The organism is Paraburkholderia sp. BR13439, from assembly GCF_040948805.1.
Lineage (GTDB): Bacteria > Pseudomonadota > Gammaproteobacteria > Burkholderiales > Burkholderiaceae > Paraburkholderia > Paraburkholderia youngii.
In genome coordinates this window covers 1-45,924 of record NZ_JBFPKN010000036.1, presented here as the reverse complement: position 1 = coordinate 45,924, position 45,924 = coordinate 1, and the positions used below count along the sequence as shown (strand labels likewise).

Here is a 45,924-nt window from a genome sequence, read left to right as displayed (position 1 = left end):
GGCATGTCGCGATGCGACCAGGCAGGCGCAGACAACTGGACCTAACCGATCGGCTGGACGCGATATTCGATCAGATTGAACGCCTGAAGGCCGGCATCCGCGCCAAGGTTGAACATCCGTTCCGCGTGCTCAAACAGCAGTTTGGCTATACAAAGACCCGGTACCGGGGGTTGATGAAGAACACCGCCCAGATCACGACACTATTTGCTCTGGGCAACCTGTGGATGGCACGCAAGGCTTTGTGGAAGGCTTGAAACGCTCGCAGAATCAGGCCGCGAATCTCGGCAAACAGTGGTCGTCACGCTTCAAAAGCCAGACGACCAACCTGCCAGCAGACTCTCATGGCTGATACGACGCAAGTGGCAAACGGCCAACTCTCTGAAAACGAGTTGTGCAGACCTTCCCTAAGTCGCAGTGCTTCGTCATGAATGAGATGCAGTCCTTCGGGGAATGGAAGAGTTACTCCTCGAACTAAGAGATGGCTTTACCTTCTTCGCCCGGCAGAAGCGACTCCAGATCGATGATGATGGATCTCGACTTGCTGTTCAGTAACCGGACGCTTAAACGCTTCGTGGCGGTTGCGTAAAGATTGATGCTTTCAAGGCAGAATAGAAAAGCCACATGGAGCTCTATCTTCGCTGGTTGCTCAAACATGAGAAAGATCGCAATGAGCAACGACCTATTCGTGCTCCCTTTTACGTCCAAACGCCACCTCACACTAAGGTTGATAAATTGTAATTTTAGGGAAGGTCTGCAAAAGTCCTGGCGTTGACGTCTCGGTGGACTATCCTGGGAGAAGGCAGGTTTAAGGGGTACCTCGATGACACAGCTTGGTCTTGGTCTGGATCTTTCAACGAAACGCACGCGCAAGCGGGAATTTCTCGATGAGATGAGGCGCGTTGTGCCATGGTCGAGGTTGATTGCGTTGATCGAACCGCACTATCCAAGGGGTAAGACTGGAAGGCCGCCGTTTCCTATTGCGACGATGCTGCAGATCCACTTCATGCAGCAGTGGTTTGGTCTGTCAGACCCGGCGATGGAAGAGGCGCTTTATGACGTGCCGCTGTATCGTGAATTTGCTGGGCTGGACGAGGGTATGACGCGTTTGCCGGACGAGAGCACGATTCTCCGGTTCCGTCACCTTCTCGAAACGCACGGCCTGGCTGCGCAGATGCTCACGCTGGTCAATGAGATCCTGAGCGAGAAAGGCTTGATGCTGAAGGTGGGGTCGGCGGTCGACGCTACCTTGATTTCCGCACCCACTTCGACGAAGAACGGCTCTGGTACACGGGCCCCGGAAATGCACCAGACGAAGAAGGGAAATCAATGGTACTTCGGGATGAAAGCGCACGTCGGCGTGGACGCAGAGTCGGGCCTGGTCCACACGGTCATCGGCACAGCCGCCAACGTTCATGACATCAATGCGGCCGAAGCGCTGTTGCACGGCCAGGAAATGGATGTGTCCGCTGACGCCGGATATCAGGGTATCGAAAAGCGCTGCCAGGTAAGCGCGGTTCGCTGGCATGTCGCGATGCGACCAGGCAGGCGCAGACAACTGGACCTAACCGATCGGCTGGACGCGATATTCGATCAGATTGAACGCCTGAAGGCCGGCGTCCGCGCCAAGGTTGAACATCCGTTCCGCGTGCTCAAACAGCAGTTTGGCTATACGAAGACCCGGTACCGGGGGTTGATGAAGAACACCGCCCAGATCACGACACTATTTGCTCTGGGCAACCTGTGGATGGCACGCAAGGCTTTGTGGAACGCTTGAAACGCTCGCAGATTCAGGCCGCGAATCTCGGCAAACAGTGGTCGTCACGCTTCAAAAGCCAGGCGACCAACCTGCCAGCAGACTCTCATGGCTGATACGACGCAAGTGGCAAACGGCCAACTCTCTGAAAACGAGTTGTGCAGACCTTCCTTAGTGCGTTACGTGGGTATTTATCGAAGCAACACTCAAGTGCGACGGTCAGATTTCAAACAATGGTCGCTGCATCTGCCTTGCACATGAACGCTGCACAGTCGCTATTCATCGTCTCTATGAGGCTCCCGGCTATGCCGATATCATCCATCAGAAACTGCTTGTCCGGAAGACGATGTACACGCAGACAATGAGGTTCGGAGGTTCTTCTACTGATCGAAACCGAAGCGTGTCTTTACCGCACATATTTATAGGGACTACGTAAAGTGAGGTAGACACGAGCGGATTCAGCGGCTTCACCGATATTTGGGTTGTTCTTCGAGATGATTTGGTGTTTTTCTGGTTCGTGACCTCGTCAAACCGAGTTCCAGCATGACCTTCCCACTGCGCTCGATCTCTAATGTCGACGTTCTTATACATCGTTTGCGATCTTAGCCGCAGACCAGCGACGTCGATCAAACGGAAACATAAAGTAGTCGCGCACGGTGAGGGGCTCGGGTTGATTGCGAAGGCCCACTTCGGGCCATTCGTCCCGTTTCGGCCAGTATGCCGTGCTGAAGATCGTGTCCCAGATGGTCGTAAAGAACCCATAGTTCCGGTGCCGGTGATGGGGCTGAGTTGAGTGATGAATTCGGTGAAACTGACCGTCTCCGATGATATATCGCAGAGGCCCAAGGTTGATGCGCGTGCTGGAGTGTGAGAGGTGCGCCTGAAAGGTAATGAGTGTCATGGCAGCAGCCGGCACCACGCCAGACTCGAAGTGGATCAGCGCGAGCGGTAATGCTACAAACAAGGCATAGATAACCGGCTCGGAAATGTGATGATTGCAATTCCACGCTGTCAGTTCGCGGATCGAGTGATGTGTAGCGTGCAAGCGCCACAGGAATGGCACGGTGTGCTGTGCTCGGTGCATCCAGTAGTAAAAGAAGTCACCGGCAATTGCGACCAAAACGCCTGAAAGGATGGCGAAAGCCGTCTTGATAACTGCGTTGTCAGAGTGAAACACTGTTGAAAGATTGACCGTCAGGAGCGGCTTGACGCCTAACCATTGCAAGCCCACAGCGTACAAGTGCCAGATTAGCGCGCCGCATCCAATCCGAATCGTCCAGTTCCTTGCGCCGCGAAGGTACGATGCGAAGCTGTATCGATAAGCCGGAAAGAATAGCTCGAGCGCGCTGCACACGGTCGCGAAGATCGAAACCAACTTAAACGAATTCAAAAGAAAGTCGGTCATTTGATTGACATCGAGAACATGCATTGATTTGCTCCGTCGAACAGGCCAAATACGCTGCCCTTTTCTCGGCACGCAAGATATAAACCCTGTGTCGGCTTCGTTAGGCGGTTACAGGGCGAAAGGCTATCTATTGGCAGCACGGTACGATAAATCAGGTCAATCATTCGGGAAGATAGTGCATCTCTATCCGACAACCCAGATAGGTGTCTCTCCCAAGCTAAATTAACCGTGACGACTCGCAGCGTTCGGTTGGTACAGTCTACTCGTTGACAACACGGGCTGGATGGTAAGGATTTTCTGAAAATATTGTCGTCATAGGTGCAATAAGATTCATTCGCGCGATTTTGCCAGCGGCCAACTTGTCACGCCGCGCGTGTGCGAATTTTCGTTCTCGCCGATCTGAGTTATGCAACCGCATCCGTGGCCTGCTGAGCTTTGAAACCATCCCGAGAAAACTTCTTTCGGGAGACAAAACAAATTGAGGAATGGCGATGACTGCGGTCATCCAAGTATTCGAACAGTCCGCCTTCGCGTCCTGATGGGTCCCCTCGGGCGGCGTGAATGTTCGTTCGTCGAGCCGATGAAGAAGCTTTCCGTTGGGCGGGGCATTGACGTTAGGCGAGATTGTCCGGCCAGGAGAGGCGGGTACAGTCCGCTGCTGATAAAGTGCTCAGGCAACAATGAATTGGAAAGCATTCCTCGTAATAGAGGGTGAATGTAGCGTAGGCTCGACCACGAGCGCGGTCGACGGCTGCTGCAGCGAGGGCGGGACTGGAGACCTCATTGCTTGATCGATGCGGTAAGGGGATGGATCATTCAAAGCTCCCGCGAAGGCAACGCGACTAGCGACCTGACGATCAAAAAGCATTCTCAGTCTCCCGATACCTATCGCCGCAAACGGATCAGCAGATCCGCGGCAGTTGCTCGCCCGAAAGCCAGTCGACGATGCGCCGTCCGCCGAATTTCGTTTCGATCTGCACGAAGCTGTGGGCGTCGTCGACCACCTCACCAATGCAAACCGCCGCCGCGCCCAACGGATGTGCGCGCATCGCGGCGAGCAGTTGCGGCGCGTCGGCGCTTGCGCAGATTGCAACTAGCTTGCCTTCGTTGGCGACATAAAGCGGATCGAGGCCGAGCAGCTCACACGCCGCAGCGACTTGCGGCAGCACGGGAATTGCGCGCTCCTGAATGTGCATCCCGACACCCGACTGGCTGGCGATCTCGTTGAGGGTCGTGGCCAGTCCGCCGCGAGTCGGGTCGCGCAGAACGCGCACACCGGGCGCGACGGCAACCATGTCCGCCACGAGCGTGTGTAGTGCGGCGCTGTCCGAGCGGATCTCCGTGTCGAAGCCCAGGCCCTCGCGTTGCGACATGATCGCCACGCCGTGCTCGCCGATAGTGCCCGAGAGCAGCACAACGTCGCCGGGCCGCGCCTGCGCGCCATCAATGTGAATGCCCGAGGGCACGACGCCGATCCCGGTCGTGGTGATGAACACGGCATCGCCCTTGCCGCGCTCGACGACCTTAGTGTCGCCCGTCACGATCGGAGCGCTGCAAGCGCGCGACGCAGCAGCCATTGACTCGACGATGCGGAGCAGATCCGCCATCGGGAGGCCCTCCTCCAGGATGAAGCTCGCGCTGAGATACGAAGGCCGTGCGCCCGCCATCGCGATGTCGTTGACGGTGCCGTGCACGGCGAGGCTGCCGATGTCGCCGCCGGGAAAGAAAAGCGGCGAGACGACGTGCGCGTCGGTGGTCATCACGATGCGCTCGCCGGGCCCGGGCCCGGGCGCGAGATGCGCGAAGGTGGCCTGGTCGTTGCCTTGGCGCAGCCATTCGTTATCGAAGCTCGCGACGAACAGCTCGCGGGTCAATTGTGCCGATGCGCGGCCACCCGCTCCGTGGCCCATGTCGATGCGGCCGTCGCGAAAGTCTAGGGGCCGCACGTAGGCGGGCTTCACCGGGGATGTGTGGACTGGGCTCATGCTTCGACGACTCGAATGTCCTTCGAGCGACCATAGGAATAGTGCGCGGCGCAAGAGCCTTCGCTGGACACCATGCACGAGCCCATGGGATTCTCGGGCGTGCAGACCGTGCCGAACATTGTGCAGTCGCGCGGGTGTTTTAGACCTCGCAGGATCGCCCCGCACTCGCATTTGAGGTGATCGGCGACCGGCCGGTAGACGAGTTCATAGCGGACCTCGGCGTCGTAGCGCGCGTACTTCGGGCGAATGCGCAGCCCGCTCAATGGGACCTCGCCTAGGCCGCGCCACTCGAACGACTCCCGCGTTTCGAACACCTCCTGTATGAGCGCCTGCGCGGCGGCGTTGCCCGCGCGTGTGACAGCGCGCGTGAACTCGTTCTCGACCTCCGCGCGACCATCGTTGACTTGACGCACCAGCATGAGGATCGCCTGCAGCACGTCGAGCGGCTCGAACCCGGCAATCACGACCGGCTTGCGATACCTCTGCGCGAACGCCTCGTAAGACGCCGAGCCGATCACAACACTCACGTGCGCGGGACCGACAAAGCCGTCGAGCAGCACCGGGTTCGCGTCGGCGGACGGCTCGGCGAGCAGATGTGTCATCGCCGCGGGCGTGAGTACATGGCAGCACAGCACGCTAAAGTTCTCCGCGCCGCAGTCTGCGGCTTCACTCACGACGAGCGCGGTAGGCGGCGCAGTGGTCTCGAAGCCGATTGCAAAAAAGACGACCTCGCGTTCCGGATGCTCGCGCGCGATGCGCAGCGCGTCGTGCGGAGAATACACAAGGCGGATGTCCGCCCCGCGCGCCTTGGCCCGCTGGAGCGATAGACCGCACGAGGCAGGCACGCGTATCGTGTCGCCATACGTGCAGAGGATCACGTCGTGTTCGAGCGCGAGGCGAATCGCGAGATCGATGCGCCCGATCGGCAAAACGCAAACTGGGCAGCCGGGACCGTGGATCATCAACACGTTACCGGGTAGAAGATCGGCCACGCCGAAGCGGGAAATGGCGTGCGTGTGACCGCCGCAGAACTCCATGAAGTGATAGCGGCGTTCGGTCAGCGTCTCCGCCTGAATGCGCCCAGCAATGCGCGCGGCGAGTTCGTCGTCGCGGAATTCGTCGACGTACTTCATTGCGCCGTTCCCGACTGGACGATGGGTGCGTCGCCAAGCGACCGAGCGACCTCGCTGAACAGCGCGAGCGTGCGCTCGGCCTCTTCGGGATCGATCATGCCAAGCGCGAAGCCGACATGCACGATCACGAAGTCCCCTAGGCGCACGTCGGGTACGAGCGCGAGTGAGACCGTCTTTCGAACGCCCCCGAGCTCGACGACGCCCGTTTCGGCGTCGGACCGGTCGATGAGCTGTGCCGGCATGGCTAGACACATGGACTGACTCCTCTTGCGGTCGTAGGCATGGACAACATCTGCGGACCATATGCGGCAACCCAAGCCTGGCCAAGCGCTAGCCCGGCGTCGCCGCAGGGCACCGTGTCGGGCATGAGGGTGCGCACGCCGTGCGCGGCGAGCGACTCCCGTATATGCGCAGTGAGCAGCCGGTTAGCAAAGCAGCCGCCGCCAAACAGAACGGCGCGCCCCTCCGCGGCAAGCGCGGCCCATTGGGCGAGCGCCTTGGCTAGCGCAACATGAAAGACGGCCGCGCCGCACGCGGCTTCGCCGGAGTCCGCGAGCATGAGCAACTTGACGAGGAGCGGACGAAGGTCGAGCTCGCCGTTGTCCGCGATGCGCCACAGGCCCGCCACATCGGGGGCCTCGTGCGCGACGAGGTAGCCGCTCGCGAGCCTTTCGAGCGCGATGGCCGCCTCGGATTCGGCGCGCTGGCGCAGGCACACGCCGAGCAGTCCCGCCGCCGCATCGAACCAGCGACCCGCACCGGTGCTAGGCGGGCAATTGAGGCCGCGCGCGAGCATGACGCCGACCGTGCGCGCCGCGGTCGCCCCCACGGCGGCCGAGAGTCGCGGCCCGATTTCGCCGCTGCGCCCGAGCGCGTGCAGGGCGGCGGCGGCCATTCGCCAAGGCTCGCGCGCCGCGACGTCGCCGCCGGGTAGCGCGAGTGGCGTGAGACTGCCGAGGCGCCGCCAGCAGGCGGGCGCCACCTCCAGCAGCTCACCGCCCCATGCGGCGCCGTCCGTGCCGAAGCCCACGCCGTCGAGCGCGAGGCCGATCACGGGCTCGCGCAGCCCATGCTCGGCCGCAACCGCGCCAATATGCGCGTGATGATGCTGGACGCCGACGGTCGGCACGCCAAGCCGCTCACCCAATTCGAGCGCGACGCGCGTGCTGTAGAAGTCGGGATGCAGATCGTGCGCGATCATGCGCACGGGCTGCCCCGCGCGCTCGGCGCTCTCAACAAGCGCCGCCACCGATGTGTCGAGCGCCACACAGTGCTCCGGATCGTCGAGATCGCCGTGTAGCATCGACCAGTGAACGTCGCCGCCGATGCACAGGCACGCAGCGTTCTTCAGCCATGCGCCGGTGGCGAGCACCGTCTGTTCGCCGAGGGTATGGGGTAGGTTCTGCACACGCGCCGTCATGCCTCGCCTCCGGCGCGATGCTTTCGCGCACGCTGCGCCGCAAGGTTGCTCTCCAGCACGCCAATGCGCTCGGCAATCGAGTCGCGCGCACTCGTGATCCAGTCGAGCCACGCATCGAGGCCTTCGCCCGTCGTGGCCGAGAGCCAGATCACTTCGAGGAACGGATTCACGCGGCGCGCATACGCGATGCACTGCTCGACGTCGAACTGTACATAAGGCAGCAAGTCGATCTTGTTGACGATCATGAGGCGCGCGGCGGCGAACATGTCGGGATACTTGAGCGGCTTATCCTCGCCCTCCGTTACCGAGACGATCACGACCTTCGCCTCCTCGCCGAGGTCCCACAGCGCGGGGCAGACGAGATTGCCTACGTTCTCGATGAAGAGCACGCTGCACGGGGCGTCGTGCGTGAGCGGTACGTATTCACGCTCGTGCTTTTGGTCATGGTAAAGGCGATGATCGTGCAACGGAAGCCGTCCGAAGGCCGCGGCGATCATCGCGGCGTCGAGATGGCAGCCCTTTCCCGTGTTCACCTGGATCGCGGGCGCACCGGCCGCGCGGATGCGCTCGGCGTCGTTTGCCGTCTGCTGGTCGCCCTCAATCACACCGATGGGCAAGCTGGGTATGCGCTCGCGCAGCGCGGCGATCGACGCACACAGCAGGGTCGTTTTCCCCGAGCCCGGACTCGACACTAGATTGAGCGCACGCACGCCATGCTGCGCGAAGTGCCGCCGGTTGACGGCGGCATGGCGATTGTTTTCGCCTAGCACGTCGTGCTCGAGCTTGATGGTGCGGCCCTGGTCTAGGCCGGGCACCGTGAGGCCCGCGGGCCCGAGGCCGTAGTGCAGGTCTTTGCCCGCTGGCGTCCGGTGGGAGTGGGAATGAGTGTCGGACTGGCCCTGCGCGTGCGCGCACTCGTGCCCCTGAGCGGTGTTTTGCCGATCGCCTGTGGTGGTGCACCCGCATCCTATGCACATGTTGCTTCTCCTTGCGCTAATCCGATGATTGTCAGGCATCGTCGACGATCAGATCGACGATGCGCAACTCTGTGCCGCCGTTCGGCTGGAGCCAGTAACCGCCGCAGTGCGCGCAGGGGGCGCCCCGCGTGGCCAGCGCCACGGTCGCGTTGCAGTTCATGCACCACGCGCTTCCCGAAGGTTCGTCGATCTCGACGCGTGCGCCGCAAAGGCAGGTGCCGGGCGCGATCGCTTCGAGGGCGAAGCGCAGCGTCTCGACATCGACGCCAGCGAGGCGTCCGACTTCAAGCCTCAGCACCTTCACGCGGACAAAGTTCTCACGCTCGGCTGCCGCTTCGACCAACGCAAGCACGCCGCCGGCCAGACTTACTTCATGCATACCTTGGCTTCCATTCAGCTCAAGTATTCGGGGCCTTGTCTCGATCCTTGTGCTCACGCGCCGTCCGTGTCGACCACATAGGCGACACAGGGATCGAACGCGCCCATCCACGCGCCTACGCGCGCGGCGAACGTTCCATCGCCGCACGCCGGATCCAGTCGCGACAAGGCTTGCGCGAGCGTGCCTTGGCCGTGGAAATTCCACTCAGTCGGCGCGACCACGCGATAGTCCTCGATGCGCGCCGCATCGCCTGGCGCGAGGCGCACCCAATGGAGCAGCACGCCGCGCGACATCTCGCACCAGCCGAGCGCCTCGCCGGGCGCGCACGTTCGCGCGCCAAAGCGAAGCGCACTTGGCCCGTCGTCGCCCGCTGCCAGCCGCGCCACCTCCGCGACGCGCGCGCCAATCCGCAGCCAAGGCGTGTCGTATTCCAACGCGCGCGGATCGTCGCTACGTGTCCACACGCCGGTCTCCGCGGGCAGGCCGCGTTGTACGGGCGCGTGCGCGAACACCGGACTCTCGGCAATCGCCGCGGCCAGTTCGCTTAACCGCGTTTCGTCGATGATGAGCGGCCGCGGCGTAGCGCGCATCGTATCGGCGTGCGCGCGGCAGGCTGCCAGCAACCGGGCCGGGAACGTCGCGGCTCGTGCGCACCACGCCGCTAAGCAGCCACGCGGATCGTCCGTCCAGTGCGCGAGCCACTTTTGCGCAGGCATGCCCAGAACGTGCCGCTCCAGCCAGTCGGAGGAGTCAACCGACTCGACGTCGGGCAGCGTATGCGGCGCGGCGGCGGCCAGCCGCACCGGCCAGTCGGTCCACATGCAGCGAAGATGCACGGCAAGCGTCTCACGCATGAGCATTGCGGCATGAGCGGCGTTGGTCACATCGTCGCGTTTGTGCTCCACTGAAGCGCCCGCTGCGCCGAGGGCAAGTTCTGCGCAGAGCCTATGTGCGAGTCCGCACAACGAGAACAGCGCCGACAGCCGCGCCGCAGCGGTTGCTACCGGTTGCCCGCGCAGCAGCGCGGCGGCCAGTGGTGGGCGCCCGCCCGCAATGCTGTCGTGCCGGCCGGGGCGCACCCGGTACTGTGCGGCCAATGCTGCCAGCATCGCCGCGGTCATGGAGCGCTCGCGAACGCGGCCGGCCGCCGCAGGAGCGCATGACGCGACACGCGCGGGACACCGCCCGATGTGGCGCTCTTCTGTCTGGGGAATTCGAGCATCGGCAAAAAGAGCGAGCAGCACGCATAGGTTCCGACGTCTTGCGCGTGCGCGCCGAGCCATTTGAAATCGACGTCGCCAACGCGCAAGTGCGCTTTACCGGCCGGCCGCGGACATTCCACCGAGTCCCGCACCGCGCCGGGTAACGAGAGGGGCCTCATGGACCATGGCGTGATCGGCATCCCGAACCAACCGCATCGGGCCCCGGTCTCGCCGGGCACCGGGTCAAAGCCGGTCCCCTCGATACGCAAGGCGAGTTTCACGACCGGCATGTCAGGCATCGCACTGGTTGCGGCCGTTTCGAAGTGCGCTACAAGCCTAGCCACCCTTGGATCGCCGTGTATGACCTTTCGCTGGATTGCACGCACGGTCAATCCGCGTCCCACAAGAAAAATGACCTGATCCGGCGCGCGGCCATAAACGCGGCAGCGCCAGTGCGCCTGAAGCGCCGCGAACCTCGCGTGCGGAGGAATCTGCAAGACCGGATCGCCTTGTTCGGGATGGTGGATCCACCAGCAGAACTTGCATTCGAGGCACGTGTGCGTCGCGATTGGGCTGCTGGCGCCGAGATGGCAGCCCTCGAATTGCTTCGTTCGCTCGTCCATCGTCACGCCTCACCCATCCAGTCGATCAACTGGGTCAAGCGCTCGCGCGAATCCGCGAGGTCTTCCGGCGCGGCGCGCACGACCTCTGGCAGATCGGTGATCTCGATCGTGTTCAGGATCAGCATGTCCTGCGAGTTGAAATATGCAACACGCCAGCAGTTCGCGATCGCCGTGCTGCCCACCCGGCAATTTCCGTAGCCGCGCGACAAGATCTGCACCGCGCCTTCGCCCAGCACGGCGTCGATCAGTTGCTGATCCCCCGGCGACAATGGCAGGAGCGTTAGGTTGACGATGTGGGGCGCATGCCCGGCGCGCCAGCGCGCGGCGGAATCGCGTACTTCGCTCAGGATCGACGGCGCGTTCATCACGTCGAGCGGCAGCATGTCCGGCAACGGCATCATCGGCTGCGCCGGGTCCTTGGGCTGGGCAAGCATCGCGGGGGCCGCGCCGATCTCGAGCCGGTCGACCGGGCGCGCGCCATTCCGCTCGACTACGCGCCACAGGCCGGCAAACACAGTCTCCTGGATCAGCCCGCCGCTCCGCTGCGCGCCGTCGACGCGCGCGCTGACCTCGCCCTCGCCCAGCACGTCGTTGAGAACGCGCAGCGTTGCTCGATCGTACGGCGTCAGATCGATGGCTTCGGACGGCGTACCAGGTTTGTATGCCGCCAGTACGCCTAATACGTTGCGAAGCACGCCGCGCGCGCCGTCGAGTGCCCGCGCATCGCAGCGCTCAGGCAGCGTCGGCGCCACATAGATGCGCATGCCTTGCGGCATCGGCAGATAGTCGAGCACCGCATCGCTCTCGGCTTGGTTTCCCGGGCGGAAAGGCGCGACGGGAATGGGAAATGGACTCATGGACACGATCAACGACCCCAAAGATTGATCGACAATTCGTGACAGCCGGGCGAAGCGCCGACGGTGCGGCCGGGAATGCCGACCCATGGCGTCCGCGTAGTCGGCTGCCCGAGCGCATGTGCGAGGTTTGCCACGTAGTCATTCCAGTCCGTCATACTGGAGAGCCTCGTGACATAAGCGCCGGCGTGCAGCCACAGCAACGTGGACCACGGCCACCGCCACACGCGGCGCGCGAGCTCGGGCAGCACCACGGCCACGTCGAGGAAGTCGGGAAAGCGCGTCCCGTCGGCCGTGAGCAACGCTACGCATTCGCCGCCGTCCACAACCCAATCGCCTACCTTTCGTTCGTCCACGGACACGGCGTGTCTGCCATCAGTTAGCCGCTGCACCACGGACGTCGCGTCAAGCGCGGTACCGTTCGTATTTGTCATGGCGATTCCTCGGAGGACCCGTGACGGCCATACGCCGGTTGCGCGCTGGAGGTCAACTGGGTCAAATCGTCCACGCCGAGCGCGGACGGCAATTCAAAATTCGGGCTCGCTCGGGCCATGGCGGCATCTCCCTTCAGCGCCAGTTCCACGAGCGAGAGCGTCGCGTCGATTTCTGCCGCGCGTGTCCCGTCGAGCTTCTCGCGCGCCGTGTCGAGAAAAACCAGCAGCCATTCACCGGCGCTGCATGGACCAACTAGCGAAGTGTCGATCCGGCGGTGGCCGCCGCGTCCGTGGCACAGCGCCCGCAAGCCCTGCACCTCGACCACCCGCATCGGCACGCCTATGCACACGACGGCGGCTCCTTGCGGCGCATACGCAGCAGCACGCGCTCGTCGCCGGTGCGGCACGCATTGGCCTCGCTGGGCCGCTCGCCTTCGTAGCGCGAAAGCGCGAGATGCGGCAGCGTGACCGCATCGTCGGCATGTAACGGGGTGTGACGCGGCGTGGGCTCTCCGCCCCATGCGGCAAGGCGCTCGAGGCCAAGTTCGAGCGCGCGCTCGAGCGATGCTTTAATGGTGGGTCGCAGGCTGCCACCGAAATCGGCCACTTCGTCCGGCTGGCAGCCGATCAGCAGCACGCGGCGTGGATACCGGCCTGTCAGGCGCGCGAGCATTAGTACCTCCTGGAAGCCGGTCTGGTGCAGGCTCATCTTGCGCACGCCGAGGAACGCCGGTACGTCGTCATCCTCAACGATCTTCAGCGTGCCCGGCGCGAGACCGTAATCGACCGCGTCGAAAATGAGCAGACTGTCGGCCGCCTGGACGTACTGGACCAGACACAGCCCTTGCGTGCCGCCGTCTATGAGGCTGACGTGCTGGGCAAACTCGAAGTGCTGCTCAAGCGCCTCGATACAGCGCACGCCAAAACCCTCGTCGGCCCACAGCAAGTTGCCGATGCCGAGTACGACGATGGCAGGCACGCCGGTTTTTGGGCAAGTCAGCATTGCAACCTCACTTCCTGAACGTACGGTAGCCCGATATCATCGTGCCGACCATGTTCTGGCGGGCCATGATGTCTTCGCGGATCGCCATATAGACATGCACGATAACGAACATCATGATCGCCCACATGCCGAGGCGATGCCACGTGTGCACGGTCTGCGACTGGCCGATCAGCGTGGATACCTGGCCAAACGCAATCTGCTGCCAAGAGCCGGCCTGCGCGCCTTCGCCATACAGTTCGAAACCGGTCACGATCATGAAGAGTGAGATCAGCAAGAACACGAAAAACATCGCAAATCGCGATAACGGATTGTGCCCGCTGAACTGGCGCGGCGTGGGCCCGAGGAACGAGTAGTAACGCAGCATGGTGAGCATGTCTATCCAGTACTCGCGCGAGAATACCGGCACCCAGAACATTTCGCGCGCATGGCGATTGCCGACAATCGCCCAATACGCGCGGCCCGCAAGCCCGATTGCGAACAGGTAGGCCGCGGTGAAATGCACAAAGCGGATATAGCCCATCAGAAAATTCGCGCTCGCCTCGCCGGGCTGTGTGAGAAGCGGGGCGCCGATAAGATAGCCGGTCAACGCCAGCACTACGATCGACACTGCGTTTATCCAGTGCCAGACGCGTACCGGCGCTTCGTACACGTAAATTGCCTCGGTGGACGAAACAAAGTCAGCCGCCTTTTCGCATCGAGAATACGATTGCATCGTCATCATCCTTTCCTGCCGCGCGGCGCCGGCGAGCGCAGGCGCTGTGGCGGCCTGGTGGGGTTATCGCACAGTCACGGCGGTCATTTCCGCACCGTCCGCGTTCATCACGTGCGTCGAGCAAGCCATGCAAGGGTCGAACGAGTGCAGCGACCGCAGGATCTCGACGGGCTGCTCGACGTTCGCCACGGGCATGTCCATGAGGCTCGCTTCGAACGCGCCGATCTGCCCTTTCGCGTCGCGCGGGCTGCCGTTCCACGTGCTCGGAACGACGCACTGGTAGTTCTCAATGCGACCGTCCCTGATCCTGATCCAGTGGCCGAGCGCGCCGCGCGGCGCGGCGACCGCGCCCACGCCCTTCGCCTCGGCTGGCCACGTCGAAGGGTGCCACTTGTCCAGGTTCGCGGTCGAGGTATCGCCGTTGCGGATGTTTTGTAAGAGGCTTTGCCAGTCGTCCGCCATCATCTCGGAGCAATACTCCGCTTCAAGCGCGCGGGCGAGCGTGCGGCCGATGGTGGTCGGCAGCAGTTGCTTCACGCCAAGCGAGCTTTCCGGCAAGCCGAGCAGCTTTGGCATGCCCTGGTTCACGGCAAGGAGGGAGGCCTCAATCTGTTCCTTCATACGGCCGCAATGCGGATTGCTCTGCTCCGCGTGTGCGTAGCCGAGGATGTAGCGCGCGAGCGGTCCGACTTCCATCGCGTGCCCCCGCCAGCGCGGCGACTTGATCCACGAGTACTTTGCGCTCTCGTCGATCGACTCGATTGCGGTGCGCGTGCCCTTCGTGTTGGGTCCGAGCTCGTAGTGCGGTTCGGTAATGCCGTCCCAAGGATGCAGCCCGCGGTAGTTGTCAGGGTATTGATACCAGGAGTGGGCGACAAATTCCTGCACTTGCTCGGGGTCGCGCGGATCAACCGGCAGGAGCGTGTTCCAGTCGCCGTTGATGATGGCTCCGCCCGGCATCTGGTTGGTGGATGGGTTGTAGTTGACGAGCGGATACGCGCCGTAGTCCATCACGTTGGTTGCGGCTAGGCCGCCGCCATGCAACCAGCCGCGTGCTTTGTAGATCGTGCCGATTGCAAGCAGATCGGGCACATAGACGTTGCGGCAGAAGGTGATCGCATCGTCGATGAGCGACTTGACGAAGTTTAGGCGCTCGATGTTGATGGGTGCGCCGGCCGCTAGGTCGCTGCCGATATTGATCGCGCAAGGCACGCCCCCTACGAGGTAGTTCGGGTGCGGATTCTTGCCGCCGAAGATCGCGTGGATCTTGACCCACTCCTTTTGCATGTCGAGCGCTTCGAGGTAGTGCGTCACGGCCATCAGATTCGCTTCCGGCGGCAGCGCGTACGCGGAGTTGCCCCAGTAGCCGTTCATGAACGGACCGAGCTCGCCGCTTTCGATGAACTTGCGTAGACGCGTCTGCACATTGCGGAAATAGCCCTGTGATGACATCGGATGCGCGGGCGAGATGCGCTGTTGCAACTCGGACGTTAACTTGGGGTCGGCCTTGAGCGCCGACAACACGTCGATCCAGTCGAGCGCGTGCAGGTGATAGAAGTGCACCACGTGATCGTGCACTTGCAATGTCTTCGACATGATCTCGCGGATCAGGTGCGCGTTGGGCGGAATGCGGATATCGAGCGCGTCCTCGACGGCGCGCACGGAGGCGAGCGCGTGACATCCCGTGCATACGCCGCAGATACGCTCGACGAACGCCCATGCGTCGCGCGGGTCGCGCTCCTTGAGAATGACTTCAAGGCCACGCCACATGGTGCCGCTGGAAACGGCGTTGCGGATCACGTTGTTCGAATCAACATTGACCTCGACGCGCATATGGCCTTCGATGCGTGTGACTGGATCGACGACGATCCGGCGTCCGTTCCTACCGAGCTGAAATCCTGGGTTCGAAATGGCTGTCATGGTTGCTTTTCTTTTGCGGCTTCCTGTGCTTGTCGGCTGCACCCCGACGCGAGGTGTAGCTATTGGCCGTCGCGGTCGTCCATAGAGTCCTGCTTCGACCTGGCGTGCTGAATTGCCGAAGCGGCTGCATGCGCAGCAGTGGCGGCGCCCACCACGACGGCCGCGGTAGCGCCGATCTTGTCGGCGTTCGCTTCGACTCCGAACTGATCGATCCGGGTGAGCCGATCGTAGAAGGAGCCCTTGTCCCAGAATCCTTCCTCAGAGCAGCCGATGCAGCCGTGGCCCGCCTGAATGGGGAAGCTTGTGCCGCCGTTCCAACGCACGGTCGAGCAGGCGTTGTAGGTCGTCGGGCCCTTGCAGCCGACCTTGTAGAGGCAGTAGCCGCGCCGTGCCGCTTCGTCGTCCCACGACTCGACGAACTGGCCCGCGTCAAAATGCGGACGGCGGTAGCACTTGTCGTGAATGCGCTGGCTGTAAAACATTTTCGGACGGCCTTGGCGATCCAACTCCGGTATCCGGTCGAACGTGAGCATGTAGGTGACGACGCCCGTCATCACTTCGGCGATCGGGGGGCAGCCGGGCACCTTAATGATCGCCTTGTCGGTGATCACCTTGTGGATTGGCACCGCCTGCGTCGGGTTCGGCTTTGCCGTCTGCACGCAGCCCCACGATGCACACGACCCCCACGAGATCACAGCCTTCGCGTCCTTCGACACACGGCGCAACTGATCGACGAATGGCTTGCCGCCGATAATGCAGCTCATACCGTCTTGATTCAGCGGCGGATTGCCTTCGACGGCGAGGATGTAGTTGCCACGGTACTTTGTCATCACGTTTTCGAGGATCGCCTCGGCCTGGTGTCCCGCGGCAGCCATCAAGAGGTCGTCGTAGTCGAGCGAGATCATTGAAAGCACGACGTCCTTCGCCAGCGGGTGCGCCGAGCGGATGAACGACTCTGAGCAGCAGGTGCATTCGAGTCCATGTAGCCAGAGCACCGGCGTGCGCAGTTTGGTCTCCATTGCGTGGACAATCTTCGGCATGAACGCAGGCCCGAGGCCGAGCGACGTTGTCGTCAGCGAGCAGAATTTGAGGAAGCTACGGCGCGAGATCCCTTGGCGTCGCATGACTTCATAAAACGTTTCGATCACTTTGTGGTCCCTTGATGGCGTTCGGCCCCGCGAAGCTGGCATACGACCGCGTCTTCGGGCGTCTCACTGTCGGTGAAGCGTTTTGAAAATAACAAGATTCGTGCCGACCTTGCGTCGCGGGTCCTAACGAAAAAAATGTTCCGCGCCGCTTCCCATAATTGAGGCGGAAGCGGGAAGGACTACGTGCTACGCCGACAAAACCTTCTCATAGTGGCGACGGGCCGTTCGTCTGACAGAGGTCAGCCAGTACGGCATCTTCAGAGAACGAAGCAAAATATCTGGGAGGAGGTTCACGAATCAACCTATGCGCCACCTTTTCGCACGGCGTGAAACTGGAAAAATTGCCGAGAAAGCTCGATAAATTCTTCGAGTGCCTGTCTTGTTTGTCCAATTCTCGACGACATATGTCGGCGTTGTCACGTTAAGGCTAGGCTGAAAAAGTCGCCGAATTTGCGACGTCTCGGCATTGTGGAGGTGTTCAGGTCGTGACGCCGACCATACTCCAGATACACCTCGGCTTTTGGGGCGCCTTTCGTCCACTACGGACGCACTTGTGCCATCAATCGCGTGCCCGACAGGTAGAGATTGGCGCGCGCCAAAGCTATGAAGCCAGGTTCGTACTCTGTGCTAACCCTGGTAGGCACCTTCGTGAAACCCCACATCGATTGGCCACTGCGAAGACATGCTCCACGCGTGCGCGGATCCTCGACTTGTGGCAGTTCTCGCCGCGCTGCACCGTATTGACTTCACACGCGCGGTGGGTGTGCTGCTTTGCTGTGGATTAGCCTTCTGGCTGGCGTAAGCGCTGTTAGCGTAGACCTTCCGCTCCTGGCCGTGTAGCAATTGCGGCAGTGGAAGCTTTTCATGCACGTTGGCCGGTACTACGCTGTGCACCAGGCCACTCTCGCTATCCTCGTCGATGTATAGCTTCGCGCCGAAGTAGCATTGCTAGTCTTGCGCGCCTGGTGCATTTGGGGGAGCGCGAATTCTGTTCATTCTTCGTCAAATTTTGGCGCACCGATGATGGTCGCATCCACGACCGTGACGCTCTGGAGTTTCATGCCGCTCGCCACGTGGCCGACTTCGGCAATCAATTTCTCACCCAGCTTGAGGGTTTCAAGAAGACGACGAAATTTCAGCAGTGCGGTGGCAGTCTGGTACTGCCTTCCAATCCAGACTCTCGCAAAGCGACGCAGCCTAGCACTAACGTAAAGAGCGTCGTCACAAGCGAAATCGGCTAGGTTGAAGCAGTGCTGGATAAAATGAAGGCGCAGCATGCGCTTCTGGTCAATAGGCGGGCGGCCATTGCCGCACCTCGGATAATACGGCTCGACCACCGCGCAAAGTTCAGCCCACACGACGAAACTGCATTCATCACGAGAAACTCATCGCGTCGCGTCCGTTTGTGGTGTGTCTCGAAAGCAGCACCTTCAGCGGCCGTCGACAGCGTCGGCGGCTTCATCCTGTTCTGTCCTCCGGATCCACCCCGATCTATAACGCTCGCAGTAGCTCTGCGGCCGACTTGATCAGCGTTGCGTGAAGTATCATTCGTGCGCTGGGAGATGTTGCATGTCCGACAACGTCGGAGATGCAACACTGCGGTTGCCGCGACAACGGAGAATTAAGGCGGCGGTTATGTCGCAACGACCGCTTAACTTCGCCCGACGCTTATCAACTCGATGCTCGTTGTGCGCTTGTGTGCAGAGTGGGGCCGTGCTGGACTAAACGATCAATGGGCCTTTACGGCGGAAGTCACTCATCGTCCTGGACCTCGACAACTGCCGGCTTACCATCTCAATGCAGTGTCGCGGTAGGGCGCTGCGTTGCGGTAAGATTCACCCCCGCATCTTGATAGCGCCGCCACGGTGCCCAAACGCTGTCGTCACCCAGTGGATGCGGCCATGCTGTGCATGCGGTGGTACATGTCCTACTCGCTATACCTCCGCAATTTTGGTTCCCCTTTCGCTCCGCCGCGGCTCTCAGATTTGTCGCCTCGATCGCCAAGAAAGCAACGCCGCGGATTGGCATTGATCTTGCGTTCCCAAGGGGCCCGGTGGAGTGCGCATCGTGCCGGGAAGACGCATCGCCCATTCCAAAAGGAGGCATCACGATGGCGTTACTGGAACGAGCCGCATGGTATGACATTGCACGTGCCACCAACTGGACCCCAAGATATGTGACGGAGTCGGAGCTCTTTCCCGATCTCATGTCTGGGGCGCAAGGCATTCCCATGGCGAGTTGGGAAACCTACGACGAGCCCTACAAGACGTCGTATCCCGAGTATGTGCGCATCCAGCGTGAGAAGGATGCTGGCGCATATTCAGTCAAGGAGGCACTTGAGCGTAGCCGCATGTTCGAGGACGCCGATCCGGGGTGGCTCTCCATTCTGAAGGCGCACTACGGTGCAATTGCGCTCGGCGAATATGCGGCGATGAGCGCCGAGGCCCGAATGGTACGTTTCGGCCGTGCGCCCGGCATGCGCAATATGGCCACCTTCGGCATGCTCGACGAGAATCGTCATGGTCAGTTGCAGCTTTACTTCCCTCACGACTACTGTCCCAAGGATCGCCAGTTCGATTGGGCCCACAAGGCGTATCACACCAACGCGTGGGGTGCGATTGCCGCGCGCAGCGCGTTCGATGACCTGTTCATGTCGCGCAGTGCGATCGAAATCGCAGTCATGCTAACCTTCGCGTTCGAGACGGGTTTTACCAACATGCAGTTTCTCGGCCTCGCGGCCAATGCCGCCGAAGCGGGCGACTTCACTTTTGCAAGCCTGATTTCCAGCATTCAGACAGATGAGTCGCGCCATGCGCAAATCGGGGGTCCCGCGTTGCAGATCCTGATCGCCAACGGCCGTAAAGAGCATGCTCAAAAGCTCGTTGATGTCGCCATCGCGCGCGCGTGGCGTCTGTTCTGCCTGCTCACGGGCTCCTCGATGGATTACGCCACGCCACTCGTGCATCGCAAGCAGTCGTTCAAGGAATTCATGCGGGAATGGATCGTAGGTCAGTTCGAACGCACCCTGATCGACCTCGGACTCGACCTGCCATGGTACTGGGAACAGATCGTTAGCGAGTTCGACTACCAGCACCATGCGTACCAATTGGCTATCTGGTTCTGGCGGCCTACCGTGTGGTGGAATCCTGCTGCCGGCATTACACCTGAGTGCCGAGACTGGCTCGAAGAAAAATATCCCGGCTGGAACGACACGTTCGGCAAAGTGTGGGATGTCATAATCGATAACCTGCTTGCCGGCAAGCCTGAGCTCACCGTTCCCGAGACGCTGCCGATCGTCTGCAACATGAGCCAGTTGCCCATCTGCGCGATCCCTGGCAATGGCTGGAATGTAAAGGACTATTCGCTCGACTACAACGGCCGCACGTATCACTTCAACTCGGAAATTGATCGCTGGGTGTTCCAGCAGGATCCCGTTCGCTACCGCAATCACCTCGCGCTCGTTGATCGCTTACTGGCTGGGCAGATCCAGCCACCCGACCTGAGGGGTGCGTTGAAGTACATGGAACTCGCACCGGGCGAAATTGGCGATGACGCGCACCATTACGCGTGGGTCAAGGCGTACTGCGACAAGCTTTACGAAGAAAAGGCTGCATGAGCGGCGATTCAATGGAGGGCGATATGGCTCTTGTCCCTGTGATTTCCAATTTTCAGTACGACTTCGTATTGCAACTCGTAACCGTGGATACCGACAATTCCATGGACGAGATCGCCGCCGCAGCATCTCAACATTCGGTGGGCCGGCGAGTAGCGCCTCAACCCGACAAGGTGATCCGCGTGCGTCGCCAAGGTAGCAAGCAGTTCTATCCGCGCAACGCGAAACTCGCCGAGACCGACATCAAGCCGATGGAAACGCTGGAATTCATCTTTTGCGATGATTGAGGGCGACATGAAATTTCGGAAAGTTTGCACTCTCGATGACCTGTGGGAAGCGGAGATGACCGAGGTGGAAGTGGATGGCCACGTGATCGTGTTGGTACGTCCCGAAGGCGGCGAGCCGCGCGGCTTTCAGGGCATTTGTCCGCACCGCGACATTCGGCTCGTTGAAGGAAAATTCGATGGCCGCGTGCTGACGTGCCGGGCTCATCAGTGGACCTTCGACGCAAATACGGGCAAAGGAATCAATCCGGGTGACTGTCGTCTCGCCGAATATGCCGTGAAGCTCCAAGGCGACGATCTTCTGATTGCCGTAGAAGGCGTTCATGCGCTCTTTGCCCATTCCTGAGTCCGCAGGGGAACACAGCATGATCGTTGACAAGACCGCTGAAGCTTACCGTAACAACCGCGTGGGTCCCGTGCTTCGCGCGAGCAGCATCACGGCCGGCGTCATCGAAGCCGCGCACGAGGACAACCCCGGCAAGGTGATCCGTGTGGACGACAAGCTCGCATATGTGCGCATCGACGCGGACGGCGAACTGATCCTATGCCGCGCGACGTTGGAGGAAGCGCTGGGTCGGCCGTTCAGGATGTCCGAACTCGAAGTCAATCTCAGCTCGTTCGCGGGCCGCATCGAGACGACCGACGAGTATGTGCGTTTCTACTACGAAAAGACGCTTTAAGGAAGGTCTGCCGAAGTCCTGGCATTGACGCCCGTTCAGCTATCTTGGAAGCATCGCGAATTAATTGGGTAGAAGTGTATTGTCGCAGTTCTCTGGATCTTTCAACCACGTGGAAATCCGAATCTTCTCGAGGCGATGCGGCGTGTTGTGCCTTGGTCGGAGCTGATTTGTGCTGATCGAGCCGCATTTATCCGCCAGGCAAAAACGGACGACCACTTTTCCCGATCGCGACGATGCCGCAAATTCGGTTTATGCAGCACGGGTTCGCTCTGTCGGACCCTGCAATGGAAGAGGCGCTGTATCGCGAGTTCCGGGGTCTCGACGGCGGCATCGTGCACTGGACCAGAGCGATCATCTGGACGCTATACACGATCACATCGACCGGCTCAAGGCAGAGACCCGTGCCAAGGTTAAGCATCCCTTTCCCATCATCAAGCGACAGTTCGGCTATGCGAGGGCCCGATATATGGGTTTGGTGAAAAAATGCTGTCCAGACGACGCGGTCTGCTCTGAGCGATTTATGGATGTTGCGCAGAGCTTTGCGAAACGCTGAAGATCTGGCCGGTGCGGTCATGTGTTTCACCGGCACGGCACCTGATGGGTGACTCTGCTGGGAAATCTCCACACAAGAATGTCGTGGCCGTTCAGACTGCGATGAGTGTGGAGTCACCGCTGCGAAAACGACCTCTGCAGACCTTTTCTTAACTGGAGACAATCATGACGCAACCAGAAGTCCTCAAGCCACTGAAAACATGGAGCCATCTGGCGGCCCGGCGGCGCAAGCCAAGCGAGTACGAGATCGTCACGACCAATCTGCACTACACGACCGACAATCCCGATGCGCCGTTCGAGCTCGATCCGAACTTCGAAATGGCGCAATGGTTCAAGCGAAACCGCAATGCATCCCCGCTGACTCGGCCCGACTGGAATGCGTTCCGCGATCCTGACGAGCTCGTCTACCGCACCTACAACATGCTCCAGGACGGGCAGGAAACGTATGTCTTCGGGCTGCTAGACCAGTTCTCCGCACGCGGTCACGACAGCATGCTCGCACACACTTGGGCGGGTACGCTCGCGCGCCACTACACGCCCGCCCGCTTCCTGTTCCATGCACTGCAAATGGGCTCGGCGTATCTGACCCAGATGGCGCCCGCTTCCACGATCTCAAACTGCGCCGCTTACCAGACAGCGGACACGCTGCGCTGGCTCACTCACACGGCGTATCGCACCAAAGAGCTGTCGCAGACGTTCGGCGACCTCGGCTTCGGCACTGACGAGCGACACTACTGGGAGGACGATCCTGCATGGCAGGGCTGGCGCAATCTCGTCGAGCACGCACTCACAGCATGGGACTGGGCGGAGAGCTTCGCCGCGCTGAACCTCGTCGCGCGCCCGGCGGTGGAAGAAACCGTTTTGCGAAGCCTCGGAGTGGCTGCGCGGCACAACGGCGATACGCTGCTCGGCCTCATCACCGATGCGCAGTTGATCGACGCCCAGCGCCATCGGCGTTGGGCCGCCGAACTCGTTCGCATGGCGCTCGAGGAGCAAAAGAACCGCGCGGTGCTGACGGCTTGGGTGAGCAAGTGGGAGCCACTCGCCGACAAAGCTATCGCGGCGTGGTGCATTGCTCTCCCCGACGCACCGGACGCCAGCGCGCGCGCGAAAGACGCCACGCGCGAGTTCAGGCGCGCCGTCGGTATATGAGTGTCGGCACGAGCCGGCGGAGCATCGAAAGCGACGTGCTTGAGTTGTCCCCATCGACGATTGCTTCGTCGTCTGTACCGACGAATGTGGGCGCCGAGAAGTCTCTACCGCAGATTCAGTCCTTGATGGCGGTCAAGACACATTCAAGCAGATGAAAATCAATCGAGAAGAGCCTGATATTCTGTAGGCAACTGAGCCGATCTCGCCGGAGCAACGGGTTGCCGGACCGGGAGCATTCTGACGCGCACCACATCCGGCGCGCGTTTTTGACCCACTATGCGATCTCTGTCGCAAGATCGTGGAGGCGCCGCCTTCGTGTCCGGATCGCGCACACTGGAGCTTCATCATGCTGAACCGGGAACAGATTGCCGCAATCCAAAACGTAACGCTAGGTTACCTCTTTGATCTCGGCGACAAGACAGTGGAGAGCGTCGGGGAACTGGCTGCATTGAACAATCAATGGACCTGCACGACGCTTGTCGATATGTTCGAACTGGTGCAAAAGTCGCTATCGTCGAAGGCGCACCGGGACTGGCTCGCGCTTCAAGACAACTTCGCTGAGCGGATGACCGAAAGGGTGCTGACGTATAGCCGTCAGGCGGTCGACATCGTGTTGGTAACACAGGCCGAGTTCGCACGAATTGTGCAGGTGCAAGGTAGCGGCTGCCGCCGTCAGGTGCAGACGATGGTGGAGGACGTCGCCAAGAATGTTCCAGTCACGAGCGCTTTGAATTCCGCGATTTCGGCTGCCGATTCTCTATGCGAAAGCCTACGGAGTACTGGTCGGCAAGAAGTTGAAGTCGCAAAAAGTAACCTTGAGGTCGGCGCGGAGGCGTCGAAGAGCACCAAACCTGTAGCTACAAATAAAACTAGCAATTAACGGGATTGCGTCCGCAAGAACGCTCGGTTATATTGACGAGGAGTCGAGATTCGTGCGTAGTACCTTGTCCTCCTTGTCCTAATTCTCGCGTGCCATCTTCGTGTGGATCCAGTGCGGAGTTATGTCGGCGCCATTTGCCAGAACATCTACTGCGTCAAGTTCGGCAAACGCCCGCAACGCGCAATCACTACACACGAGTTTGGACTCTCGGCTGCGCACACGCAACGGAGTGGGCGCCGCGCCTCCTCTTCATGAGCCAACTCGTGGCGACGTGGTCGGTGCGTTTCACATGCGACGCGTCGACGGCTAGTTTGCACCGTAAAGAGGGCGGCTCAAGGGCGAAGACTGAATTGCTGAATGATTGTGAGCACTCCGGATGCGTTATATGCACGGCCACTCGACAGAGCGCCCTGACGTGAATGGTCCGCGCCGACGAGTCAGGTCGTTTTGGTGTCGGGGGCCAGACTCCACAGCCCTTGCTGCCAAAGATCCCTGGTGGTTGCTACATAGTCGCGTGACATGATCAGATATGACGCTGCTAGTTCGGTGCAGTCACGCGCAGCCACAGCAACATCGCAAATGGCTTGCACTGCTGCAATGTCGCGCCTAATACGCTGTAACCCCAGATCGCAATTTCGTTTCAGGGTTTCGTGGTAGCTCGCCTGCATTTGCAGGGCGAGCGTGAGAGTTGCAGCGCACAGATTGAGCGATGTAATGGGTTGTACTGTCATGGCGGATTCTTAGATGTGAAGACGCGGCAGACGCCTATGGGTCCAGGTTGTGTGGAAACACCTAGACGGCGGCAACTTCGACGCAGCGGCGTCACACCGATCGGCGCGGTTTACTGTTTCTGCAATCGATCCGACAGCAACGAATTATTAGAAAGCTCTGATGCTTTGGCCGCGGCCGTTCACACTTTGCTTTACGTTACCGGGTTTATGCACCCGCCAGCCGCATAGCGTTCATTGTCTTCCTGAATCCCAGGATTCTCAGAACTCGCATCAGATTGTAGGCAAGTACATTTAAGCTCATCTCAGTACCCACGTTTGGCAATCTGCGTGTCAGGAAGTGCGTGTAACCCATCCAATGCTTGAAAGTACCGAAGACATGTTCAACTGTCCGTCGGCGTATTGTCATCGCCTCCGGGGTCTTGTCGAGCCGACGTTGGACTGCTTCCAGTACCGATTCATGCTCCCACCGACTAATTCTTCTATATTGACTCGGGGTACAACGGGATTTCATCGAGCATTGAGGACAGGAACTGCTCCAGTAGCGACGCAATTGCATGCCATGCTCTTCTCCAGTGAATCGGTAAATCGCACGCTCGCCAGCGGGACATTGGTATTCGTCGTCCCGCGCAATGTAGATAAAGTCGGCCCGGTCAAATCGACCACGGGCTTTGGCGCTTGATGTTGTGGGCTTCGGCAGCATTACTGCGATGCCGGCATCGGCGCATGCCTTGATCTGGGGAGCATTGTAGTAGTGCGCGATCAGCGACTGCCCGTAGTCTGGTTCTGCCCATCGTGTCGCGTGGAGCTTGAGCTATGGGACTAAGCTGCGCCCTGTCGCTGCCAGAATTGGTGACCTCGTGAGCAACAATGAGATGGTGCTTGGCATCTACGGCCACTTGTACGTTGTAGCCCACCACTCCCGAACCCTTGCCGCTCGTCGCCATGGAGCGTGCGTCAGGATCGGTCATCGACAGTTGGCCATCAGGCTGTGTCTTGAGTTGCTCCTTGATCTGCTTGAGGTTTCGCATCTGTTCGCGCAAACGCTCGATCTTGTCTTTCAGCCTGATTGTCTTTGCTTCCAGTTCTGCGGGTTGCGTGCGATCTGCGGTCTCCAGCGCATTCAGATAACGCTGGATGCTCTCCTCGATCTGCTTCTGTCGCTTCTCAACCTTGCCTTCGGTGAAGTTGCGATCGCGTGTATTGACTGCCTTGAACTTGCTGCCGTCGATGGCAACCAGTGCTTGCGAGAACAGCTTCAGCTCGCGGCACAGCATCACGAAACGGCGGCACACGTTGCGAATGCCAGTGCCGTTGTCGCGACGGAAGTCAGCTATGGTCTTGAAGTCGGGCGCCAAGCGACCCGTGAGCCACATCAACTCAACGTTACGTTGACATTCACGCTCAAGACGGCGGCTCGACTGAACCCGGTTCAGGTAGCCGTAGATATAGATCTTCAAAAGAACTGCTGGATGATAGGACGGGCGGCCTGTAGTCGACGGCGTTGCTCCATCGAAACCCAGCGATCCAAGCTCGAGCTCTTCAACAAAAGCCTCGATTATCCTGACCGGGTTGTCCTCTCCAACGAAGTCATCGAGGCACTCTGGAAGTAGCGTCACCTGCTTGCGATCTTCACCTTCTATGAATCGCTTCATCCGGTCACCCATGCTGAATGAGTCAATCCAGTTTAGGTGATCGGCATGTTTTCACACAAGCTCGGTCTTGGGCGAACGTTTGCCACGACGGTGCATTTAATATAGCCGTATCCGTCAAAAGCGCGCTTAACATGTGTCAATCGGGGGGCGAGATACCGTTGGCGCCTCGAGACAATGCCGCACTGTGAAGCAGCTAGGGGACGCCTGTTCAAGCTCAAGGTGCTTAAATCTGGCCTAATGGGGTTGTTTCCTGCTGGAGTCTGCTGGGACGGTGCGAGCCGTCGGCCAATGCGGCGGCGCCAGACTGCGCAGAACGCGGCCGCCCCCGAGAGCGTTACGCAAGATCCCGCGCGCCGCTGTTCAAGAGGTGGCAATGCAACGCTAGTTCCAAACGTCGAGCATGATGTCCAACCCTCGTAAGGCACAAGCTCAACCAGCCAGACGCTGGTTTTCGTACTGCTTCGCGAATCGCTAGCGCCTTGGACGTCCTTAAAGCGGGCGCGAGTGTAGCGACCGGTGATCTGAACTTATTGGCGGAGTGCCGCACGAACATCATCCATAGTCTTCTGTGCCGGCTGACGCGTTCAGAATCGCTTGCCGTTGCTCGGCTGAACATGATCGCGGAAGCGAGCTTGTCGCTGGCCTTTGCGCTTGTCATTTCACCGCATACTGCCCGCCGCGCGAGTAAGGCATGCAGTGGCCCGACAGCGCGCGAACCGTTCGCACGCGCACTTTTGGGCGGCCTGCTCGACGCGTTGCCGATGCACGTCGACACCTACCTCGACGCGGTACGCGTGTAAGCGCACTTCAGCTCAAAGTTCCGCCATGACTCATGCCATTCCACACGGGCGCGTTCGCGATGCCCGGACATGGCGGAATGCCCCGACGAGGTTCCGGCTAGCTCTACGCAACTGATGACGCCCTCTATTTTTCTTGATCAACTGGGAGGACTTTCACCTCGCGTTGCCAGACCAAGATGGAGATGCTATCTGATGTTGATGAGTTTATGCATCTGCAACGATACGCGCCAGCCGTAGCGTTGCGCGGCCCGAATGCAGATATCCGTGGCGCGAGACGACAGGCTCAGCGGCTGTAACCAGATCGGTATGTCTCGCGCTTGGTGGAGCGGGTCAAGTTTCTCGAGCACCATGCCAACGTCGCGCTGCTTGCCGATCGCGCATTTGAGCTCGTTGGCTCGCCACAGTGCTTCATCTAGCACCGTGCGGCCACCGGGCATGGCGTACTTGGGGCTGACGGTGACGAAAGTGCTTGGCGTCACGAGCGGTATGTAAGTGCCGGAGGTTTCGACCTGGACCCGGTGATGCCACGCTTCGAGCTTCGTGATCAGCGGGCGCAGATCGTAGATGCACGGTTCGCCGCCCGTGATGACCACGTGCTCAGCATCTGACGCCCGCACTATATCGGCTAGCGTCTGTACGCCGTACCACGCATAGCTGTCGCACGGTGACGCTTCTTTCAGACGCATCGCGCCCACGCTGATCGCGCGCTCCGGGACCATTTTCCACGTATGCTTGGTGTCGCACCACGGACAACCGACTGGACACCCCTGCAGGCGGATGAACACCGACGGTGTGCCGGTGAAGCTGGCTTCGCCCTGCAACGATTCAAAAATCTCGTTGACGGGATAGATGTCAACGGGCGGCACAGTTAGCGCCGGTACGTCACAGTGCATTTGCGCGTCTCCTCGATTCGCACTTCGACCAACCGGACGCTGGTTCCCTGCAAGATATCAGGGCCGAGCTCGGTTACCAGCCACTGCGCCAAGTTTTCAGCGGTCGGATTGAAGGGCACGCCGACCACCGACGGATCGAGGTCGCGCAAGCCGACATAGAACGGATCTTCGATCCACAGCAACATGCGGTGATCCCAGTGATCCTCGACCCAATTGCAAAGCAGTGTCTTGATCGCCCCGAAGTCGATGACGCGCCCGAGATCGTCGAGTGAGGAAGCTTCGCAATCAAAATGAACGCGGTAGTTGTGCCCATGCAGGTTCTTGCACTTGCCTTCATGGCCCACTAGGCGGTGACCGCATGAGATGTCGTGGTAACGCTCGGCGTGTAGCATTGTCATAACCCTTGTCCTCGTGCAATGGGCAGAAAGTCTTCCGATGCGGCGTCGCGATCGCGAGGAGCCACGCATCGCAATGATGGTCTGACATTAGCCGGTCGTAGACGTGCGTCGTGTAGGTGCGGAAGCGCAGATGAGCTGCTTCCTAGGCAGGCAGCGTGTTGTGCATTTTCGGCTTAGGTACACCAGTCAGTAGCGCGAAGGGATAGGGCACCAAGCCTTCGTTCGTTGCGGGCAGATGTAACAAGTCATCAGCGGCGCTCGAACGTCAGGTCTACCAGCCGGTGGCCAATGATGCCGTCCATGGCGGCATGTTCGGTATATGGTCGAAGCCGACAAGAGAACCTCATTGTGTTTGCGCGCGCTGGGAAGCGCTACGCGGTGCCAGTCGTGCACAAACGCGAAAACGCACCAAGCTAAGGTCTTATATAGTACTTCATGGTCCACATGGAATTTTCTGGTTGCAATTGGCCTACGCTTTTTTCTATTGTGGCAGGCGCAATCACATACGCCTTGATGAACGTCAACCTGCGCGTCCGACGCTGTATTACTTCCGGCAAATGGGACTCCGGGCGCCGGCATTCGTGCCGGTTCCATTCGACATGAAGAACGTGCGTCAGGCTGAGATGCGCATCCAGCATCCACGCCGACACGACCCTCACTACGCCTGGGCTGGCCTCAACGTCCACCACGCGACCGCCGCTTCGCTCTTCGACGTCTCGTACCTTGACGCGACGCCCATACAGGGGATGTCAACGGTAATGGACTTCAACTTCTTGCCCGATATGGGCAGAATGATCGCGAACTTGCTATCGGCGTAACTGGTTGTTCGCCGGCTCGCTGCGAGCAGGCCAACGCGCTGCCGCCATCATGGGCCTGTTGCGCTCACCACAACTCAATGGGCACGAACCGCACGCCTATCTGAAAGATGTCCTCACGTGACTGCCGACCCACAAGGCCAGCGATATCGCGGCATTACTACCGCATCGCTGGCGACCGACCGCCACCAGCCACTAGTTAGAGCGTGTTAGGAACTTCGATTGAGACCTGGTATCCTGGCGGGATGAAAACAACGGGCCGCAAAGGGTATCCGACTGATGTGTCGGATGAGGAATGGAGTTTCGCGGCGCCGTATCTGACGCTGATGGACGTTGACGCGCCCCAGCGCAAATACGAACTGCGCGAGATGTTTGATGCATTGCGCTGGATGGCTCGTGCCGGCGCGCCGTGGAGGATGCTGCCCAATGATTTCCCGCCGTGGGAGTTGGTGTATCAGCAGACTCAACGCTGGTTGCAGGCTGGCTGCTTTGAGAGCATGGTGAGTGACCTGCGCTCGGTGATAGGCGTGGCACAGGGCCGTCGGGGACAGCCCAGCGCGGTCATCCTCGATGGCCGCACGATACAGTCGACCTGCGAGAGCGGCCCGCGTGCGGGTTATGACGGTTATAAGCGCAAGCGCGGTAGTAAGGTACAGATTGCAGTAGACACGTTGGGACAGTTGCTGGCGGTGCACGTGACCCCAGCCAATGAACAGGAGCGCGCACAGGTAGCGGAGCTTGCGCGGCAGGTCCAGCAGGTAACGGGACGAACGGTCAAGGTGGCATTTGCCGATCAGGGATACACGGGCAAAGAGCCAGCGCAGGCTGCGTTCGATGAGGGCATTGACCTTCAGGTGATCAAACTCGAAGAAACGAAAAAGGGTTTCGTTCTGCTCCCCCGCCGGTGGGTGGTCGAGCGCAGCTTTGGCTGGCTCAACCGTTTCCGGCGTCTCCACGTGACTATGAACGGCTCCCCGAAACTCTCGCTGGGCTTCATTTCGTCGTCTTCGCAATGCTCATGCTTGTCCACGCCGTGTCAGTACTTCAAAGTTCCTAACACGCTCTAATCCGTCAAGGCGGCTTGGCTAGCCGCTTACGAATGCTCGCATCCGACCTGGTGATTCCCTGATCGCATCGGATCGACGGACGACCAGCGCCTTATGCACGTAACCATTGCTGGCGAAGTGGCGGTCCAGACTGGGTGAATTTTAGCTCGATCAACAATAGGCGAAGATGCCGCTCTATTGGCCACTGACGTGCCCGATGGCGTAGTATTTGTAGCGACGATGCTTATCGACCGTCCGGGGCCTGTCGAGGTTGCCTGCGCGACCGAGTCGAGGCCATAGCGTGGGATTGCTGCCAAAGCTGGCGTCACTCGCATGAGTGACGCCGATTCCTCTGATGGTCAGCATTGCCGGCCGCGCTCCAACCGGTGTTGGGGCTGACGTTCATGATCGACGGCAGTCTCGCTATGATGTAGCTGAACTAGGCCGCAATCGCGCCCGCTTTGCTGCCTGCGCCCGAAAGGCTAAGCGTGCTGATCCGCGGGCCGGACTCGATAACGAAGTCGCTACTACCGACGCCGCGCGCGGACCGCAGTCAGGCCGATGAATCCGCTGTGGTTCCATCAACGTTCGCGCCACCGGGGTTGCCAGAAGTTGGGGTGAAGTGGCTCGTGACAGGCGGTAGCGGCAGGAATGGCTTAAGCGTGTTCCTGATGACTTCTAGGCAGACCGCGCAGAACGGTTTCCCGAGCGTACGCATTTGGCAGTTGTATTGTGGACGATACAATCCGCAATGGAAATACCCTGCGCCTGTGAATGCACCAACCGTAGCGGCCGGGGCAGGCGATGCTTGGGTATCGCATTGCGTACAATTAGCGTTGACGGTGGTCGGTAGCGCAGTGGCCGCAGCGATCAGTGCCCCCCATTTGATCGTCGCGCGGTCGGTGTTGGCGGTTATGTTGGGTTGTGCCGGCTCGGTTCCCGTATAGGTGTCGTGGCCAGTTTCACCGCTTGAACAACCGGCGTACGTCGAATATTCGTCGGCGAGGCCGAATGCCGTGTGCCCCATTTCGTGGATACCAATTTGCTCTGCGCCGTCTGCTTTCGAAAACACCGCGACCGGCCCGCCGGAACCGCCGTAGATGGTGCTGTTGACGATCACTACCGTCATGTTCGTCTGTGGCACCTGCGTGCGCGCGACGTTCAACGCTGTAGCGGCGTCGACGCTGAGCAGCCGCCGTATTTGCCCACCTTCGCAAAACGTCGCGTCGAAATAGGTGCGCGCCGTCGCGCCGGTACCGTTGCACACGCCCGCGGGGTCGTCAGCGCCGCTGTCGGTCGAGGAAACCTCGACGCGGTGTACGTTGACGGCCGACCACATCTCGTTGAACGGCGCGGTACCGGCGACAGCGTTTGCGAAGTTCCGCGCGTCGGTCGCATAGGTCGCCAGTTCGGCCCTCTGGTAGCCGTCGCCAAGGATCACAAGATTCCAACGCGATACATCAGGACCGTGGTCGATGATCTTGCTGACGCCGATGACGGCGCCATCTGCGGTAGTCATTTCAGGATGTCATCCAAACTGAATCGGGCGATTTCGCGCGCCGCACCCGTGCCAACCCGCGGGCCACCGCTGCGCGCTCGTTCGGCGCGGATCGTGCCGAATGGTGCGACTGGCGGGTGCTCTGTCGCCAACAGAACCAGTGTCGCCGCTTCCCAATAGGCCGGCACGAGAATTTCGAAAACGCCGCGCCGCAGAGCTGTAACGTGCGTTGGGGTCGCGCCGGGCGCATGCGCTTCGCGATACCGCGGCATTGGATCATGCTGGATCCGGCGGTATAACGGCCGGCCGTGGGGGTCGCGCAATTCGAACCAGAACCCCGCCTTGCCTTCGGAGCTGCACAGCTCATGCGAGGGTGGCAGGGTCATTTCGACCAGATGCTTTGAGGCGAGCGATAGCGCGTCGCCGTCGTAGGCAAAGATCAGGCGCAGGATGCGGCGGTACGGTGGACTAGGCATCGGCGAACATCGCGATCCGGCAGTGGTGCCACTATTTTCGAGAATGCGTCGAGCTGATCGACCAGCTCGGACGTTGCGGTTGTGCCCGGCGACCTCAATCTGCTGCTGCTCGCTTGCGCCGGCGGGTCGACTGTACACCAAGGCCGACGTCCTCAGACGTCCATCGCTCCAATATTCCCACCCGTAGCTTGGCCGCATGTACTGCTCACCGATGACTGCCGCTGGCAGCGGTAGCATCATTTGGTTTTCGCATCTTGTTGCATAACGGGGATGTCGACAGCGAAGCCTCGTCGGGCTCATTGCGGCCAGCAAAACTAGGCCACCGTTTGGCCATAACTACCTTCAGTAACGCGTGTCTGCATCCTTTACATCGACTATTCCAACGGAAAATAGCTGACTGGTCGCCGGTGCAGGAACAGCAATCGCAAGGTCGTTGTTCAGCTCAATGGCAATAGAGTGTGTGACCTTTCGTGCATGTCGCCAAAAGGCCAACATGAGAACGATCCAGCTCGTCTGCGCATCCCTCTGCTATCGGGGAGATGATAACGGCATTCGTACGCGCGATATCACTCGATATTGTTTAAGTGTGCATAAGGAAAGTTGATGGAACCTTTGCGAGTATCGGCGTTTTTATTGCTGCGAGTATTGATTTCTGATCAATGTCAATCTGATTCAAATTCCTAAATGACACCGTCAAGCACTTTCGACTGATAGTAGAACGTACTGCGCGCCAGCTCCGCCGCCTTGAGCAGCGCGGGTAGCCGGTGATGCTGCCGCAGTTGCAGCACTATTTGCGTTTTTCTCTTGCGCCGCCTGCCTCTTCGCCTGAAGAGGGGGGCGAGATTGTTTTTTAGGTACACCACGCCCGCGCGCAGATGCTCCTTCTCCCTGAGCAACCGATCACGGGTACGCTCATGCGGCGCATTTTCTTCGGCTGGTCTTTCGTGATCTGGGCGGAGCATTTAAGGGGCCCACTCGTGGACGGGAGGCGACAGTTCTTTCTTCCTAATGTAGTCTGGACAGACATCCTGGACGTCTCCCTGCCCAACGCGATGAAAGGGATCACTCGGCAGTCACCGTGAACTTCTTGGAGGCAAAGCTCAGGTTGCCACGCGAAGAGGTGATTTCGAACCCGTACTGCAGGTCACCGATTTCAAGATCATCATCAAAATAGTTGAGCGAGCGCAGAAATTTCATAAACGCCAGCACATCGATCGCGGCGTTGTCAGTCGTCGTCGTGCGGACGAACGTGTAGACGATGTTGCTGCGGTTGGTGCCCACGTATACGTTCCAACTTCCGTTGGACAGCGATACATTTCGATAAAGTGGAATTGCGCATCCGGCTTGCGTCCAGTTGTAGGAGATTGGCTTGACATTCCCGCAACCTTCCGCAGTTCCGGTGTAGTTCAGCCATATCATGATTTCATGCGCCTTACCACCGGCCCAGATATCAAACGTTGATTCCCAAGCCCCGCCAGAAGGCGTAGTAGCCGAGACGATGGCGGAAAGCGAGTTCAGTGAGCCGATGGTCTTGTTGACTTGGTATCCGATGTGCGGATAGGACTTGATGCCACTGGTGTTGGGTTGATCTGAAGTAACGCCCCAGTCGGGCTCGCTGTCACCCCCGAGCTTGCTGTTAGCCCATATTGTCTGGGGACCCGCGGTGACATTACTGCAGGGTGACCACACGTCGTTGTTGATCGTGTACCTACCGTAGATCCGAGAAGCGAAGAGGTTTTCCGCAGAGCAGGATGAGGTTTCGGGGGAAGTAGCAGACCACGTCTGGGCCTGCGCACTGGCAGTCCAAAGCATCAGCGCGGCGGTGGCAGTGGCAGCACGGGTCGCGCGGATCAAGATTCGAGGCATGGTCTTCTGATCTCCTGTCAGGTGGTGGGGTTGGTCGGCATCGGTGAAGGTCAGCGGCTTAGGCAACCTTCCGATCGAGAGAGAAGCCGTGCGTGGGGCGACGTACTCTTAGACTGGGGCGGGTTCATCTCGTCTGTAGGTGCTCATGTCAGGTATCTCCATAGCACTGCCGAGAGAGCGCATGTACACCGAACGTCCTTGAACACGAGCATAAAATCTTGCGCCGTTAGGCCGCACGAGACGGCCAAGTGATACCGATCTCAGCGTTACCGCTATAGTTCGACGACCCGCGATTCGCCTTGACTGTCGATGGTTTCAGGCGACGTTGTATTGGCAAATGTTTTGTCTACCAGTGCCGCTCAATTCAAGCGAATGCCCCGCCCAATCCTCGTCAACTCTCCTGCGTTATGCTGCCAGAGTTGGCTTTGGACCAGCGAGTTTGTTCAAACGGAAACATAAAGTAGTCGCGCACGGTGAGGGGCTCGGGCTGATTGCGAAGGCCCACTTCAGGCCATTCGTCCCGTTTCGGCCAGTATGCCGTGCTGAAGATCGTGTCCCAGATGGTCGTAAAGAACCCATAGTTCCGGTGCCGGTGATGGGGCTGAGTTGAGTGATGAATTCGGTGAAACTGACCGTCTCCGATGATATATCGCAGAGGCCCAAGGTTGATGCGCGTGCTGGAGTGTGAGAGGTGCGCCTGAAAGGTAATGAGTGTCATGGCAGCAGCCGGCACCACGCCAGACTCGAAGTGGATCAGCGCGAGCGGTAATGCTACAAACAAGGCATAGATAACCGGCTCGGAAATGTGATGATTGCAATTCCACGCTGTCAGTTCGCGGATCGAGTGATGTGTAGCGTGCAAGCGCCACAGGAATGGCACGGTGTGCTGTGCTCGGTGCATCCAGTAGTAAAAGAAGTCACCGGCAATTGCGACCAAAACGCCTGAAAGGATGGCGAAAGCCGTCTTGATAACTGCGTTGTCAGAGTGAAACACTGTTGAAAGATTGACCGTCAGGAGCGGCTTGACGCCTAACCATTGCAAGCCCACAGCGTACAAGTGCCAGATTAGCGCGCCGCATCCAATCCGAATCGTCCAGTTCCTTGCGCCGCGAAGGTACGATGCAACGCTGTATCGATAAGCCGGAAAGGCGATCTCAAGAGCTGCACATAACGTGGCAAAAATCGCAAGCAGTTTGAACGATTGGACGGCGAACTGGACCATCTGGTGGATATCGACAGCATTCATTGTTTGCTCCGATGAGCCGATCGAAGTCGGAGATCTCGGGTCGAAAAGCTGCTTGTCAAAATGGCCGGCTTCTTCATGGGTATCATGCAGTTACGTGACTTAAGAAGGACGCCAATGTAGTACCTCGGGTGCCAATCGATATCCGTGGCGATGGGCATTGCACCCCACAAGATCGTGCAAAGTGTCTATTGAGGGCGCCCTAACACGGTGACTGTGCCGCAGCAGCGTCATCACTATCCGCCATTTTGTGAAATCGCAAAAATCAATTGTTTGGATAAGACGCATTCGCGTCACAAATGACTTTCTCAATACAGACTCAAGAGGTGGTCGAAGGCATAGCATTCACTGCACTCAAAGTGCACTGCCGTCGCGACGTGACAGTAACCGAAGGCCGGTGCCGTCGGCACGGCGCCCTAAGATAAATGAAGCCACGACATGATGACGTGCGCCGTGTGGAGCGGCCAGCGCAACTATTGTCGTTGCCACTCCGGCTGCAAGCTCGATAAGACGACGAATGCGGGGGGGTGCCCCTAGAGCGTGTTAGGAACTTCGATTGAGACCTGGTATCCTGGCGGGATGAAAACAACCGACCGCAAAGGGTATCCGACTGATGTGTCGGATGAGGAATGGAGTTTCGCGGCGCCGTATCTGACGCTGATGGACGTTGACGCGCCCCAGCGCAAATACGAACTGCGCGAGATGTTTGATGCATTGCGCTGGATGGCTCGTGCCGGCGCGCCGTGGAGGATGCTGCCCAATGATTTCCCGCCGTGGGAGTTGGTGTATCAGCAGACTCAACGCTGGTTGCAGGCTGGCTGCTTTGAGAGCATGGTGAGTGACCTGCGCTCGGTGATAGGCGTGGCACAGGGCCGTCGGGGACAGCCCAGCGCGGTCATCCTCGATGGCCGCACGATACAGTCGACCTGCGAGAGCGGCCCGCGTGCGGGTTATGACGGTTATAAGCGCAAGCGCGGTAGTAAGGTACAGATTGCAGTAGACACGTTGGGACAGTTGCTGGCGGTGCACGTGACCCCAGCCAATGAACAGGAGCGCGCACAGGTAGCGGAGCTTGCGCGGCAGGTCCAGCAGGTAACGGGACGAACGGTCAAGGTGGCATTTGCCGATCAGGGATACACGGGCAAAGAGCCAGCGCAGGCTGCGTTCGACGAGGGCATTGACCTTCAGGTGATCAAACTCGAAGAAACGAAAAAGGGTTTCGTTCTGCTCCCCCGCCGGTGGGTGGTCGAGCGCAGCTTTGGCTGGCTCAACCGTTTCCGGCGTCTCGCACGTGACTATGAACGGCTCCCCGAAACTCTCGCTGGGCTTCATTTCGTCGTCTTCGCAATGCTCATGCTTGTCCACGCCGTGTCAGTACTTCAAAGTTCCTAACACGCTCTATGTAATTCGTCAAGGGTTAGGGGCTGACTTGGGTTCGTAAAAGGTGCCATCGCGCAGCATGGCGAACAGGACATCGCAGCGTCGTCGTGCCAGCGCGATGAGTGCCTGGTTATGTCGCTTGCCCTGCTGGACCTTGCGTGTGTAATACGCTCGCGAAACGGGGTCTCGTAAGGCCGCGAAGGCGGAGAGGAACAAGGCGCGCTTGAGTACCTTGTTGCCGCGCCTGGACGGATGCTCGCCACGGATTGATGAGCCTGAGCGCCGGGTAACTGGTGCGAGGCCAGCGTAGGCCGCCAGGTGACCTGCCGAAGCGAAGGCTTTGTGCGCGACCTCGGTGAGGAGTCTGGCGGCGGTCCTGACGCCGACTCCCGGCATGCTGGTCAGGACCGGCCAAAGAGGGTGAGCAAGCACCAGCCGCTCCACTTCGGCGGCGATTTCGTCGCGCTGCTTGCGTAAGGCGGCGAGCTGCTGAGCCAGGCGCGGCATGACGATGGTGGAGGCTTGCGTGCCGGGCACAGTCACGGCCTGTTCGCCCAGCGCTTGAACGATTTCGGCCGCCAATCCCTTGCCCATGCGTGGCGCGAGCTTGGTCAGGCGGTTGGCAAGCGTCTTCTCGCTGGTTGCTGCAAGCGCGGCTGGAGACGGGTAGCGCTCGAGTAGATCGAGCACGGCGGGATGGTCGAGGCGCGGTCCGAGAACGCGCTCAAGTGCGGGATGGATCTGGGTGAGCAGGCCGCGAATCCCGTTACTGGTTTGGGTAATTTGAGCGGCGAGATCGTCGTCGAAGCCGCACAGCATGGTCAGCTCGGCGAGCGGTTCATCAGCTAACCGAAGCGAGCGCAGCGTATGCGGCATCGAACCGGCGGCCTCGGCGATGATTGCGGCGTCGCGGGCGTCTGTCTTGGCCTCACCGGCGTGCAGGTCGGCAATGCGGCGCATCGCCAGTCCGGGCAGATCGGCAAGCAGAACGCCTTCATCGCGTGCGACGGCCAGCGGCAATGCGCCGATGGTGGCGGGCTGATCGACAACGAAGAGAAGACGGCCATGGGTCTTGAATTCGGCGATGAGGGCGCGCAGTTTGGCCTCGTCGTTGGAGAGCGCCTTGATCTACAGGCGCTTGCCATTCCGAGCTAGTGCCACGGCGTGATGCTGGCCTTTACCGACGTCGACACCGATGAAGACTCGACGACGTCATGTTGTTGGAATTCTTGCATCGAAGTTTGTGTAGATCGAACGAGTGGGCCTGCGACAACGGTGGCAAATCTCGGCATCCACGTTACGGACGGCCTTGGAATATCCCAGCCGAGTCCCTATTAGCGATCACCAGCCACCCACCAGGCCCGGTGACAACACCCCCCGGACCAGAAACTGCGACTGGGGGCGAGAATCATGCCGGGCCTGGCTGGCCGAAGCCTCAATTGTCGAGGCGGGAAGATAGTAACTGGGGGCTGCAACCGGGGAAATGTTTGGCAGTCACATGTTACATGTGTGAGTTTGTAGACGAAAGCACGGTCCCGATCAAGGTCATTTTGTGGCGTGCAAATTTTACATAGATGCGATCATTGCAACACGCAACGTATTGCGAGGTGCTTTGGCCCACTTACGAAATTAGACGTCGTGAATTCGACATCTCCCACCGGTTCGACGAACTGCAACTTCGGGATCAGTTCCTCGAACAGGATGCGCATCTCCATGTTTGCGAGATGCTGACCAAGACATACGTGAGCACCTGCCCCAAACGCAATGTGCCGATTCGACCTTCGGTCGATATCGAATACGAAAGGGTCGGGGAAAACTTCCTCATCGCGATTGGCCGACCCGTAGCAGAGCATCAGCCAATCGCCCTTGCGGATAGTCCTGCCTCGCAAATTCGTGTCGGCTGCCGCCGTACGCATGAAATGACGCACTGGCGATGCGTAGCGGAGGCTCTCGTCGATGAATTGCGGAATGAGCGACGGGTCAGCCTTAAGCCGCGGCAGCAAATGGGGGAATTGACACAATGCCCACATCGCAACCGATATGGAAGACGAGACAGTGTCATGCCCGGCGGCGGCGATAATCACGTAGTAGCCGAGTCGGGTTGCCTCATCAATAGGCTGTCCATCGACAACCGCGTTGGCGAGCAAGGTGGCGATGTCGTTACGCGGTTTTTTCCGGCGATCTTCGCTCAGGCGATCAAAGTAACCCTTGAAGTCTGCTACAACTGACAGCAGCGCCTTGCCGATCGCACTTCCGGCGTCGCCCTGGCGACCGATCTCGCGCTTGTATTCGGCATCCTCGCTTCCAAACATCTCCTGTGTGAGTCTCAACATACGGGGAGATTCTTCCTGCGGAACTCCGAGAATATCCATGATCACGTTCAGCGGATAGTGCGAAGCGAAATCGTTCGCAAAGTCAATTACCGAGCCGCTCTTTTGCAGAAGTTCCCCGATCATCAAATGTGCCAATGATCGGATGCGAGCCTCAAGCTTAACGACACTGTTCGGCATAAACCACGACTGTGTCAGTGCGCGCAAACTCTTGTGTTCGTCGCCGTCGACGTGGACGAGCGAACGGACGATGTTTGGACTACCGGTGGCCCCTATAACATGCGCGATAGATGCTTGCGGACGGCAGACGACGGAATAATCGCCGTTGCGAAACAGGGCATTGTTCCGGGAAATCATTGAGACGTCGGCGTGTTTTGTTACCACCCAGAATGGGTCATGCGCGTCCGCCATTGCTCGTCCAACTGGGTTGTTTGCACGCGCCCACGCGTATATCTCATGGAGCCCGTCGAGGTTTGTATACGACTGCGGATCAACCAGACGGTTTGCTATATCTTTCGGTAGGTCGTAATTTGTCATGCTCACGATATTGCAGAAAAATTAACATGTGAAATCGAGGCAAGCAACGTGTATCGAAGTATCCACTCATGGCTGGGATTGGGGTCGACCGACGTTTGCGGATCGCTCGCCAGTTGGTGCGCATCGAAGCCGTCGCGTCGGCAAAAGAGGCGAACGGGCCGGGTGCATGCGTGCGCTCGTCGGATATTGTCCTTTCATACTATTCACGACGTCTGTCTTTCGCCTTAATGCATGTCAACCTTTCTTGATCACGTGACCATGCATTTGAGCCTCGAAGGTATCCCTTGTCAGACACAGCGCATGACAATGGCATTCGCGCACGAGGAGCAAGCTCCCCGCTTGTCGATGTCTTCGTGGCCAAGTGACAGAACCGGAAGGCCGTCGAACCGGCGCCCCTTTGCCCGGTGCGGTGCGGCGCCTCTCACGCTGCAATGATTCTCCAGCCCATTCTATTGAGGCCGTCGTTCATATCTATCACGGCAAGGGGTGAATATTGCTCAACGCTGTGGGTCGTGGGTTACGCTGAATTTGTATTCATGAATCGAGCGGTTGCGATGAAAATATTCAATTTGCGGTTGAGGAGGGCGGTAGCGCACATCCCCGCGCAACCGTGCCAATGACGTTCTTCGTCGAATGCCAGGCTTGCTAAAGATTGGCTGGCACTTTGACGCTATGACAAAAGTGGCTCATGACAGGAGGCAACTCTAAGTAAAAATCCTTTTCCGTATCCTTCAAACCGCCCGGATAATAGTCAGAGACGAAATCTTTCAACGGCGTCAGCGCCGGTTGGCAATTTGCGCGGGGCGCCCTCGCTGAATTCGTTCCATCGCGTAGCCTATGCTGCCAGCAATTGATGACCATGTTGGCTACTTACCTGATGTAAGAAAGGTCTGACCTTGATCAAGGGTTGCCGTGCGTTTGTCTCGTACACTTGGGTTGCAGCGGGTCGAACCGTCTCGCTCGACCTACTGTGGGGACTTTAGACGACCCGTCAGAGTATAGACGACTCCGATGGGTCACTTTTTTTTCTGTGTCCCGGCTGTCCTTGCCAGTCGCCCACCCGTTCGTTGGGCGGTCATTAGTTCCGAAATAGAACGCGCGGGGAACAATGACCCGATTCCCGACAGTGGTCAGGTTGCATATCCCCTGATATTCGTTCCAAGCAGCGATTCGGACCATCTCTTTAACGGCGCTACCATTAGGCGGATTCCTCGCGGACTGGTGCAACACCCTTCGTCGCTGCTTTCTGCATGGCAAAGATTGGCGGCTGCTGGCCAAGGTGAAATGCCGCTAGCACATGGAAGCGGACCAGTGAAGGGCCAGATTTGAGATCTCCCGTAGCCCAATCACCGTGGGCAACGAGGTGTGCGAGGCGGGTTCCTGGCCGATATGAGTCATCCAATGAATTAAGGCATTGATGCGGTTAGGTCCCGCAGTTGGCGCAATATGATGCGCTTTGGGTAGCCGTTCGCGCGTCGGAGCCTGTCTGCGTCGAATAGAGCTCGACATGCGTAGGCTGGTCGGTCATTGAGCGCCAGCGGCATCAGTCGGACGATTGAGATAATCGAGCCTTTGTTTCTTCCCGAGCTACGACGCTACAGGATCAACGAACGCGGCCCATCCCACCGCATCTGCGTTGTCGAAAGCGCAACCACGAGGCGTGGAGCGACAAATTATCTCTGTCTGAGATTGATGCGCATCTTCTTCGCTGCACTATGATCCGCAATCTGTCTTGGCAAGCGTGAAACGCGTGGGGTCTCGCGTTATTCGCAACGTCGGTTGTAGGGGGCCGTGACCCTGACGTCCATTGCGCGCGGGCTGGCGACATATTGCTCGAGCGCCGAAGGTTGCCGCGGCGTGAGGATAGGCAATTGGATTGCAAGATGCCGATGCGAGACGGGCTATTCGACAACGCGCGAATTAGCGACAAAGCTCGGTGTATCAAGTTAGGGAAAGGGGCCCCTGTCCTCCTGCGTGAGCAATTTGGCCGGGCGCAACGAGCAGCTCAACGGCGAAGGGGTAAGTCCGACAGACGGGGCTATCGACGCCGGCCGGTGCAGTTGCGGATGGGCGAATATTTGGAAAGACATCAACGAGAAGCTGGCGTACGCACCGGGAGTCGTCACGGTGCAGCGGCATGGGAAGTAAAAAAAGATCTGTCGCAAATGCGAGACGTTCAACTGGTACGGCAAGCTGACGGGTGGTGATCGTTGATCATGGAGCATCGATCGGTCAAGCCGCAAACTTATGGAGGGCTCAACCTCCATTCGAGATGTATGCCGATCACAGTGGTCAGATTCCTGAGCAGGTGCTGCTGTCGTTCGATTGCTTCATTTGTTTAACGCAGATGGTGTCAGGAATCCTTGGCGGTGGTGAACAGTTCATGTTCAGGCTGTCCCCGTTGGTTATCTATACACTGAATATGCCAGTGGCCGTTTGATGGAGCCCAACGTCCTTCTGTATACCGCAGCGCATATCCGGAGTCGCCTTCGAAAAGTCTGTAACGACAGTCGAGATTCAATCCTTCGAGAACATACGCGAGTGTGTTTTCGCTGGGCCCGCACACTAACGTGTTGCCGCAATCCACATGCAACGAGCCCCATTCGGGTAAGTCCAGTCCGGAATGAGCCTCGCGCGACCATTGCCGCTTTTCTGTGTCGAGCCAGAGGATTGCGAATGCCATCGGACGGGTAGTATTAAACATGTCGAGCTGGACGGTAAGACGCATGAAAATTCTCCTAACACATATTCTCCACGCCTAGTTGACGTAGGAAACGGCGAACCTCGCCGCGGATCACTCGCTGATTTCTCATCTCCCAGCGTTATGCGCATCGTTCGTCGATGTGCTGCTATCAAAACGATCGCGACAAGGACCGTCACTCTGCCTGAGATATCTCACGGGGAAGAGCGCTGTGCCTGTACTAACTGTGTGTCGCGATTCATGAAGATCAGAGATGGGGAACTGACTACCAGTGGCGGCCTCGGGCCATGCATCCCCTAGAGCTGCTGAACATCTTGATAAATTGTCGCGTACGGCTCGAGCGAGCAACTGCGAGATGTAGGGTTGGTCCATCACGCTGCCACGTGACAATACGGGTTTAGTTTGCCGCAGCAACAGAGGGCGTGTCGTTGACCACGATCAACAGAAGGCCCCCGAGCTGCATTTGAAGTGTTGTCGGTTGCACATATGCCTGATGACAGACGGCGGGGAAAATCTGTCGCATACCGTCGTTGTGCCGCACAGGTCTAGCGCCAAGTTGCGTGTACTTCAATACGAGCATAGCGGTTCGAGGAAGGGTGCCAGCAACGGATATTCGATACTGATATACAACGACGGCGTTCGGGTCTCGTCGCGGATGCTGTCATGGACGATTCACAAATTGTCCACGTGCCACGTGCCTTGTATGACGACGGCGCAAACCAGTTCGCGCCGTGGTCATATCAGGTTCCTCAGTGGAACGACGGCAGTATTAAAGGTTATTAGGTATGCATAAGAAGAACTCATATCGGTGCGGTGGTTCGCTGTGGCATGGTCATTATCAGCTGCGGAGGAATGCAGATCACTCGAAGCGGGCCTGCGCAAGATTTCCAGTCCGTCAATTGACGTGAAGTCCAATGCGATGGGCTCGGCCGCATCGGTAACCAATTACTTTGATCTCTGATATCTGTGCGCGACGGGTGTCAGGTGGAGCATGAGCGGCGCTTTCGCGTCCTTAAACAACTGTTTTCGACTATGGAGTGTGGACCTATGACCGCACGGCACCGATTTTTATTTACACCGGGGCCATTGGCGTTGGACGCCGAAGTAAAGGCTGAGATGCAGTTTGACATGGGTTCCCGTGACGTGAGTTTCAAGAAAATAACGGAGCGAGTAAGAGGCCTGATTGTAGATTTGCTGGACGCTCGTGGGGGATACTCGGCGGTACCCATACAGGGCGGCGGGTCTTACGGCGTAGAGGCGGCATTGGCTTCGTTCGTTGGGACATCAGACGGGCCTCTCGTATGCATTAATGGAAACTACGGCGAGCGGATCCTCAAAATGCTGCAGATCCGAGGCATTAATGCCGTCAGCATCGTTGCCCCGAGTGATCAGTCCTTCCCCATGACAAAAGTCGCTGCGTACCTGGAAGAGGATCCGGGGATCACACATCTTTGTTTTGTGCACTGTGAAACGACCACGGGAGTCGTCAATCCGCTCCGGCCAATGGTAGAGTTGGCAACGCGTCATGGTGTAAGAACCATTATCGACGCAATGAGTTCTTTCGGTGCTGTGGAAATCAGTGCCAGGGAAGTTCCGTTTGACGTCCTTGTGACCTCGAGTAACAAGTGCATCGAGGGTCCGCCGGGAGTGTCTTTTGTTGTTGCCTCGCTGGAAACGCTCGATAGCAAGACCTCAGAGACCAACTCGTTCGTGTTGGACGTTCGGGACCAATGGCGTAACTTCGAACAGACTGGCGAGTGGCGTTCCACGCCACCGACACATGTTGTTCAGGCGTGCGCAAAGGCCCTGGAAGAACTGGCTATTGAACGGGTGGTTCGCCGTGGAGAGCGATACGCCTCTGTCCGTGACGCTATCATCCGCGCAACTGGGCCATACGCCGGACCCGCGGGAACGATCGCCGGTATGCCTTGCGCTGACGGCACGCGATGTCGTTCGTACGCAAGAAGATCTCGACGCGCTGTACGCCCATCTCGTGGAGTACAACCTTTACATCTATACCAAGCTGGATCTTCCGACGCGCAGTTTCAGGATCGGGTGCATGGGATGTATTGATCCGATGTGGATCCGCCTGCTGGGAATTGCATTTGAAGACTTTTTTCAGCTTCATTCCGATGAATCCGGAAGCCACCCGGGCCCGCCGTATAACCGACTTATGGAAAAAGGCCATTTGACATGTCAAGAAGCAATGCCAACGCCGAAATGAACCGCGAGACGTCACTTCTACACGCTGGCTATCGTCATGACCCCGTCACCAAAGCGGAGTCTGTACCGATTTATCAATCTACCGCCTATGAACTTGACGGCGATCTTGAAAAAATTGCCGACATCTACAACGTCCGAGAAGATGGGTTCACGTATAGCAGGATCATCAACCCGACAACGCGCATCCTCGAGAAGCGATTCGCTGCAGTAGAGGGTGCGAGCGACGCCCTGGCGGTAGCCTCAGGGCAGTCCGCAACCTTTCTCGCTATCGCTAACCTGTGCAGCGGAACGCCAGGCGATAACGTTGTCGCATCGAAGTATCTATATGGCAATACGTGGAATCTGCTCTTCAATACATTCAAACGGTTGGGTATCGAGGCACGATCTGCGGATCCAAGAGACGTAACATCGTTCGAGCGGATGTTGGACGACAGGACGATTGCTATGTTTGGAGAGACGTTTTCCAATCCGTGCCTTGTCCCGTTGCCTGTTCCGGCGCTGGTGGAAATCGGTGAGCGGCGCGGGATTCCTGTTATTGTAGATAACACGACAACCCGTTTGATTTGCCGTCCGAAAGCTCTGGGTGCGGATATCTCCACGTATTCCGCGACAAAGTATCTATGCGGCCACGGAACGACACTTGGCGGACTGATTGTCGATAACGGAAGCTTCGCGTTTGACGACGCAGGCCGCTTTCCGTTGTTCAACGACGGAGATGAAGCGCATGGCGACGTCCTCTGGAAAGAAGCGGTTCTGAAACTTGGCGATCTTGGCGCGAGTCCCTATTTGCTTAAATCCCGGATGACTTGGCTTCGTGACACCGGCGCCGCGATCAGTCCTCTCGCCAGCTTTCAGCTGATACAAGGACTCGAAACCCTTCATCTTCGCATGCAGCGGCATTGCGAAAATGCCGTCGCGGTTGCGGAGTTCCTTAACGCCCACCCGAAGGTCGCAGGTGTCTCATATCCATCACTGTCGTCAGGATACGAACGTGAGCTTGTCGACGAGTTAGTTGACGCACGCGTCGGCTACGGCGCAATGATTATATTTGAACTGGGCGACGAAGCGGCAGGGCGAAGATTCATAACCAACATCGAGCTAGAGGGTGTTAGGCACTTTTGCTAAGGGTTGCAAAGTGAACAAGCATAAGCACGGAGAAGACGACGAAGTGCAAGCCAGCCAGAGTTTCGGGCAATCGCTCGTAGTCTCGTGCGAGTCGGCGGAAG

At 59.0% G+C, this 45,924-nt stretch carries 39 protein-coding genes and 9 pseudogenes; 18 read left to right on the top strand and 30 right to left on the bottom strand.

What is annotated here, in order from left to right; translation table 11 throughout:
* From AB3X96_RS38605 to AB3X96_RS38595, 3 genes and pseudogenes are all read left to right on the top strand, one after another.
* Positions 1–254: transposase (locus tag AB3X96_RS38605; protein WP_368593878.1), on the top strand; the 254-nt coding region annotated here is incomplete at its 5' end.
* A 178-nt stretch (positions 255–432) separates the two neighbouring features.
* Positions 433–609 (top strand): annotated as a pseudogene (locus tag AB3X96_RS38600) (PDDEXK nuclease domain-containing protein); the annotation flags it as partial.
* A 211-nt stretch (positions 610–820) separates the two neighbouring features.
* The gene (locus AB3X96_RS38595; protein ID WP_368593877.1) at positions 821–1,774 is read left to right on the top strand and encodes an IS5 family transposase; all 954 of its coding nucleotides are present in this window, start codon (positions 821–823) and stop codon (positions 1,772–1,774) included.
* Between the two features lie 562 nt (positions 1,775–2,336).
* Here the strand turns inward: AB3X96_RS38595 and AB3X96_RS38590 are convergent.
* From AB3X96_RS38590 to AB3X96_RS38510, 17 genes and pseudogenes are all read right to left on the bottom strand, one after another.
* Entirely contained in the window at positions 2,337–3,182 is an 846-nt protein-coding gene (locus AB3X96_RS38590) for a sterol desaturase family protein (protein WP_368593876.1), read from the bottom strand.
* 878 nt (positions 3,183–4,060) lie between these two features.
* On the bottom strand, positions 4,061–5,143 hold the full coding sequence (gene hypE, locus AB3X96_RS38585) for a hydrogenase expression/formation protein HypE (RefSeq protein ID WP_368593875.1): 1,083 nt from the start codon (positions 5,141–5,143) through the stop codon (positions 4,061–4,063).
* Positions 5,140–6,276, bottom strand: a complete 1,137-nt coding sequence (gene hypD, locus AB3X96_RS38580) for a hydrogenase formation protein HypD (protein ID WP_176112238.1) — start codon at positions 6,274–6,276, stop codon at positions 5,140–5,142. The genes hypE and hypD overlap by 4 nt, the downstream gene beginning before the upstream one ends.
* Positions 6,273–6,530, bottom strand: a complete 258-nt coding sequence (locus AB3X96_RS38575) for a HypC/HybG/HupF family hydrogenase formation chaperone (RefSeq protein ID WP_368593874.1) — start codon at positions 6,528–6,530, stop codon at positions 6,273–6,275. The genes hypD and AB3X96_RS38575 overlap by 4 nt, the downstream gene beginning before the upstream one ends.
* A complete protein-coding gene (locus AB3X96_RS38570) occupies positions 6,521–7,696 on the bottom strand; it encodes a carbamoyltransferase HypF (RefSeq protein WP_368593873.1) in 1,176 nt (391 codons plus the stop codon). Before AB3X96_RS38570 ends, AB3X96_RS38575 begins: the two co-directional genes overlap by 10 nt.
* Positions 7,693–8,673: a hydrogenase nickel incorporation protein HypB gene (gene hypB, locus AB3X96_RS38565; RefSeq protein WP_368593872.1), complete on the bottom strand. Its 981-nt coding sequence runs from the start codon at positions 8,671–8,673 to the stop codon at positions 7,693–7,695. Before hypB ends, AB3X96_RS38570 begins: the two co-directional genes overlap by 4 nt.
* Positions 8,674–8,704: 31 nt before the next feature.
* Positions 8,705–9,052, bottom strand: a complete 348-nt coding sequence (locus AB3X96_RS38560; protein ID WP_176112234.1) for a hydrogenase maturation nickel metallochaperone HypA — start codon at positions 9,050–9,052, stop codon at positions 8,705–8,707.
* A gap of 53 nt (positions 9,053–9,105) precedes the next feature.
* Positions 9,106–10,173, bottom strand: a complete 1,068-nt coding sequence (locus AB3X96_RS38555; protein ID WP_368593871.1) for a nickel-dependent hydrogenase large subunit — start codon at positions 10,171–10,173, stop codon at positions 9,106–9,108.
* The gene (hybE, locus tag AB3X96_RS38550) at positions 10,170–10,877 is read right to left on the bottom strand and encodes a [NiFe]-hydrogenase assembly chaperone HybE (RefSeq protein ID WP_368593870.1); all 708 of its coding nucleotides are present in this window, start codon (positions 10,875–10,877) and stop codon (positions 10,170–10,172) included. Before hybE ends, AB3X96_RS38555 begins: the two co-directional genes overlap by 4 nt.
* A gap of 2 nt (positions 10,878–10,879) precedes the next feature.
* Positions 10,880–11,734, bottom strand: coding sequence for a hydrogenase expression/formation protein (locus AB3X96_RS38545; protein ID WP_176112231.1), 855 nt, complete (start codon positions 11,732–11,734; stop codon positions 10,880–10,882).
* 8 nt (positions 11,735–11,742) lie between these two features.
* Positions 11,743–12,165, bottom strand: a complete 423-nt coding sequence (locus AB3X96_RS38540) for a hydrogenase (RefSeq protein ID WP_176112230.1) — start codon at positions 12,163–12,165, stop codon at positions 11,743–11,745.
* A complete protein-coding gene (locus AB3X96_RS38535) occupies positions 12,162–12,497 on the bottom strand; it encodes a HypC/HybG/HupF family hydrogenase formation chaperone (RefSeq protein WP_176112501.1) in 336 nt (111 codons plus the stop codon). Before AB3X96_RS38535 ends, AB3X96_RS38540 begins: the two co-directional genes overlap by 4 nt.
* Positions 12,498–12,505: 8 nt before the next feature.
* Positions 12,506–13,168 carry a HyaD/HybD family hydrogenase maturation endopeptidase gene (locus tag AB3X96_RS38530; protein WP_368593869.1) on the bottom strand — a complete coding sequence of 221 codons (663 nt, stop codon included), beginning with the start codon at positions 13,166–13,168 and terminating at the stop codon, positions 12,506–12,508.
* A gap of 7 nt (positions 13,169–13,175) precedes the next feature.
* Positions 13,176–13,880 carry a Ni/Fe-hydrogenase, b-type cytochrome subunit gene (gene cybH / locus AB3X96_RS38525; protein ID WP_368593868.1) on the bottom strand — a complete coding sequence of 235 codons (705 nt, stop codon included), beginning with the start codon at positions 13,878–13,880 and terminating at the stop codon, positions 13,176–13,178.
* A 63-nt stretch (positions 13,881–13,943) separates the two neighbouring features.
* Positions 13,944–15,800 carry a nickel-dependent hydrogenase large subunit gene (locus AB3X96_RS38520; RefSeq protein ID WP_368593867.1) on the bottom strand — a complete coding sequence of 619 codons (1,857 nt, stop codon included), beginning with the start codon at positions 15,798–15,800 and terminating at the stop codon, positions 13,944–13,946.
* Positions 15,801–15,859: 59 nt separating this feature from the next.
* Positions 15,860–16,945 carry a hydrogenase small subunit gene (locus tag AB3X96_RS38515; RefSeq protein ID WP_176112500.1) on the bottom strand — a complete coding sequence of 362 codons (1,086 nt, stop codon included), beginning with the start codon at positions 16,943–16,945 and terminating at the stop codon, positions 15,860–15,862.
* A 542-nt stretch (positions 16,946–17,487) separates the two neighbouring features.
* A pseudogene (locus tag AB3X96_RS38510) lies at positions 17,488–18,410 on the bottom strand (IS5 family transposase).
* A 648-nt stretch (positions 18,411–19,058) separates the two neighbouring features.
* Between AB3X96_RS38510 and AB3X96_RS38505 the strand changes: the two are divergent.
* From AB3X96_RS38505 to phaP, 7 genes and pseudogenes are all read left to right on the top strand, one after another.
* Entirely contained in the window at positions 19,059–20,564 is a 1,506-nt protein-coding gene (locus AB3X96_RS38505) for a YHS domain-containing protein (RefSeq protein ID WP_368593879.1), read from the top strand.
* A gap of 23 nt (positions 20,565–20,587) precedes the next feature.
* Positions 20,588–20,848, top strand: coding sequence for a toluene-4-monooxygenase system B family protein (locus tag AB3X96_RS38500; RefSeq protein ID WP_176112499.1), 261 nt, complete (start codon positions 20,588–20,590; stop codon positions 20,846–20,848).
* 7 nt (positions 20,849–20,855) lie between these two features.
* A complete protein-coding gene (locus AB3X96_RS38495; protein WP_368593866.1) occupies positions 20,856–21,191 on the top strand; it encodes a Rieske 2Fe-2S domain-containing protein in 336 nt (111 codons plus the stop codon).
* A 19-nt stretch (positions 21,192–21,210) separates the two neighbouring features.
* On the top strand, positions 21,211–21,525 hold the full coding sequence (locus AB3X96_RS38490) for an MmoB/DmpM family protein (protein WP_013094443.1): 315 nt from the start codon (positions 21,211–21,213) through the stop codon (positions 21,523–21,525).
* Positions 21,526–21,599: 74 nt separating this feature from the next.
* Positions 21,600–22,130, top strand: a pseudogene (locus AB3X96_RS38485) (hypothetical protein).
* Between the two features lie 112 nt (positions 22,131–22,242).
* Positions 22,243–23,229, top strand: a complete 987-nt coding sequence (locus AB3X96_RS38480) for an aromatic/alkene monooxygenase hydroxylase subunit beta (protein ID WP_368593865.1) — start codon at positions 22,243–22,245, stop codon at positions 23,227–23,229.
* 346 nt (positions 23,230–23,575) lie between these two features.
* Positions 23,576–24,109: a TIGR01841 family phasin gene (gene phaP / locus AB3X96_RS38475; RefSeq protein ID WP_368593864.1), complete on the top strand. Its 534-nt coding sequence runs from the start codon at positions 23,576–23,578 to the stop codon at positions 24,107–24,109.
* 437 nt (positions 24,110–24,546) lie between these two features.
* Here the strand turns inward: phaP and AB3X96_RS38470 are convergent, their stop codons facing one another.
* Together AB3X96_RS38470 and AB3X96_RS38465 are read right to left on the bottom strand one after the other, a co-directional pair.
* Complete coding sequence (locus AB3X96_RS38470; protein WP_368593863.1) at positions 24,547–24,840, bottom strand: hypothetical protein; 294 nt, start codon at positions 24,838–24,840, stop codon at positions 24,547–24,549.
* Positions 24,841–25,045: 205 nt separating this feature from the next.
* A pseudogene (locus tag AB3X96_RS38465) lies at positions 25,046–26,492 on the bottom strand (IS1182 family transposase).
* 614 nt (positions 26,493–27,106) lie between these two features.
* Here AB3X96_RS38465 and AB3X96_RS38460 point away from each other — a divergent pair.
* A complete protein-coding gene (locus AB3X96_RS38460) occupies positions 27,107–27,292 on the top strand; it encodes a hypothetical protein (RefSeq protein WP_368593862.1) in 186 nt (61 codons plus the stop codon).
* Between the two features lie 185 nt (positions 27,293–27,477).
* Here the strand turns inward: AB3X96_RS38460 and queE are convergent, their stop codons facing one another.
* Positions 27,478–28,185 (bottom strand): 7-carboxy-7-deazaguanine synthase QueE, encoded by a 708-nt coding sequence (queE, locus tag AB3X96_RS38455; RefSeq protein WP_368593861.1) that lies wholly within the window; start codon positions 28,183–28,185, stop codon positions 27,478–27,480.
* Positions 28,161–28,577, bottom strand: coding sequence for a 6-pyruvoyl tetrahydropterin synthase family protein (locus tag AB3X96_RS38450; protein ID WP_368593860.1), 417 nt, complete (start codon positions 28,575–28,577; stop codon positions 28,161–28,163). Before AB3X96_RS38450 ends, queE begins: the two co-directional genes overlap by 25 nt.
* A gap of 464 nt (positions 28,578–29,041) precedes the next feature.
* On the opposite strand from AB3X96_RS38450, the gene AB3X96_RS38445 reads away from it, so the two are divergent.
* From AB3X96_RS38445 to AB3X96_RS38435, 3 genes and pseudogenes are all read left to right on the top strand, one after another.
* Positions 29,042–29,401, top strand: a complete 360-nt coding sequence (locus AB3X96_RS38445) for a hypothetical protein (RefSeq protein ID WP_368593859.1) — start codon at positions 29,042–29,044, stop codon at positions 29,399–29,401.
* A pseudogene (locus AB3X96_RS38440) lies at positions 29,394–29,597 on the top strand (transposase domain-containing protein); the annotation flags it as partial. The gene AB3X96_RS38445 and the pseudogene AB3X96_RS38440, both read left to right, overlap by 8 nt.
* A gap of 46 nt (positions 29,598–29,643) precedes the next feature.
* Positions 29,644–30,455, top strand: a pseudogene (locus AB3X96_RS38435) (IS5 family transposase).
* A 542-nt stretch (positions 30,456–30,997) separates the two neighbouring features.
* Here AB3X96_RS38435 and AB3X96_RS38430 read toward each other — a convergent pair.
* The 5 genes from AB3X96_RS38430 to AB3X96_RS38410 form a co-directional block, all read right to left on the bottom strand.
* Entirely contained in the window at positions 30,998–31,963 is a 966-nt protein-coding gene (locus AB3X96_RS38430) for a M64 family metallopeptidase (RefSeq protein WP_368593858.1), read from the bottom strand.
* Entirely contained in the window at positions 31,960–32,658 is a 699-nt protein-coding gene (locus AB3X96_RS38425; RefSeq protein WP_246392492.1) for a hypothetical protein, read from the bottom strand. Before AB3X96_RS38425 ends, AB3X96_RS38430 begins: the two co-directional genes overlap by 4 nt.
* Positions 32,659–33,098: 440 nt before the next feature.
* A complete protein-coding gene (locus AB3X96_RS38420) occupies positions 33,099–33,380 on the bottom strand; it encodes a hypothetical protein (protein WP_368593881.1) in 282 nt (93 codons plus the stop codon).
* A gap of 100 nt (positions 33,381–33,480) precedes the next feature.
* Positions 33,481–34,350 carry a glycosyl hydrolase gene (locus AB3X96_RS38415; RefSeq protein ID WP_368593857.1) on the bottom strand — a complete coding sequence of 290 codons (870 nt, stop codon included), beginning with the start codon at positions 34,348–34,350 and terminating at the stop codon, positions 33,481–33,483.
* Positions 34,351–34,675: 325 nt separating this feature from the next.
* Positions 34,676–35,530 carry a sterol desaturase family protein gene (locus tag AB3X96_RS38410; protein WP_368593856.1) on the bottom strand — a complete coding sequence of 285 codons (855 nt, stop codon included), beginning with the start codon at positions 35,528–35,530 and terminating at the stop codon, positions 34,676–34,678.
* A 576-nt stretch (positions 35,531–36,106) separates the two neighbouring features.
* Here AB3X96_RS38410 and AB3X96_RS38405 point away from each other — a divergent pair.
* Positions 36,107–36,919 (top strand): IS5 family transposase, encoded by an 813-nt coding sequence (locus AB3X96_RS38405; protein WP_368593855.1) that lies wholly within the window; start codon positions 36,107–36,109, stop codon positions 36,917–36,919.
* An 18-nt stretch (positions 36,920–36,937) separates the two neighbouring features.
* Here the strand turns inward: AB3X96_RS38405 and AB3X96_RS38400 are convergent.
* The 3 genes and pseudogenes from AB3X96_RS38400 to AB3X96_RS38390 all read right to left on the bottom strand — a co-directional run bounded on the left by AB3X96_RS38400 (position 36,938) and on the right by AB3X96_RS38390 (position 42,502).
* Positions 36,938–38,142 (bottom strand): annotated as a pseudogene (locus AB3X96_RS38400) (IS110 family transposase).
* 345 nt (positions 38,143–38,487) lie between these two features.
* Complete coding sequence (locus tag AB3X96_RS38395; protein ID WP_368593854.1) at positions 38,488–39,780, bottom strand: cytochrome P450; 1,293 nt, start codon at positions 39,778–39,780, stop codon at positions 38,488–38,490.
* 2,347 nt (positions 39,781–42,127) lie between these two features.
* Entirely contained in the window at positions 42,128–42,502 is a 375-nt protein-coding gene (locus AB3X96_RS38390; RefSeq protein ID WP_368593853.1) for a DUF3564 family protein, read from the bottom strand.
* A gap of 1,005 nt (positions 42,503–43,507) precedes the next feature.
* Between AB3X96_RS38390 and AB3X96_RS38385 the strand changes: the two are divergent.
* The 3 genes and pseudogenes from AB3X96_RS38385 to AB3X96_RS38375 form a co-directional block, all read left to right on the top strand.
* Positions 43,508–44,227: pseudogene (locus AB3X96_RS38385) on the top strand (aminotransferase class V-fold PLP-dependent enzyme); the annotation flags it as partial.
* An 88-nt stretch (positions 44,228–44,315) separates the two neighbouring features.
* Positions 44,316–44,699 (top strand): hypothetical protein, encoded by a 384-nt coding sequence (locus AB3X96_RS38380; protein ID WP_368593880.1) that lies wholly within the window; start codon positions 44,316–44,318, stop codon positions 44,697–44,699.
* Positions 44,669–45,823: an O-acetylhomoserine aminocarboxypropyltransferase/cysteine synthase family protein gene (locus AB3X96_RS38375; protein ID WP_368593852.1), complete on the top strand. Its 1,155-nt coding sequence runs from the start codon at positions 44,669–44,671 to the stop codon at positions 45,821–45,823. The genes AB3X96_RS38380 and AB3X96_RS38375 overlap by 31 nt, the downstream gene beginning before the upstream one ends.
* Here AB3X96_RS38375 and AB3X96_RS38370 read toward each other — a convergent pair.
* A pseudogene (locus AB3X96_RS38370) lies at positions 45,807–45,924 on the bottom strand (IS5/IS1182 family transposase); the annotation flags it as partial. The gene AB3X96_RS38375 and the pseudogene AB3X96_RS38370 sit on opposite strands and share 17 nt — an antisense overlap.

Bases quoted from the DNA above. Each gene is read 5' to 3' on its own strand.
- AB3X96_RS38595 (WP_368593877.1), top strand. From the start codon at position 821: ATGACACAGCTTGGTCTTGGTCTGGATCTTTCAACGAAACGCACGCGC.
- AB3X96_RS38590 (WP_368593876.1), bottom strand. From the start codon at position 3,182: ATGCATGTTCTCGATGTCAATCAAATGACCGACTTTCTTTTGAATTCG.
- hypE (WP_368593875.1), bottom strand. From the start codon at position 5,143: ATGAGCCCAGTCCACACATCCCCGGTGAAGCCCGCCTACGTGCGGCCC.
- hypD (WP_176112238.1), bottom strand. From the start codon at position 6,276: ATGAAGTACGTCGACGAATTCCGCGACGACGAACTCGCCGCGCGCATT.
- AB3X96_RS38575 (WP_368593874.1), bottom strand. From the start codon at position 6,530: ATGTGTCTAGCCATGCCGGCACAGCTCATCGACCGGTCCGACGCCGAA.
- AB3X96_RS38570 (WP_368593873.1), bottom strand. From the start codon at position 7,696: ATGACGGCGCGTGTGCAGAACCTACCCCATACCCTCGGCGAACAGACG.
- hypB (WP_368593872.1), bottom strand. From the start codon at position 8,673: ATGTGCATAGGATGCGGGTGCACCACCACAGGCGATCGGCAAAACACC.
- AB3X96_RS38560 (WP_176112234.1), bottom strand. From the start codon at position 9,052: ATGCATGAAGTAAGTCTGGCCGGCGGCGTGCTTGCGTTGGTCGAAGCG.
- AB3X96_RS38555 (WP_368593871.1), bottom strand. From the start codon at position 10,173: ATGACCGCGGCGATGCTGGCAGCATTGGCCGCACAGTACCGGGTGCGC.
- hybE (WP_368593870.1), bottom strand. From the start codon at position 10,877: ATGGACGAGCGAACGAAGCAATTCGAGGGCTGCCATCTCGGCGCCAGC.
- AB3X96_RS38545 (WP_176112231.1), bottom strand. From the start codon at position 11,734: ATGAGTCCATTTCCCATTCCCGTCGCGCCTTTCCGCCCGGGAAACCAA.
- AB3X96_RS38540 (WP_176112230.1), bottom strand. From the start codon at position 12,165: ATGACAAATACGAACGGTACCGCGCTTGACGCGACGTCCGTGGTGCAG.
- AB3X96_RS38535 (WP_176112501.1), bottom strand. From the start codon at position 12,497: ATGCGGGTGGTCGAGGTGCAGGGCTTGCGGGCGCTGTGCCACGGACGC.
- AB3X96_RS38530 (WP_368593869.1), bottom strand. From the start codon at position 13,168: ATGCTGACTTGCCCAAAAACCGGCGTGCCTGCCATCGTCGTACTCGGC.
- cybH (WP_368593868.1), bottom strand. From the start codon at position 13,880: ATGCAATCGTATTCTCGATGCGAAAAGGCGGCTGACTTTGTTTCGTCC.
- AB3X96_RS38520 (WP_368593867.1), bottom strand. From the start codon at position 15,800: ATGACAGCCATTTCGAACCCAGGATTTCAGCTCGGTAGGAACGGACGC.
- AB3X96_RS38505 (WP_368593879.1), top strand. From the start codon at position 19,059: ATGGCGTTACTGGAACGAGCCGCATGGTATGACATTGCACGTGCCACC.
- AB3X96_RS38500 (WP_176112499.1), top strand. From the start codon at position 20,588: ATGGCTCTTGTCCCTGTGATTTCCAATTTTCAGTACGACTTCGTATTG.
- AB3X96_RS38495 (WP_368593866.1), top strand. From the start codon at position 20,856: ATGAAATTTCGGAAAGTTTGCACTCTCGATGACCTGTGGGAAGCGGAG.
- AB3X96_RS38490 (WP_013094443.1), top strand. From the start codon at position 21,211: ATGATCGTTGACAAGACCGCTGAAGCTTACCGTAACAACCGCGTGGGT.
- AB3X96_RS38480 (WP_368593865.1), top strand. From the start codon at position 22,243: ATGACGCAACCAGAAGTCCTCAAGCCACTGAAAACATGGAGCCATCTG.
- phaP (WP_368593864.1), top strand. From the start codon at position 23,576: ATGCTGAACCGGGAACAGATTGCCGCAATCCAAAACGTAACGCTAGGT.
- AB3X96_RS38470 (WP_368593863.1), bottom strand. From the start codon at position 24,840: ATGACAGTACAACCCATTACATCGCTCAATCTGTGCGCTGCAACTCTC.
- AB3X96_RS38460 (WP_368593862.1), top strand. From the start codon at position 27,107: ATGATCGCGGAAGCGAGCTTGTCGCTGGCCTTTGCGCTTGTCATTTCA.
- queE (WP_368593861.1), bottom strand. From the start codon at position 28,185: ATGCACTGTGACGTACCGGCGCTAACTGTGCCGCCCGTTGACATCTAT.
- AB3X96_RS38450 (WP_368593860.1), bottom strand. From the start codon at position 28,577: ATGCTACACGCCGAGCGTTACCACGACATCTCATGCGGTCACCGCCTA.
- AB3X96_RS38430 (WP_368593858.1), bottom strand. From the start codon at position 31,963: ATGACTACCGCAGATGGCGCCGTCATCGGCGTCAGCAAGATCATCGAC.
- AB3X96_RS38425 (WP_246392492.1), bottom strand. From the start codon at position 32,658: ATGATGCTACCGCTGCCAGCGGCAGTCATCGGTGAGCAGTACATGCGG.
- AB3X96_RS38420 (WP_368593881.1), bottom strand. From the start codon at position 33,380: ATGCTCCGCCCAGATCACGAAAGACCAGCCGAAGAAAATGCGCCGCAT.
- AB3X96_RS38410 (WP_368593856.1), bottom strand. From the start codon at position 35,530: ATGAATGCTGTCGATATCCACCAGATGGTCCAGTTCGCCGTCCAATCG.
- AB3X96_RS38405 (WP_368593855.1), top strand. From the start codon at position 36,107: ATGAAAACAACCGACCGCAAAGGGTATCCGACTGATGTGTCGGATGAG.
- AB3X96_RS38390 (WP_368593853.1), bottom strand. From the start codon at position 42,502: ATGCGTCTTACCGTCCAGCTCGACATGTTTAATACTACCCGTCCGATG.
- AB3X96_RS38375 (WP_368593852.1), top strand. From the start codon at position 44,669: ATGTCAAGAAGCAATGCCAACGCCGAAATGAACCGCGAGACGTCACTT.